Source organism: Oscillospiraceae bacterium MB24-C1, from assembly GCA_030913685.1.
Taxonomy (GTDB): Bacteria; Bacillota; Clostridia; order Oscillospirales; family Ruminococcaceae; genus Yanshouia.
In genome coordinates, this window is record CP133187.1 from 865,073 (window position 1) to 922,743 (window position 57,671).

Sequence of the window (57,671 nt, forward strand, 5' to 3'; positions counted from 1 at the left end):
TAGCCTTCAGGTGGTGCAGACGGTACATGAACAGTTGTCGGGTCTGATAGCGGAACATAAGGCCAATAAGATCCGCGAACCGCTGGTCGTCTCCAAGCAGACAGTCAAGGATGTTTTAGAATCCTGCGGCGTTTCGGAAGATCACATGACCGCTTTTGAAGAAAGATATGACGATGCATTTGGCGCCGACAAAGAGATTAGCCCACGAAATATTGTAGATACAAAGCAACTTGAGGTTTGCACACCCGATGTAACCATCCGGGTTAGCCCGGGGTGTGGCGATCTGGTTGAAACACGGATTATCAACGGCAGAAAATACATATTGATACGCGCCGATCAGGGTGTCGAGGTCAATGGTGTCTCGATTAATATTTTAGAAGAAAAACAAAGCGTAGGGCAAAATATATAGCGCGCTCAATGTAAAATTGAAAGTTGGGCAGCTATTCACACAGCCTTAAAATCTAATATTTATTCACAAACGCATCTTTCCTAACCAAAAGCGCGCTGTATCATATGATACAGCGCGCTTTAACTATCTTATGGGAAATCTTATTTGCCTGCGGCGGCGTTGGCACCAGCAATTCTGCCGAAAACAAGAATATCGGTCAATGCATTACCGCCCAGACGATTGGCACCGTGGATATTGCCGGTCACTTCGCCCGCAGCATAGAGGCCGGGGATAATGTTACCGTTTACATCAATAACCTGCGCTTCGGTGTTGATCTGTACGCCACCCATGGTGTGGTGGACGGTCGGGACGCGTGCACCTGCATAGAAGGGGCCCTTGTCGATCTTATCAGCATAGAGCGTTCTGCCAAAGCTGTCCGCGGTTTTGCTATCCACATGGGTATTAAACTCAGTGACTGCAGCCACAAGGTTTTCGGGGTCGACACCGATTTCGCCCGCCAGCTCTTCAAGGGTTTCACCCTTAAAAGCGCGTCCGGCAGCAATCAGCTCGTTTACCGACTCATTGAAGTTATTCTTCTCATCGCCGGTGGGATAGTCGTGGCTGTCAAGAATGACCCACATGTGCGCGTTGGGCTGCTCAAACAGGGCGTTGGTCATCACGTCGCGGCGCGCGCCTTCGTCTACAAAACGGTTACCTTCATCATTTACAAAAATGCGGTTTTCTACGCCCATTTCAATGTTACCGCTCAGGCTACCGCTGTTCGGATCACCCATGGGCAATAACTGAATGTTCTCCATATTAACCAGCTGGGCGTTAACGGCCTCAGCCATAGCAATACCGTCGCCGGTAGAGCTGGGCGGGTTGGTGCTCTTAATGGAGGCATCAAGGGTCGCCCAGATTGTATTGTGTTTCTGGCGCATCTCAACGTTCGCGGCAAAGCCACCGGTAGCGATCACAACGCCTTTTTTAGCGGTTAGCGTCACCTTGTTACCGGTCTCGCCTGTGGCGACGACGCCAGTTACCTTACCGTTTTCGGTGATAAGGTCGGTTGCTTTGGTGTTGAACATAATTTCAATGTTGTCGTTGCTGTCGATATAAGCGTTATAGGCTTTGAAGAATCCAGTACCGACAGGTTCAACAGGTTTATGCGCTCTGGGCCACAGGCCACCGAGAACCGTAAAAGTTCCGGGCTTAAATTCCATGCCGAGACTCTGCAGCCACTCAACACCGTCCCAGGCGTTGGTAACCAGCGTACGTACCATCTCGGGATCACCCTGCTTATCTCCGCCCTCAAAGGTTTGCTTATAGTGCAATTCAACGGAGTCGTTGTTGGCAAGGGCAGTTTCGCTACCTTCGTCTACGGCGTTAAGTGCGCCGCCAGCCATAATGGTGTTGCCGCCAACCTTTGGCGTCTTCTCAAGCACGATGACAGAAGCGCCGGCCTGATTGGCAGTTACAGCGGCGGCAAGACCTGCACCACCTGCACCGATGACAACGACGTCAGCCTCGCGGGTAACATCTTCAGCTTTTTCAATTTCCACCTTTTTGTTCTTCAGAGCCTCTACATCTGCACCGGCCTGAGTCAAGCAGTCGGTGATAGCGACCAATAATGCATCGCTGGTGATAGTGGCACCTGAAACGACGTCAATAGCAAGGCTCTGGGTCTCTACAATTTTTGCGGGAATCTGCTCGATAGGCAGATCGCTGATACCGGGGGTCTCTTTGTGAGAAGTGACCTTGATATCGGTGATTTCATCTGCGGAGACGACAACCTCTACCGCCACATCGCCACCCATACCCTTTGCGGCGGCAGTATAAGTACCGGCCTTAAACGCGCCGGAAACCTCAGTCGGAGCCGAGGAGGCTGGAGACGCTCCGCTAGAAGTAGCCGCAGGTGTCGCTGTACCACAGGCAGCAGTGCTTAAAAGCACAGCAGTGGCAAGTAGCACACCAATAGATTTTTTGAACATTTTTTTCACTTAAGTTCCCTCCATCAAATTAGATCAACATAGCAGATTTAACGAATTCTAAATCTGATGCGATAAATATACCATAATTACTGGCAAATATAAAGAGAAAAATACAGATATAAGTTACTAATATAAGAATTTAACAATTAAATTATTATAAGTTTAAAAGATATAGGCATATTTCCAATTTGGTATTTTTCTAATGTTTTTGTATAAAACGGAAAATTTGATTATGAAAAATATATCCTTAGAGGCATAGCAGCCTCTATCATGCCAGCAATTAAAAGAGAGTACCCACTCAGACAAAAGCAACTGTCCTTCACTCGAGAACGCAGCATCCTAACAATCTTGAAAATGGCTTTGGCAATTAAGAAATAAGGAACATTTGCTAATCCGGTTCAAACTATCAGATACATAACCAATCTAAAACTATAAAGCCCCAAAAACCGGCGTATGCGTCCAGCTTTTGGGGCTTTTGTGCTTCCGAACATATTATGTATTTTTTTCGAAGGGCTCTATTCCTATAACTAGGATGCCGTTAGTTGAAAACAAGCTCGTTTGCAACGCTCATCTCTTTGGTAATTTTAATCATCTGTTGGAATTTTTCAATAATAGCGACCGAAAGCTTTTCGGCCTCCGCCGTTTTTGACATGGCGCCCCTAGAATCTTGCGCGTTGATAGCGTCGATGATAATATCACCTGTTTTGTGCAGATTATGGTGCAGCACTTCAACACTCTCCCACAGAGCCAACAGCTTTTCTGAAGAGGGCTTAACCGCATAATAGAAATGGCCGAATCCGCATTTATGTTCATCGGTTTGAATCGGAATAACCGACATCTCGCGTGCCATCTTTTTAACATTGGTCATCCAGACGGTGTGTGCTTTAATGGCGCTTTCAACCGTCTCGATGAAATCCTCGTTTGAAAGGCCGCACAGCCTGCTGTTGACCATTTCGCCAGAAGCGATGGCCATGTCGCTGACCTTGGTTTCGATTTTGCCGACCGAGTCGGAAATCTCACCGATAGCGCCGCTGATCTGTTTTAAATCTTCAGCCGATCTCGAAAGGTTTTGTATGTCGTTGTTGACCGTCTCTAAAGCTGTCGAAGATTCATTAAGTGAATCGCTGATGCGTCGACTGGTTTGGGCCGCTTCGAAAATACGGTTCGTGATGTTGGTAGTCGCGTCCGTGCTGGTCGCCATAACACTTGAGACATTTTCAATGCTGCCGCTGACCCTGCTGATAGCATCTATTGTCTTTTCAACACTGCTCTTACTCCTGTTGGAAGCGTTGTTCATTTCTTCAAGCAGCGTGTCGATATTGAGCGTCAGCTGTTTTGTGGTCTCAGACAAAATGCGAACCTCTTCCGCTACAACGGCAAAGCCCTTGCCGGCTTCGCCAGCCCTTGCAGCTTCAATTGACGCATTGAGCGACAAAAGCTTGGTCTTATCAGAAATATCATTAATGCCCTTGACAGCTTCATTAATTTTATGTATGACAAACAGCAGATCGCTGACACTTTGATCCATGTCCTTTGAAAAACCCATCATCTCGTTGTTTTCAGCTTTGATGCTACCCAGAATATTATTGCTCTTCTCGGTGTTTTGGTTGAGAAGCTCCGCATCCTGAGAGATATTTTCAATCATGTCCGCCAGCTCTGTATTTGAATCGACAATCTGGGAGGTTGAGGAGGATATCTCCTCCGACGAAGAAGCAACCTCAGAAAACATATCGCTTAAACTTTTCGCAGAGCGTTTAATTTTATCCCTTAAAAAAGCCAGCCGGAGTTCAAAGTCGCTGATCATGGTGGCGATTTGGAAAACGCCTTTAAAAATTTCAGCCGCTCTGTAGTTTGCTTCCCTTGTGCTCTTTATTTTAGATGCTGACTGTGGTGCAATGACGGCAGATGCCGCCTTTGGGGTCTTTCCCACTTTCCGTTTCATAAATAACATTCGATTATCTTCCTTCCCTGTGTGTTAAACTTTAATGCCTTTCTTAGGTACTTAAAATATGTGATACAATTGTTCGCAAAGCATCTCGTAATATTTTATTTTGGATATATTTGTATAAAAAAATTCAAAAAATAAGAGATAATCTCATTATATAACTGATAAGCTAATAAAACAATATCAAATCACCGACAAAAAGAGGGAAAATAGCTGTTTTTACTCTCTTGTCTGTTAATATGCACTAGTGTATGTTGAGTGCCTAATCGATAATATGCACCCCTGTACAATAAAACATCGGTATCTTTATATTATCGAATCAAATTTTATGTTGACAAAATTTAATTTGCTGTATATATTAATAACATATCAAATAATGTTGATATGAGGTGATTAATTGGAAAACATCTACGAAGAACATGCAAAAGTTTTTAAGGCGTTTTGCGACGAAAAACGTTTAAGAATTCTCGAGCTGTTACGCAGCGAGGAAAAATGCGCCTGTGTTTTGTTGGAGCAGTTGGATATAGGACAGTCGGGACTTTCTTATCACATGAAAATTTTGGTCGAGTCAGGCATAGTAGAGAGTCGGCAGGAAGGTAAATGGACGCATTACAAAATTAGCGAAAAAGGTAGTACCTACGCCCAATCTTTGCTAAAAAAGCTGACAACACCCAACATGGATACAGATGAAAATAGTTTCTGCAAATAATAAAGCCATCCGCATGATGGCTTTTAAACAGCCGAATACATCAAAAATATTTGATATGATTGTCCTTTATTGAAAGTGAGGTATCCCCGCAATGCAAATATTAAAAATGATCTGGAATTTCTTTCAGCACCAGATTCTCGGTATGAAATGGCTCGATGAGCTGATTAAAAGCGGACTTTCCGCTCTGGGACTTGATACGTCCACCCGTCTATTTGGGAGTATTGCATTTTTTCTCTACGATGTGATCAAAATTACGATACTGCTTTGCTTCTTGATTTTTTTCATCAGTTACATTCAAAGTTACTTCCCGCCCGAGCGCAGCAAAAAAATTCTCGGAAGATTTCACGGCATTGGCGCAAACTGTGTCGCAGCGTTGCTTGGAACGGTAACACCGTTCTGCTCCTGTTCCTCCATTCCGTTGTTTATAGGATTTACGTCGGCGGGGCTCCCGGTGGGCGTGACATTCTCCTTTTTGATTTCTTCTCCGATGGTCGATCTCGGATCGCTGCTCTTGTTAATGAGCATTTTTGGTGCAAAGGTCGCAATCATTTATGTGGTCGTCGGTCTGGTCATTGCCGTCATTGGCGGTAAGATTATTGAGCAGCTACACATGGAAAGATATGTGGAAAGCTTTATTATGTCGGCTGGGAGTGTGGACATTGAATCGCCTGATCTGACAAAAAAAGACCGACTGATATATGCAAAGGAGCAGATGCTCTCCACTTTCAAAAAGGTTTTCCCCTATATCCTGGTTGGTGTTGGCATAGGCGCTGTTATACACAACTGGATTCCGGAAGAATGGGTAGCGCTCGTACTCGGAAGTAAAAATCCTTTCGGTGTTGTTCTTGCAACCCTTATTGGTGTCCCAATGTATGCTGACATTTTTGGTACTATCCCGATTGCGGAGGCTCTTTTATACAAAGGTGCCCAGCTTGGTACCATCCTATCGTTTATGATGGCCGTTACCACATTGTCGCTGCCATCCATGATTATGCTTCGCAAGGCGGTCAAACCAAAATTGCTGGCATTGTTCATTACAATCTGCACGGTTGGAATCATTATCGTAGGTTACTTTTTCAACTCAATTCAGGGATTCATTGTATAGGTTACAATAAAATAAAAATTCATAAAGGAGCGTATAGCATGTCACTTTTTAAATTTGGAAAGAAAAAAGAAGAAACCCCCGGCTGCTGCTGCGGCGGCAATTGTGACGCCAAAAGTATGACACAAGCAGAGTCTTCAAAGGCAACAGGCGCTAGCGTGAAGATATTGGGAAGCGGGTGCGCGAAATGCAATCAGCTTGAAGCAGCGACAAAAGAGGCTCTGGAACAGCTAGGCATGGATACGACGGTCGACCATGTGTCGGATTTTTCACAGATCTCAGCTTACGGTGTGATGTCCACCCCCGCCCTTGTTGTTGACGGAAAAGTGGTCGCTTATGGCAAGGTTCTAAAAACCGAGGAAGTTGTAAAAATCCTTCAAAAAGTTAGATGATTCCGATTTTGACATAGTAACAAAATACACCACTTGGCTTATCTGACTAACAAGTTATGCCAGACATCTAAAAGTTTTGAGCATTACTATCACCGACATTTTTATTTTCTCATTACCCGATGATGTTATTCTAAATAGCCCACTGCGGACCAGTGCTGCAGACTGTTCTTGCAAAAATGAAAAGGAATGAAAAGATGAATAAAGTAGCGTTTATCTGTGTTCACAACTCCTGTCGAAGCCAGATTGCCGAAGCGCTGGGGAAGCAATTGGCCGCCGATATCTTTGAAAGTTATTCTGCGGGCACAGAGCTTAAAGATCGCATAAATCCAGACGCGGTTCGTCTCATGAAGCAGGTTTATAAAATTGATATGGAACAAAGCCAGCGTCCCAAGCTGCTCGCAGAGCTCCCACCAGTAGATGTAATCGTTACAATGGGATGTAATGTAGAATGTCCCTTTCTGCCTTGCGAGCGCCGTGAAGACTGGGGCCTGTCTGACCCAACGGGAAAGAGCGACGCAGAGTTTCTTGCTGTAATTCAGACGATAGAGGAAAAAATAAAAGACTTGGCGAATTCATTGAGATAAACATATTGGCCGGCAGTTTGTAAAACTGCCGGCCTTTAATTTGACACCGTACCACTTATTTTCCACAGATGATCTCTTTTTTACAAACGAGTTAAACAGCGATGCCCTTATCGAGGTAAAGGTCAAAACCAGTCGCTATTCCTATAACTGCTGTAAGCCGCCGCAAATTCACTGTTATTACGAATAAATATATGTGCCAAAGCTGGGTCAAAACGCGTCCCCGCCCCCTGCGTAATAATATGACACGCAGCCTGGTGATTGTCCCCTTCCTGAACAGTTTCTCTGTCGTAACAATCACAAATGGCCGTAATACGCGCAACAAGCGGAATCTTGTTGCCGCATAGACCAAAGGGATAGCCATTGCCATTCCAATGTTCATGATGGTAGACGGCCGCGTCACAGCACAAAAAAATCAAGCAATCGGGTATGCCCGAAACGATGCGGCTGGCCATATAATCAAAAAGCCGCATTGCAAGCAGTGTATGCTGGCCAACAATCAGCCGTTCTTTCATCGTCAGTTGCTCGCTCTTAAAAAGTATTTCTCTCGGCAACCACACTTTTCCAACGTCATGATAAAAGGCCGCTTCACTGATCTGTTCGATTTTCCGCTGGCTAAACCTCTTTGAGAACATCTGGCAATCGTTCATCTTTTTAGCCATGATACCGGCATAAATACCGACACCGATCATATGATCAATCTGTTGCTCCGGTAGCTTTTTCAACAGGTTTTTGATATCGGCAGCAGAATGGATAGAAGGCGGCATAAAACTCCCTCTTTTCAAAGGTAATGCACTATGCTTCTCCAGAATCAGACGTGACATGCTCCCGATGTAAGACCACTTTGTTGTAGAGAATAGCAATTGATAAATGGCGGTAATCGCAGCATTGGGATGTTGAAAACGAAGCGCTTTCAACATCCCAATGCTTTCTCATACCACTTTGAATATTCTTTCCGGAAGCGGGATAATATCCCAGCGCACTGTATGGACGTATGGTATTGTATGCTCGTACCCAACGGTAAGCAAGACTTTAGCTTTATAGGTATCAAATCTGCGAATCAGTAATTAATGGCAGAGCACCATTGAATAATCTTACATAGTCGTTTTGCCAAGACTACTTGGTAGAATATACATTGGCACCACCTCTATCTTACAAAGCGATTTCCCCTCTACATTTAATGGGAAGAGGTACAGGTCGATTTCCTTCCTTGGGGCGATATCAAGCCAACAAACTATATCATATTCATAAATTTAAAATTATCAAGGGGCCGTCCAGTAATGCTTAGGACAGGCTTTTTTAGCAACTACGCTAAAGTCAACCGGGCATAGGTAAAATCAACTACTGGAACAAATTTTCGTGGGTTAAGACCGATTTTAATCACCGCCGAGGTAGGCTCTTCGTACACTGTCACTTTGAATCAACTCGGCGCCGGTGCCAGAAAGCTCTATTTTGCCGGTTTCAAGCACATAGGCGCGGTCAGCAATTGAAAGCGCCATCTGAGCGTTCTGCTCAACAAGCAGCACTGTCGTACCATCTTTGTGCAGTTGTGTAATAATTTCAAAAATCTGTTCAACCAATAGTGGCGCCAAGCCCATAGAAGGTTCATCAAGCATCAGTAACTTTGGGTGGCTCATCAGCGCGCGGCCCATGGCCAACATCTGCTGCTCACCGCCCGAAAGGGTGCCACTGACTTGCTTTCTGCGCTCCTTCAGGCGAGGGAATTGTTGATACACCCGCTCAATATCGGCGGCGACTCCAGCGCTCGGCTGGGTGTATGCGCCCATCTCAAGGTTTTCCTGCACGCTCATCTGCAAAAAGATGCGCCGCCCCTCAGGCACTTGTGCCAGTCCTCGTTGCAAAATTTTATGCGGTTCAACGGCCGAAATATTCTCACCGTTAAAATGGATTGAGCCTGTTTTGCTGCGCAGTAGCCCCGAAACAGTGTTCAATACGGTGGATTTTCCCGCGCCGTTTGCGCCGATTAGTGTGACAATCTCCCCTTCGTTAACCGAAAACGAGACGCCCTTTATCGCATGGATGCTGCCATAAAATACATTGATATCCTCAACCTGCAACAGCATAACTCAACCCTCCTTTTTCTTGCCAAGATAGGCTTCAATGACCTTCGGGTTCGCCTGAATCTCAGCCGGCGTGCCCTTGGCGATGATCTTGCCGTAATTGAGCACGGCGATGCCCTCACAGATACCCATAACAAGTTTCATATCATGCTCGATGAGCATGATGGCAATCGCAAAGGTGTCGCGAATTTTGCGGATATTCTCCATCAGCTCCGCCGTTTCGGAGGGGTTCATGCCTGCGGCGGGTTCGTCGAGCAGTAAGAGGCTCGGATTTGTACCCAGTGCGCGCACAATTTCCAGGCGGCGTTGCGCGCCGTAGGGCAGGCTGCCCGCCTTGGCGTTTGCCATGTCTTCCATGTTAAAGATCGAGAGCAGCTCGAGTGCACGCTCATGAACGATCTTTTCCTCTTTCCAATAGCGCGGCAAGCGTAAAACGCCGTCCCACATCGAATATTTCATCTGGTTATGCAGCCCGATCTTGACGTTGTCCTCAACGGTCAGCGTTGGAAACAGGCGAATGTTCTGAAATGTTCTGGCGATGCCCGCGCGGTTGACCTGAATGGTGTTCATACCGTGGGTATCCTTGCCGTCGAGCAGAATAGTGCCGCGCGTCGGCTGATAAACCTTGGTTAAAAGGTTAAACACCGTGGTCTTGCCCGCACCGTTGGGGCCGATCAGACCTGCGATTTCGGTGCGACCAATCGTCAGGTTAAAGTTATCCACAGCGGTCAAACCGCCAAAGTCAATACCAAGCCCGATCGCCTCTAGTACGGGAGATTTGTCGATGTCCCGCTCGGGGATAATCGCGCTGCTGGGTATCGGTACCATTTTAGCCATTTTGCGCGCCCTCCTTGCGGACTGATTTTTTTGCGGCCGCCTTTTCTTTAAATTGTTCAAACAGGCGGCGACCCTTTTCGCCGTGAGTCAGAAGCATGACTGCGACAAGCACAATGGCATAAACCAACATGCGGTAATCACTGAAGCTGCGCAACAGCTCAGGCAGCACAGTAAGCACCGCCGCAGCGATAATTGAGCCGCGGATATTGCCCATACCGCCCAACACGACAAACACCAGAACAAGAATAGAGGTATTAAAATCAAACTTTTTAGCCACCACGGTGGAGTAGTTCATGGCAAACAGCACGCCGGCCATTCCCGCCAGCACCGCCGAGGTTGAAAAGGCCATCAGCTTATATTTCGTGATATTAACGCCAAGCGATTCGGCAGCGATTCGGTTGTCGCGCAGCGCCATAACCGCCCTTCCGGCACGACTATTGATCAGATTCTGTACAATAATCAATGTGACGATAACCAGTGCAAAGCCCATGGTAAAAGTCGAAAGTTTGGTTACGCCCACCGCGCCCATCGGCCCGTTCATGATGACCGTTCCGCCATCGGCAAGACCCAGAGACGCCGAGTCGGTCATGCTCAGGTGCAGCCCGTTTTTGTCCACGCCTATATAAAGGCAGTTGACAACATTTTTGACAATTTCGCCAAATGCCAGCGTGACAATCGCCAGATAGTCACCCTGCAGGCGCAGTACCGGCACACCGACCAGTAGACTGGTCAGCCCGGCGATAATGCCGCCTGCCAGCATGGCGATTACCAGCCGGAGCGGCGAGAACGCAATAACGTTTTTAAGGCTCATCGTTACGATAACGCCGGTGAAAGCACCGACGCTCATAAAGCCAGCGTGGCCCAAGCTTAGTTCGCCCAGAATACCAACGGTGAGGTTGAGTGAAACCGCCATTACAATATAGGCACAAATTGGAACGAGCTGGCCTTTTAGCGAACTGGAAAGCTGCCCGCCCGACATAAGTGTTTGTAAAATGATAAACGCAACCGTAACAAGGATGTAATTAAGAAAGTTGTTTTGGGCGGTTTTATTCATTGCCTTAATTTTTTTCATATTTTCCGCCTACACTTTCTCACTTATTTTTTTGCCCATCAGACCGGTGGGCTTCACTAGTAGCACCACAATGAGCACGGCAAAAACGATGGCATCTGAAAGCTGAGTCGAAATATAAGCCTTTCCGAAAATTTCGACCAACCCCATAATCAGACCGCCAATCATTGCACCCGGGATCGAGCCAATGCCGCCGAAAACCGCCGCCGTAAAAGCTTTGATACCGGGCATGGCACCAGTTGTAGGCAGCAGCGTCGGATAGGCCGAACAAAGTAGCACGCCCGCAATCGCCGCTAATGCGCTGCCGATAGCAAAGGTAGCGGAAATGGTGGCGTTTACATTGATTCCCATCAGCTGAGCAGCACCCTTATCCTCTGAGACGGCGCGCATTGCTTTGCCGATTTTTGTGTAGCCTGTCAGCCAGCTTAAAAGCAGCATGATGACGATGCACGAAAGCACCGTTACAATCGCCTCGCCTGAAATGGTCAGCCCGCCTTCAAACAGTTTGACCGGCTTGATAGGCACCACACTTGAAAAGCTCTTGGGTGCTGAGCCCCAGATAAGCAAGGCCGCATTCTGTAAAAAATAGCTGACGCCGATCGCAGTGATCAACACCGCCAACGACGGTGCCATACGCAGCGGCTTATAGGCCAGCTTTTCAATCGTCATGCCCAAAACCGTACAGACGACCATCGCCAATATGACCGAGGCAAAGGCCGGCCAGCCAAGATAGGTCGTCGCACAAAAAGACATATAAGCGCCTACCATTATCACGTCACCGTGGGCAAAGTTAAGCATTTTGGCAATGCCATAAACCATGGTATAACCCAGCGCGATAATAGCATAAACGCTTCCCAGACTGATTCCGCTGACAACATAGGAAAGAAACGTCATACCCGCACACCTCATTTTTCTTTATGCAATGGTTCCCTTACAGCAATTCCATAAAGGAATTCAAAAAAGGGAGCTGACGAAAATGGCCCGCTTGTGCAGAGCGCAGACAGTTTAACGTCTGTCATGGACGACAACGCAGCATCCGGTCATTTTCGGCCCTGAACTTTTTGCAATCTTTCATGGAATGGCTATAAGAACAGGGATTGGAGGGCTTTAAGCTTTGCGCTTTTTAAGCCCTCCTAAACAGACATTCTAATTACATGCCGGTATAGACGCCATCCTTGATAATAACAGCCTTAGGCGCCTTAGAAACCTCACCGGTGGCCTGCCAGGTCATGCCTTCGCCGGTAATGCCATCAAAGGTCATAGCGGTAAACTCGGCGATCAGCTTGTCACAAACCTCAGCAGCGGGCATATCGGCAGTTACACCAGCCTTTTCGCAAGCCTGCGCAATGGCGTAAATGCAGTCATAGCCGTCGGCCGCGAACTGGTTAGGAACCTCGCCGTATGCAGCCTGGTACTTTTCAACAAAATTCTTGGTCGCGTCGTCCTGTGCATCGGCCGAGAAGGGCGTCAGCAGCATCACGTCTTCAGCCAGAGTCTTGTCGAAGTTTTCAAGGGTCAGAATGCCGTCAAGGCCGTCGCAGCCGAAGAACTTGGGCGAATAGTCCATGCTTCTCGCCTGAGAGAGAATCAGCGCAGCAGGGGTATAATAAATGGGCAGGAAAACAAGGTCGGCGCCCGCGTTCTTAGCTTCAGTCAGCTGCACGCTGAAATCGGTCGCGGTGTCGTCGGTGAAAGTGGTAGCGCAGACGACCTCAAGATTCTTTACCTTTGCCTGAGCAGCAAATTTCTCATAGATGCCCTGTGAATAAGCGTCAGCGTTATTGTAGATAACTGCAACCTTGGTCGCAAGCTTGTTGTCGGCCAGATAATCCGCCGAAGCAACACCCTGGTTAGGGTCAGTGAAGCAGATCTGGAAGACGTTATCCTTCCCCTCAATAACCTTGGTAGAAGAAGCCGAGGGCGTCAGCGTAAATACACGGTCGGCATAGGTCTCAGAGGTAACAGCTAGCGCGGGCGAGGTGGTTACAGTGCCGTTGAGAACCTGCATGCCCCAGTCCTTGAGCTTGTTGTAAGCGTTGACAGACTTTTCAGCGTCGTGCTCGTCGTCCTGATAATTCAGCTCGTACTGTTGACCGCCCTTGGCGTTGATTTCGTCGATCGCAATTTGTGCGCCGTTTCTGGCTGCAATGCCGTAGACAGCCGCAGGGCCGCTAACCGGGCCAATGCCGCCAATCTTAATCGCTGCAGTGGAAGAAGCGGCGGGCGCAGAACCCTCGGATGCCGGGGTGGAGGTAGAGCTGCTGCTACCGCCTGAGCATGCGCCCAGTGACAGAATCATAGCAACCGCCACCATGGTTGTAATAATCTTTTTCATCGTAATATACTCCCTCTTTACATTTTCATTTATACAAAAAACCGGCTCCGTCATAAAAAACGGAGCCGGTTTGAGTATACGTTTATTTACTCAACTTCGCGGTTCTGATATTCTACGACGTACTATTAAATTATCGCAGCTAATTATAAGGGCTACAATTACAAGCTCTACAAATAGAGCTAGCATTAAAACTCGTACAAATAGCGCAACAGTAAGAAGCACAACAAAAAGGGACGCCACAATAATGGCGTCCTTAGTCAGCATGGCAGAAGCAGACATGAAACGAGAGCAGAACGAATGAGCTTCTGCTGTATTGGCAGAAGTTTTTGAAGAACGATAATTCGCAGTGCGAGTTGCCATCGTCATAATTCGTTGCCCCTTTCAATTAAAGCTTTTTGTTAATTCAACATTTTAAAGCATTAATTAAAAAATGTCAATTGTTATATTTTACAGTACACGCTTAGCGACAAGAGAATTTATGTTCAACATCAATAAAAATCACACCTTCAAACGCATCTTACCAGCATTTTTTGTTTGGCGACACAGTACAAGTGATTTTATAGCTGAAACACTATTTTTAACCTTATATGCCCAAATTACAGATTTATACATAATATATCGAGGCAGCACAGCACTGTTTGAGCCCAAATTAAACGTTCACTAATTCAATCAACTTTCACTTGACAAGAAATATCCGGTATGCTATCATTAGCGCCAGTTAGTTGTGGATAACCAAACGACCGGGCCGCGGTTAGTTTATTCTAACCCATGCCTGACATTGAACGAAGGGGGATGTTTGATGAGCGTAATTATTATAGGCGGAAACGAACGCATGGAAAGATTATATCAAGAAACCTGCTTAGAGCACGGCTATAAGCGTGCTAAGATTTTTACAAAGACTGGTGGAGAAATAAAAAAGCAGCTTGGCGCTGCCGATTTATATATCCTATTCACCAGCACGGTATCACATAAGATGGCTATTGCCGCTTTAGGTGAAGCAAAGCGGCACAACGCCCGTGTTGAGCGCTGTCATAGCAGCAGCTTATGTGCGCTCAGAACCATTCTACAAAATCATTGTCCGAAGGGTTGCTGTGGGAACAAAATTTGAACGTCGTCTAGTTGAACAATGCGCGCGGACACTGGCCGGTATTAAGGTCGGCAATCTGTTCCACTGCACTCTGGAGGCCAGCAATTGTATCAACGACTGGCTTAATCTGTGTTTTGATATAGCCGCTTTAATTTAAGCTAACCTTCAATTTTAACAAACCTAAAATTCACTCCGCTTTTCTATCCCTACAAAACGGGCGTGCCAACAAAATGGCGCGCCTGTTTTATTTGCATTTTAAGAATCTTCCAAAGTTTATTTTAAACTGGTACATTTTGTTTTACTGATTGGTAATGAGACAAGCGATTTGTATAAAATCCCTTAAAACGGATATTAATAGAATAAGATTATTGCAAATGAGGCGCAGCATGCAGTATGTAATTTCTTTTTTAGAAGGTGTCATTTCCTTTATATCGCCTTGCCTTTTGCCGATGCTTCCAATTTATGTATCCTATTTTGCAGCGGGCAAAGAGGATGCCAGCCGCATCACAACACTGAAAAATGCACTCGGTTTTGTCATAGGCTTTACCCTAGCCTTTGTTGCGCTTGGGCTCTTCTTCAGTATTCTGGGTACTTTTTTATTAAATTACACCGCAATTATTAACATCGTTTTAGGCGCATTAGTTGTTTTGTTTGGGTTGGGGTTTATGGGCGTTATTAGGCCTATTTTCAACTTACACAGTTCTAACCGTGCCGGTATTGAAAACCTGAGCTTTTTAAAAGCCGTCACTTTCGGCATGATATTTTCAATCAGCTGGACACCCTGTGTTGGTGCGTTTTTAGGTTCTGCTCTGGCGATGGCTTCAGTCAGTGGTTCAGCCCTTCAAGGAACATTGATGCTGCTTTGCTTCTCCGCCGGTCTTGGAATACCCTTTATTCTATCCGCCCTACTGAGATTGACGAGCTGAAAACAGCCTTTGATTTTATTAAAAGAAATTTAAAACCATCAATTTTGTGTGCGGCCTTTTTCTGGTCATCATCGGTGTTTTAATGATGACAGGGCAGCTTGGCCGGTTTCTGAATATGTTTAATACTTGAAAGGGAAGATTTTTATGACCGACAAAAGAAGACTGGCAGTCACCATTTCCGTGCTTCTCATAATGATGGTTGTTTCCGCTGCGATTTATAACGCTTATAAAGATCGCATTGACCCATCTACAGGTAAGCTGACCCGCGCATCACAGCTGAAAAATCAGGTGCCGGTAACTTCAACCGCCCCCGAGACGCTTGACGCTTTAGCGTCAAAAGCGTCGGACTTCACCATGAAGGACGCGGAAGGAAACGACATTCTACTCTCAAGCTTTGAGGGAAAGCCGGTGGTTTTAAACTTTTGGACCTCCTGGTGCAGCCACTGCAAAGCGGAGATGCCTCGTTTTGAAGAGGCTTATAAGCAATACGGTGATCAGGTACAGTTTATTATGTTAAATGCCGTCAAGTCTGAAAAAAAAGAGGAGGATGGAAAAAACTATATTCAAAATTCCGAGTTTACCTTCCCTGTATTTTACGACATGGACGGCAAGGCAATACCCTTATATAACATTCGCGGATTCCCAGCCACAATGTTCATCGACAAGGATGGGAAAATTGTGGAAAGAAGCCTTGGCGAGCTGACCCAAGAAAAGCTAGACGAAAATATTCAGAAGATACTGCCCACAGAATAGATCGCTTAAACAGAGCCGCCCCGGGAAGCTCCGGGGCGGCTGTTATTTTATTAAAAACATAAATAACTGAATCTCTGGTCGCCCTTTAAACCTCATAAATCAGGTCGGCAATTTGGCTATCCAATCCCAAAACCTGCCCCACAACCCGCTCCTTTTTGGGCTCAAAAGATGCAGCCGGACCATTAATTTCAATCACCGTGCGACGCAGCTCATGAATATCGACAACGGGAAGGCGCGCCGCCTTTAGCCGCATCTTCAATTCAGGTCGTGCTGGGTTGACTGCGATGCCATACTGCGTCACCAATAGGTCGATAAAACGACCGGGTGTTGAAACGGTCAGCACTTTATCTACTACAATGGCCATTCTCGCACGGCTCAGCGGTGCCACAATAATTGTCAGCTTGGCCCCTGCCGCCACATCAGTATGCCCGCCGGAGCCACCGATGATATAGCCGTTTGAATCGGTATGAACGTTGACGTTAAATTCGGTGTCAATCTGTGTCGCACCCAGCACCACCACATCCAGCGACGAGGCCGCTGTGCTCTTGGCGGCCGGGCTGGCATACCGAGCTGCTGTTATTTCAAAGTGCCGAGGGTTCTCGCGCAGCGATTGAACCGCCTTAAGATCAAAGCACTGCACATCCTGAATAGCCTGAAAACAGCCGCTTTCCAGCATATCAACCATATAGCCGGTGATGCCGCCCAGCGCAAAGCTGCCATGAATGTTCTTTTCCAACATAATGCGCTTGAGATAACCGGCCACTGCAAGCGAAGCGCCACCAGCACCCGTCTGGAATGAAAAGCCGTCCTTCAACAAGCCCGAAGCTTCAATCGCTTGCGCGGCATAATCTGCAATTATCAGCGCGATGGGGTCCTTTGGCATGCGCGTAGTCCCTGATACAATGCCCGCGGGATTGCCGATAGCCTCTACCCTAACCACAAAATCGACGTCGTTCTCGGTAATGGAGGCGTCGGCCAGCGGATAGGGCACCAGATTGTCGGTGACAATGACAACCTTGTCTGCACACATTGCGTCGGCGAACGCATACCCCAATGAGCCGCAAGCCGACGGGCCGTACTTGCCCGAGCAGTTACCCATCTCGTCCGAGGTGGGCGCGGCGATGAATGCGACGTCTATATGGCTTTTCCCCGACAGAATATCGGCCGGGCGGGTGCCGTGCGAGCGGAAAACAACCGGTTTTTTGAGCACACCTTCTGAAATTACCCTGCCCACACCGGCGGAAAGATAATTGGTTTCAATACCGGTTACAACGCCGTTGCGGATATGGTCAATCAACGGCAGATGGCAGTCAAACAACGAGCTGGCGTTAACCGTCAGGTTTTTTAGTCCCAGCCGGGCAGCCTCCTCCAGTACCATATTCACCACATAATCGCCGTTGCGCAAGTGGTGATGAAACGAAATGGTCATGCCGTCTTCTAAACCGGAATGCACGAAGGCCTGATGCAGATCGTCACACAGTTTAGCCAAAATAATCCACCCCCTTAATTTCAGATGCCGCTTCCAGCACCAGTCGGGCGCGCTGAACAATGGGCGCATCGATCATTTTTCCGTGCAATGATATAGCGCCCTTACCCTGACGCTTGGCCTGTGCAATGGCATCAAAGACTTCTCGGGCGTAGTCAATCTCTTTTAAAGTGGGTGAAAAGATTCGGTTCACCGTTGCAACATGCGCCGGGCTGATGCAGGCTTTGCCGGTAAAACCCAAACCCTTGGCAAAGGCTGCGTCCCTTTCCAACGCTTCCAAATCCCGCACATCAGTAAAAGGCGTATCGTACGCCTCTATTCCGGCGGCTCGTGCGGCGCAGACAATCCGACCGCGCGCATAACGGATTTCTTCACCCTCGACAGTACGCGCACACCGGAAATCGGCCGAAAGATCCTCCGCACCCAAGAACAGCGCGATCACCCTCGGACTGGCGACAGCTATGTCATAGGCATTCTCAATGCCCATCGCAGTCTCCAACAGTGCGATAATTTTCGTCCGTCCACCTTGGAGTCCAAACTCCTGCTCCAGCGCTGTCAGTTTCTCATCAAGCTTTTGGATGTAATCCGCACCGCTAACCTTGGGCGGCAGGATGACCTCCGGTCCAAGTGGCAAAAGCGCCCGCAGATCCTCCTCCCAATAGGGAGTGTCCAGACCATTGATGCGGATGATTCGCTCGCATTTTCCAAAATTCAGTGACATCAGGGCATTTTTCAGTAGTTCTCTGGCCGCGTCTTTTTCGTCAGGAGAAACAGCATCTTCCAGGTCAAAGATCAAGCTATCGGCACCCAGCAGCCCACCGTTGCCAATCATATTCGGGTTATTGCCCGGCAAAAACAACATTGTACGTCTCATTTTGCGGTCTCCTCTTCGGCGCTTGCACGGCGCACCGCCGTCGTCACGCGGGCGCGGATGGTACAATCCAGCGCGCCGCGATCGGTTGCTTTAACCGCCGCAGTTTTTACACCCATCTCGTGCAGCACCGTTCGGATGGTCTCCTGAATCGAATCTCCATAGTATTTTTCGACCGAAGACATCAGCTCAATTTGGATTCCAGTGGTGTCCGGCGACACCGTCACCATAATGTCGCTGGATTCCAACGTGCCGGCAACGGATACCCGTTTAATTCGCATAGCAATCTCCTTTCTGGTATCAGAGGCATTGCCTCTATCAATATCTTGGATAAAAGCCGATGACTGAATCACCGGCTCGATTTGCCACGCCACCGCCCTTTGACAGCAGTTTTCTGTCATCGTAATCGGTACAGCACCCGAGGGCGGCCACCCGTTTCATAATCGATGCTACTTAAAACGCCGCCAATCTCAATTAGGTAATTTAAATACCGCCGAATTGTTACGCGCGAGAGACCCGAGGCTTGTGAAATGCTCTCACAGGTGTGTTTTTCTCCGGCTTGTTCGTGCAGATGGTCATAAATGTAGGTGAGCGTTTTTTGGTTAAGTCCCTTTTGCAGCTCACCATGTTCAATATCCAGCGACAGCTTGTTGTTGAGCAAACGATCGACCACCGCTTGGTTCACCTGCTGATTGCTGTTAAGTAAGTTAGTTTTACTTAAGTATTTTTGAATGGCCTCCTGAAAGCGATAAAACGAAAACGGTTTGATAAGATAGTCGACAATACCCAACCGCAGCGCCTCATCCACCACACTCATTTCGGTGGCAGCTGTCACCATAATGACTGCGCTTTTGATGTTCTCCGCCCTGAGCATTCTTAATAGTTCATTGCCGCTGATCCCCGGCATATAAACATCAAGAATAACCAGGTCGACCGGGTGGGTTGAAAGATACTCCCAGGCGATTCGTCCATTGGAGAACACACCATCGACGGTAAATTCGCCGAAATGCTCAAGATATTGTTGGTTGATCTGCGCAACCATGGGGTCATCCTCAACAATGACCGTACGAAACATGTTGATCACTTCCTTTGCCGTTTTTCACTGCAAATAATCGTAAACGATGTTCCCGCATTGGGGTCTGAATCCACCTCAATACTGCCGCCGGCTCGGCTGACAATCTCCTTAACCAAGCCCATACCCACGCCGCGACCCTCTTTGGCCTTTGTGCTAAAACCCATCTGATAGATACGGGGCAGATTTTCCGGCGCGATGCCAGTACCGGTGTCCGACACTGTAATCAGCAGGCCGGTTTCATCCTCGGTGATCTGTAGGACAATGCTGCGCGGACCATCTTCCTGCCGGGCATTTACCGCTTCGATAGCATTTTCAAGCAGGTTGCCAACGATACTGACTATTTCATTTGTTGAAAGATAATCACTGTGTGTCGGAAGCCGACTATTAGCCAGAAGCGTCATGCGGATGTCGAGCTCTCGCATATTGGTCAGCTTGGCCAATATCAGCGCAGCAACGTTTGGGTTATGGATATATTGTAGCACCGGCCCCATCGATTCGGCGTGAACGGCGGAAATATTGCTGATGTAGACTAACGCGTCCTTTTGGCGCCCCATCTGGAGCAGCCCAGATATGACCTGAAGCTTATTCATGAATTCATGCGTATTTGCCCGCAACGCGGAGACGATGTGCCGTGTACCATTTAATTGCTCCGCCGTCTGCATGGCTTCAGTCTTATCAGTCAGAATCAAAGTGGTTCCAATGTTTTTGTCCTCTTCATTTTTGGGGATATTGCAACAAAGAATATTGGGGCGCGTGGTCGGCACGTTCTTTCGTCGGGATAAAACCAGGCTTTCGCCGGTTTCATCTCGAATAAGGGCATCGATCATCTTACCCTCGAGAAGCTCCGGCCGCAGGCCCAACATCTGTACGGCCGCACGATTGACCAGCTGTATCATACCCCGCTCATCCACCGAGATGATGCCCTCATTCAAGTTGTTGATGACCTCATTCTGAGTCAGGTAGCTATGTACGAATTCCTCCGGGCCGTACCCCAGTAAAATTCGCCGGATCAAAAGCGACAACAGCCCGGCCACCAATAATGTCGCCAGCATCACCAGCCAGGCCAACTGCATATAGGTCGAGATGATGTGGTTTCGCAGCTCATTAATTCGTGACATAGTCGTGCTGGCCATAACAAAACCCATTCCATGGCCCTCTTCGTCAAAAACGGGGTAAAAGGCCCGGCGCTGATGCCCCAGTGTCCCGACACCATCCACAATATAAGCTTCCCCTGCCAATGCAGGGCCTTCATCTCCGCCTACAAATCGCTGCCCAATACGGCTGTGCACCACGTGATAAAGGCGAATGGACGAAGTATTGGCGACAGTGACAACATCCAGATCCTGAGTCTGAGCCACCATATTATCCAAATAGGTAATCAGCTCCTCGGGGCAGCTGCCATCCTTAAGAGATTGGCGAATCATTTGGCTCTCCGCCAGCGTACGAGCGGTAGAAGTCAGGCCGTTTTCAATCTTTGTCTGTAGCGAAGAAAGTGAAAATTGCAGCGTCATGGTCAGTGTTATAATTAAAATTACCATCCACATCAGGGTCGAGAAAAAGAGAAACTTAAAAAACATGGGCGCGATTCCGCGTTTTTTAAGCTTGCGCAACCATGCCATCAATGTTTGCTCCTTCCCCGGTCATGATGCCGTCTAGTTCCGCATCACGCCACAATCAATTCTGTTTCCAATTATTCTACCATTCAATTTTGTGAATTTCAACTATATCACCCCACCCATTTTGCCTATAATTATAGATAATTTGCTTTCTTTACTTTCAAAACTTTAAATATGTTTTCAAAAGAGTATGATATGCCGCCTAAACATCTTATAGTAAAAATACAAAAACAAATTGTCACCATTTTTTGTCTTTTGTATGAAGTGTCAATTCGATGCAAGGAGGAATGTTCATGGACTATGCAAAGGAATCGCTACGTCTCCACCGCGAGTGGAAAGGAAAAATTGAAATCGTTGCAACTGTACCGGTTCAGACAAAAGAGGATCTTTCCCTAGCTTACACGCCGGGGGTTGCCCAACCCTGTCTGGAAATTCAAAAGGACCCTGATCTGTCCTACGATCTAACCCGGCGGCACAACCTTTGCGCCGTCATCACTGACGGTAGCGCTGTCCTTGGTCTGGGCGATATCGGACCAGAAGCCGGCATGCCGGTCATGGAAGGCAAATGTGTACTCTTCAAAAGCTTTGGCGATGTAGACGCCTTTCCTCTGTGCATCAAAACACAGAATGTGGACGAATTTGTCAACACCGTCTATCTGATGTCGGGTTCTTTCGGTGGTATCAATCTGGAGGATATCGCGGCGCCGCGCTGCTTTGAAATCGAGCGCAAGCTCAAAGAAAAGTGCGATATTCCAATTTTTCACGATGACCAGCATGGTACGGCCGTTATTACGCTAGCGGGTCTGACCAACGCACTGAAGGTAGTTGGCAAACGCCTCCCCGACGTCAAGATCGCCGTCAACGGCGCCGGTGCAGCCGCTATCGCCATCACCAAGCTGCTGTTTTCTGCGGGTGCCAAAAATGTCACGCTGTGTGACCGCTCTGGCATCATCTATGAAGGACGCGAAAAGGGTATGAACTGGATCAAGCAAGAGATGGCAAAGATTACAAATCCCGCGCGCATCACCGGTACTTTGGCTGACGCCATGAAGGGTGCCGATGTGTTCATCGGCGTTTCAGCCCCGGGCTCGGTGACACAGGATATGGTGCGCAGCATGAATAAGGATGCAATCATTTTTGCCTGTGCGAACCCCACACCCGAAATTTTTCCTGATGAGGCCAAGGCCGCCGGCGCCCGCATCGTTTCGACTGGTCGCAGCGACTTCCCTAACCAAATAAATAACGTTTTGGCCTTCCCTGGCATTTTCAGGGGCGTTTTTGACGTCCGCGCCAGCGACATCAACGAGGAAATGAAGGTGGCAGCCGCGCACGCGCTGGCAGAGTTGATTACCGATGACGTTCTTAACGAGGAGTATATCATTCCTAAAGCCTTTGACCCGCGCGTTGGCCCAGCCGTTGCTAACGCCGTCGCACAGGTTGCTCGAGATAGCGGCGTCTCCCGTATCTAATACGGATATTCCCTTTTTAACTCGCACCTTCCCCCACAGAAGGCCGACCACCGATGGTATAGAATCATTATAAGGAGGAATTATGATGTCAAATCTCAACACGCAGAAAAAAGAATCTACTTATAAGCTGTTTAACCTCCCTTGGCCGTATTTCGCCGGCTTTTCAGCTATTGTTCTGTGTGCAACATATCTGGGCGTTTTGCCAACCGGCATGGCCGGATGCTTCGCATTTATGATCGTTCTGGGCACTATTCTAAATGAAATAGGCGAGCGCACGCCCATTATCCGTTCCTATCTGGGCGGCGGCGCTATTGTTGTTATTTTCGGTTCAGCGCTCATGAACTACTTTAACCTGCTACCTGCGTTGGTCAAGACGCTTGAGGATGGCACCAAGGTTTATAATATGACGCTGATGAAAAACCTTGATCTGGTCGGTAACATCAGCGCGTTCTTTAAGCCTTCTGGCGCGTTTCTCGATTTCTATATTGCTGCGCTGATTACCGGCTCAATTCTGGGCATGAATCGCAATCTGCTTAAAAAAGCAGCCGCGCGTTATTTCCCTGCCATCTTTGGTGGCATTGTGCTTGCTTTCAGCCTATGCGCACTTGTCGGTGCCGCCATGGGCTATGGCGTTGTCAAATCTCTGCTGCTGATTGCACTTCCGATCATGGGCGGCGGCATGGGCGCCGGTGCTACTCCCCTCTCCAAGATTTTTGAAAGCAGCGGCACCATGACCGCGGCGGAAGCCATTTCGATCATGACCCCGGCCGTGGCGATTGGCAACGCTATTTCCATCGTGCTCGGCGGCATTATTGTCAAGGTTATCTCGAGCAAAAACTGGAATGGTCAGGGGCAACTGATGATATCTGGTGGTGCCGAGGCTGCTGAAATTGAAATCAGCCCTGAGGTACAGGCCAAGCGTGATCACATTAATGTCACCAATCTGGGTATCGGCCTCTTTGCATCCTGCTCCTTCTTCGCTTGGGGCTACATTGTTGCAGCACTGTGGCTAAAGGCAGTTCCTGCATTTAACGTCCACGCTTACGCCTGGATGATTATCAGTGTGGCCATCTGCAAAATTTTTAATCTAATTCCCGAAAACATTGAGATTGCGTGCTATCAGTGGTTCCAGTTTATCATGAAGAATTTGACTGCAACATTGCTAGTCGGTATTGGTCTGTGTTATCTGAACATCAACACCGTTGTTGAAAGCTTTAGCATAACCTACTTGATTTTGTGCCTAGTGACTTGCATCGGCGCTTTTGTCGGCGCAGGTGTCGTCGGCAAAATGGTCGGCTTCTATCCCGTTGAGGCCGGCGTGACCGCAGGACTATGCATGGCTAACATGGGCGGCACCGGCGACGTCGCCGTTTTGTCCGCAGCCAACCGCATGGAGCTGATGCCGTTTGCGCAGATTTCTTCCCGTCTCGGCGGTGCAATCATCCTTATTGTCGGTAGTTTAATGTTGTCCCTCATGGGCAGCTTACTCTAAATCTTCCTCTTTTAAGTTGGGGCGTTGCTGTCACTCGGCATCGCCCCAGTTACCCTACAAAAATCGCGTTTACTGCGTCTGCCGCCATCGGGCGAGATTATTCTCTTTCCCCAAACGAGAAGGCGGGGTTTACGACTCTTTTTACATCATTCCTAGTATTACTGCACTTTACCAGCTTGTTTCAATATGCGTGGGGGCTGCTGTCACGAGACTTCATTCACCACACTAAGGATCTAAGGAGGATTTTTATGGCCGACTGTCTCAAATGTGCAAATGCCGCAGCCTATCCTTTTCGGGTTCTTGAGATTCGGACACTCCATGTTCGGGATATAACCGGAGAAAAGCGTGTTCAGGCCCTTGGAGAACTTAAAAGTTACGCTGTCTGTAAAAGTTGTGCTGCCACGCATCTCGAAAAAGTTAAAAACCCAATTGCCACAGCATTTAAACGCATTGTCGCCTTTGGTGCGATTCTGGCGCTTGGACTGATTATGACGGTGGTTTTCCAACATGCTAACAGCGCGTTACGTCTTATGGGATTCGCCGCCATTATCTGCGGTGTGCTCGGCCTGATCTCCTCCGCCCAGTCTACGCGAAAACATCAGCAGCTTTTTGCCGGGCTGGATACTGAGCAGGCCCTGGCGTTCTCCGCTTGGGAAGTGATGCTGGAAAATGCCCCAAAAAAGTCAGCTGACGCCGATCTGACCTATATCCCCATCAACGAAAAAACGCTTGCGGCCAAAAATGGCGATTTAATGATCTTATATGATCTACTGCCGGAAATTGCTGTTCAAGCACATCGGATTTTGCATCAGAATAATGTGGCATAACAGCCAAATCATTTTGCGATAGTGTCAGAAAAACGTCTCTGTCGCACCCATGGTCTAACCATGTATCTTTAGCCATTTTTCAGCTCGAGTAAAGCCGATTATAAATTAATGCTGCATACCTCTCTAGGCGTTTTGCATAAGTTGATTGCAACTTTGCTTGATGCCCAGCATATATAAATACCAATCTCCTCAAAATTCAGGGGTAATTATTAAGACAGGGCGCCTGTTTGAAATCAATTGGTTTCAAACAGGCGCCCTGTCTTATAGGTTCTCTATCCACCACTTCACCGCCAGCGATGACACACAGTTGTTGCCAAATAAAACCCCTATTGCTGAAAATAATATTTTATCGTATACTCAATGAATAACAATGCGCTTGCAAACGGTCATATGATACCCAAAATGGTCCGCATCAATAGCAGCCCATGCAAGCTATCTTATGAGCCGGGAGGGTGGGAGAAACATGTCTATTACAGTTGCTGATGCCTTGCAAATAGGAGATCTGTCCCGCTGCAAGCTTCTGGCCGGAAGCAACGGATTAAACCGCAATATCAGCTATATCGACACCATGGAAATACCGAATATCCAACCTTGGCTCAAAAAGAATGTACTGGTAATTACGACGGGATATTCTATTCGCGATGATGTCTCAGCGTTACCGCGCCTGATCCGTGACTTGGAAAAAGCCGGTTCAGCTGGCCTTGCAATTAAGACGCGGTTTCTCGGGGATATCCCGTGCGAAACGATTCAACTGGCAGACCAACTGGCGGTACCACTTATTGAAATTCCGCACGAAATTCCGTTTATCGAACTGACCATGCCACTAATGAAAGCGATTGTCGGGGAGCATAGCCGCAACCTTGAATTTTCCGAGCAGATGAATCAGAAATTTCTGGAGTTAGAGCTCAATAACGGCGGCTTTGAAAGCATCGCTAAAGCGCTCGCCAATTTGATCGGCCTTTCCGTGGTCATTGTGTCCCGATCCTTTTCGGTGCTGGCCTTCAGCGAGGAAACTGATCTTCCGATACCGCCGACTTTGCTTGCTTCCGATATTGACGGTAGCCTAAAACTGAGTGAGCGTGTATGCACCTATTTGGTTGATGCCCTTGACAGCGATATTTTGCTTACTGCTGATATCCCTGAATTTGCACACCTGACAATGCGCCGCGTCGTCATACGCAAGCAAATCTGTGGCTACATCTGCATTATTGGCCAAGGTCAAGCACTTGACGATATGCAGCTCATTGTATTGCATCATGCTGCTACCAGCGTTGCACTTGAAATTTCTAAGCTTCAAAAGCTCGATGAGCATATACGGTTTATGCAAAACAGTTTGTTTATTGATCTGCTAGCCGGGAATGTCAAATCCGCCACTGAAGCTGAAAGCCGCGCTAAGCTGCTGCGTTGGCCTGCGCTACCTGCCCGGCTAGCCCTTGTAGATGTTGACCGATTCGGCACGGTCATCCGCAATTTCAGCGAGGAGAAGATACAGAATCTCAAAGAAAGCCTTCATCAATTGATTTGTGAATGCCTGGCCTCTTATCGTTATCCCTACATTGTTTTAATTTACGGCAACAGCTTTGTTATTCTTTTAGCTGAAACTTTTCCCGCACAAGAGCTGTCCCGCGCGTTCAGCGTCATATTTGGCCTAATAAAAAACCGGTATAACATTTCTGTCACGATTGGTATTTCTGATTCCCGCGACAGCTACGCCGAGCTCCCGACCTCTTATGAGGAAGCTTGTGACGCTATCGCCATCGCTCGGGTAGCGAGCTCCAACAGTCCAGTACAGATAATTTCAAATATTCGTTTTGAACAAGCACTACTAAAATGCTGCTCCACTGAATATTTCCGCAAGTATGTCGAAAATACGATTGGTAAACTTGAGCAGTATGACCGGCATCACGAAACCGACCTGACCAAAACGCTGGATATTTTGATTGAAAACATGGGTGCCCGACAGATAACTGCTAAAAAATTGTATATTCATCGCAATACACTTGCAAATCGGCTCAATAAAATTGAAAAGATCACTGGGCTTGATCTTTCTAAAAACGAAAATCTCTACCGCCTTGGGTTCGCACTCAGAATCCGGTATTATGTTTGACCTTGCAACCCCGAAATGTGCATCCTGCACATTTCGGGGCCTTTTTTCGTTTCAGCTTGAATATCGACAGCCGATTATGAACGAGTTATACTTAAAATCAAGAAAAATCGGCTGCCATTTACCAAATCGGCAAGTTTTCGGCATATCCGGTAATTGGCGCTGCACAAAAGCGTCGCGATTTTTGCAGCTTTTCTTGCAAAAAGCCACCGTCATGAAAGGAGGAAAAATCAAGAATAATATCCCCTTCCGCTTATTTTACAGCGGGCCAGACCGAGTTGCCGATGTCTAATTGGTAATCGGGCACACCTGTAAGAACAAAGGAGATGACATTGATGGAGAAAGAAAAAATATCACAGCCAAAGCTCACCGCGTCAGAACATCCAAAAGCCTTTGAGCCAGCGGTGTTGATGCTTAATACTGTAATGTGCTGTCTGGGTGCAATTATCGGATTGGAACTTATTGTTAGAACAGGTGTGACGCCTAATACGTCCATTGTCGGCGCCTTGTTTGCTATCTTGATTTCTCGTATTCCACTTGCATTCCTTAAAAAGTATCGCAGCGTACACAGGCAGAATCTCATTCAGACTGCTATATCTGGCGCCACCTTCTCGGCGGCAAACTGTCTGCTGCTGCCCATCGGTATTCCTGTTGTCATGGGGCGCCCTGATCTGATCTTCCCTATGTTGATCGGTGTATTTCTGGCAACCTGCATCGACGCGATCATTTTGTATAAAACCTTTGATTCTGAAATGTACCCCGCTGAGGGCGCATGGCCTCCCGGTGTTGCAGCTGCGCAATCGATTTTGGCCGTCGTTGAAAAAGGGCGTAAGGCTTTTCTGTTGGTTGTCGGCATTGTTATCGGCTGGGTCGGCAAGATCGCGGGCATTCCCACCGATCTTCTCGGCGTCTCGTGGTTCGGCGATTTTTATGCCATGTTAGCACTGGGCGTCGGTTCTATCATCATTGGCATTATTAAGACAAACGGATTTGTCGTCTCGTTGTTTGGCCACAGCGCAACGCTTGTATCAGGCCTTTTCGGCGTAGATTTTGTCTATAGCAAGCACGCCATGATCAACTATATGCCACATGGCATCATGATTGGCGCGGGCGCTGTCTCTCTGCTCCAGTGCGCTTTTATGCTGTTTAAAAAGGGCAACGGTAACGCGACCGCCGCTGGAAAATTCACCAGCAGCATGAAAACGCTGAAAAAGACGCTGGGCTTGGGCTATGTTGCTTATTTTGTAGTCGCAATGCTACTGGCGCTCATCACTGGCATCGTCAGCAGCATGAATTTCATGACAATGGTCTTTTGGCTGATTTTTGCCGCTTTTGCCGCTATTGCCTCCGAGCTGATTGTTGGCATTTCCGCCATGCATTCCGGCTGGTTTCCAGGCTTTGCAACCGCGCTGATCTTTTTGCTCGTCGGTATGCTGATCGGGTTCCCACCCATGGCGCTGGCGGTGTTGGTTGGATTCACTGCGGCCACCGGCCCCGCATTTTCCGACATGGCGTATGATCTCAAGTGCGGTTACATCCTTAGAGGCTCTGGTAGCGATCCAGCATTAGAAAAGGAAGGCCGCAAGCAACAGTTCTACTGCGAAATGTTCTCTTTCACCATCGCGTTTGTTATGGTGGCATTATTAGCTAATAAGTATTTTGATCAAGGCCTGTTGGCTCCTGTCAGCAAAACCTTTGCCACCACCATTGATGCGGGCACCAGCCCCGAGGTGGCAAAATGGCTTTTGATCTGGGCACTTCCGGGCGCTATCATCCAGTTTATCGGCGGCAAGCGGCAAATCGGCATTCTATTTGCCACCGGTCTGCTGGTAGGCAGCATCATGAACGGCCTGACTATCATTGTCGGCCTGATGATTCGTCTGATTGCCGTCAAGCAAAATAAAGAAAACGAGCAGGTACTCAACATTCTGGGCGCAGGCGCGTTGGCAGGTGCTGCAGTTTACAGCTTCTTCACAGCCACGTTGGGTTTGGCAAAGCGCAAATAACGTTTGTACAAAATATTTAAAACTCTGCCGCTTGGCCTATACGCGTATCCCTGTTTAGAGGGATACGCGTATAAAGAATGTCTAAAAACGCTTTATATGGCCGAGTAGTGCGCTTCTTCTCATCCCCAAATTATTTGCAGATAAGGAGAAAATCCCATGGAAATATCAGACGCCATAAAACAGCGAAGAAGCATCCGAAAATTCAGTGATCGCCCCGTATCGGATGCGCTGCTGCTTGAGCTTGTTCACGCTGGTGCTATTGCACCCAGCGCCAGCAATCTTCAGGCGTGGCAGTTTGTTGTGATTAACGAACCTGAATTGGTACGCAAGGTCAATTTATTTAGCCCCGGCCTCAGCGGAAAACCACCTGTTATCATTGCCATCTGTTCGGATATGGAGCACGCCAGCATGCATGGTTCAAAAAACTCCGAGATATATGGCTGTATGATGGATGCGTCGATGGCTGCCGAAAACATCATGTTAAAAGCGCTGGAATTTGGACTTGGCACCTGCGCCATCAAATCTTACAACGTTACTGCGGTTACAAAACTGCTAAAGCTTCCCGACCACTTTCGTATGGAGCTTTTAATTTCGGTCGGCTACCCTGAGAGCGATTTAAAACCCCGACGTCTGCGTCCGTTAGAGGAAATTATGCACTGGAACGCCTGGGAGGAAACAACATGAGCGAACAGGAACATCAGGCTTGTTTAGAACTATTGGTCTATATGCTGATCAGTGCGGCCGCACTGGGAGATGAACCAAAAATTTACGGCCCCCTCAGACTTGCCGAAGCTTCACGTCGTCTTGGACAAATTATGTTAAATTGCGACCCGGGAAACCGCTCACTAAGAGAGCTGGTCGCCATCATTGAGGACGGTAAGCATAAGTCTATGTCCGACGAAGCCGGTTTTTATGCGATGCTACAAGATGCAGTCATCAAACTTGTGGATTTAATGTGATGTTCATTTTCGGTCATCCGAGAATGACTTACAGTAATTAAAAAAATGGAGGAAAAGTAATGTTAATTAAACAGGTTATAGAAACCTTTGATATTCTGGATAGCAGCACCGTTAGCGGTGCAGATGTGGCGCGTTATTTAAAAAGCGTTAACCCCGAAGCACAGGTGGAAGTTTATGAGCTCAAGGGGCCTAAGGGCAGCACCGACATGGTTAAGGTCAGAATTCCGGGCACAAAAGGCAAGGCCTCGGGTGGCACAGCACCCACCCTCGGAATTTTAGGGCGCTTAGGCGGCATCGGTGCACGACCCGAGGTCATTGGGTTTGTATCGGATGGTGACGGTGCGCTGGCCGCTATCTCCGTTGCCTCAAAACTTTTAGATATGCAAAAAAAGGGAGACTATCTAGAGGGTGACGTCTTCATCTCCACACAGATTTGCCCCCACGCGCCAACAGCACCGCATAAGCCGGTGCCCTTCATGGGCTCGCCGGTCGAAATGTCACAGGTAAACAAAGAAGAGGTTTCGCCCGAGCTTGATGCCATCCTGTCGGTGGATACCACCAAGGGTAACCGCGTTATTAATACACGAGGATTCGCTATTTCGCCCACCGTTAAGGAAGGCTATATTCTGAGCACCTCTGAGGATTTACTGGAGCAGATGCAGATTTCAACCGGTCGTCTACCCTATGTCTTTCCGCTTGCGACGCAGGATATCACCCCCTATGGCAACGACCTGCACCATCTAAACAGCATCCTTCAGCCGGCGACGGCAACCAATGCCCCCGTGGTCGGCGTTGCCATCACCACCGAAGTGATGGTGCCCGGCTGCGCCACCGGCGCCAGCCATTTTGCCGATGTGGAGGAAGCATCCAGATTCATGCTGGAGGTCGCCAAATATTTCGGTAAAGGTGATTTAAAATTTTATAATGAAGAGGAGTTTGCCCTGATACAGAAGCTTTACGGGTCGATGAACCATCTGATGACCCTTGGCAATAAAGAATAAATGCAAAGTCAGGAGGGATATTCATGAAAATAGGCGCAATTACCATAGGGCAAGCGCCCAGAACCGATGTCACAGACGACATTATGCATATTTTCGGCGAAAAAATTGAGCTATTGCAAAGGGGTGGCCTTGATGGTCTGACCGCCGAGCAGATTGCAAAGTTTAAGCCCGGCCCCGATGATTATGTGCTGGTCTCGCGCCTAACCGACGGAAGTTCGGTGACCTTTGCCGAACGTTTTATTCTCCCCAGGCTGCAGGAGTGCATTGACGAGCTGGAAGCTGAAGGCGTGCGCCTGATCATGTTTTTCTGCACTGGCGATTTTCCTGACAGCTTAACTTCTCATGTTCCGCTCATCTATCCCTGCGACATTTTAAATCAGGTTGCACCGCTTTTGAGCAAGCAATCCAATCTGGTCGCTGTCACCCCCTCTCCCCTTCAGGTGGCGCAGTGCGAACAAAAATGGGTCAAATTTGTAAAAACGGTCAAGGCCATTCCCGCTTCACCCTACGAATCTTTTGAAGCATTGGAAGAGGCGGCCGAAGAAATCAAAAAACTCGACGCCGATCTTGTCATTTTAGACTGCATCGGCTATACCCAGCAAATGAAAAATATGTTTGCCAAAAAAACAGGGAAGCTGGTTGTGTTGCCCAGAACGTTGCTGGCGAGGGTCATTTCTGAGCTGACTGACGTAGAATAGGAGGTTTTCATGGATTTAGTGGAAATTTCCCGGAATATTCTAACCGCTTGCATGGGTGTCAAACCGGAGGAACAGGTTTTGATTGTCACCGATGACACCCGGATTAATATTGCGCGCGCGCTTTATGACGGTGCCCGCTCTTTGGGATGCGAGACCATCTTGTCGGTGATGCAGGAGCGGACACTCAACGGCGAGGAGCCCCCGCCGGTCATTGCCGAGGCCATGAAAGCAGCCGACGTTGTGGTCTGCCCCACAGCGAAATCGCTAACTCACACCAATGCCCGCATCAACGCCGCTAAAGCGGGCACCCGCGTTGCCACCATGCCAGGCATCACCGATGAGATGTTTGGGTGCGGTGCTATGACTGCCAATTATGCCGAGGTTGCACGACTAACCGATAAAATCACGCAGCTGCTGACCAAATGCAAAAATGCCCGCATCGAAAAAGAAGGCTGTGTATTGACGCTGAATCTTGAGGGACGTCAAGGTGTCCCCAGCCCTGGGGTTTATAAGCAGCCCGGTCAGTGTGGTAACCTGCCGTCGGGAGAGGCCTATATCGCACCGCTGGAAAATGGCGTCAACGGCGAAATGATTATAGATGGGTCAATGGTAGGAATCGGTAAACTAGCATCCCCCCTGCATGTGGTCATTCGGAATGGGAAGCTGCAAGAGATTACCGGCGACAAGAGCGAACTGCTACAGGTACTGCTAGCAAACGAACGCAATGCCACGGTGGGCGAGTTAGGTATCGGCACCAACCGCGCCGCTATTTTAAACGGTATCATCCTTGAGGATGAAAAGGTATATGGCACAGTGCATATCGCCTTTGGTACCAACACATCTTTTGGCGGCGTCAACAAGGCCGACTGCCATATGGATGGCATTATTCTCAAGCCGACGCTTTACTTTGACGACCAACTCATTATCGATCAAGGGCTTTTTGTTATTTAATCCCCACAGCTCAAAGGAGATGAAGAAAATGTTTCAGGTAGGCGTAATCCGCGTTCTAACTTCCGATGATCAGAACTTTGTCGATATGCATGGACAAATTATTGAGGCGAATTTTTCGGGCATCCGATGCATTTCCAAATGTATTCCTGATCAATGGGAGGGCATTCACAGCCATGAGCTGGAGAAAATTGCGGTACCCAAGATTGTAGAGGTAGCCAAATCATTTAAGGACGTCGATATGATTATTGTCAGCTGTGCGGATGACCCCGGGGTAGTGGAAGTCCGCAAAGCGCTGCCCGGCATACCAGTGACAGGTGGCGGCGAAACCACAGCGGCACTGGCAATGAAGTATGGGCAGAAAATTGCGATTCTCGGCATCGTCGACTATGCCCCCAAAGCATATCTGCGTATGATTCCCGATAAAATTATCGCCGTCGGCAAGCCGGATGGGGTCGACAGTACACTGGATTTGATGACCCCCAAGGGCCGGGAAAGCTGCTTAAAAAAGGCTAAAGAACTTAAAGATATGGGTGCCGAGGTCATTGCGCTGGCCTGTACCGGCCTGACCACTATTGGTATCGCGGGAGAAATTGAGCGCGAAATCGGCATCCCTGTAATTGATCCGGTTTTAGCGGAGGGTACCTTTGCCTATTTCGAGGCTGTTCGAAACTCTATGCTTTAAGTAGAATTAAAGATTTGGGGAGAACTAACGATGATTAAATTAACAAAAGAACAATGTTTGCAAGCGCTTTATGGTGGCCTGCTGCTTGGTGGCGGTGGTGGCGGCAGCCTTAATCTTGGCGTAGAAGCTTTGGAAGAAGCTTTTCGTCACACCGACACGCTGACGCTTCTGGATATATCGGAGTTACAACCACAGGATACCCTTGTAAATGTCTCGCTGGTCGGAGCGCCCTCCGCCAAGGACACCTGTATAACCCTTGCCCATTGGCGGACGGTACTCGAAAATTTTGAGAGTAACAGTGGCATGAAAATTGCAGGCTTTACGACCTGTGAAAACGGCGGTGTCTCCACCTCCAACGGCTGGATCATTTCCGCCATAACTGGTATTCCGCTGGTGGATGCACCTAGCAATGGCCGCGCACACCCCTCAGGCGTGATGGGTAGCATCGGCCTGAACTGCGCCCCGGATTATACGACGGTACAGTCCGCTACCGGAGGCAAGGGAGAACGTTATGTCGAGACAGTAGCCAAGGGCAGCCTGATAGCAACATCTCACCTTGTACGTCAGACAGCGGTTGCAAGCGGCGGATTGTGTTGCGTGTTGCGCAACCCTGTCTCGGTGGCCTACGCAAAAGACCACGCCGCAGTGGGGGCTATTACGCAAGCGTTAACACTCGGCAAGGGTTATCTAGCCCGTCTGGGCAATATACCGGCACTTTTAAGTTTTTTAGAAACGGAATACAGTGCCGAAGTAATCTGCCATGGAACAGTTTTTGATTACAGCTTGAATATGGACGGCGGCTATGATATCGGTTCTTTACATGTTAAAGGCGACTCGGGCGACTACGAACTATCCTTTTGGAACGAATACATGAGCTTGGAGAAAAATGGTGTACGTCTCGGCACTTTCCCCGATCTGCTGGTGACACTAAACGCCTCCACCGGTCTTGCAGTATCCAGCGCGGAAATTGGCAATGGTATGCCGGTAGTGATTTTAAAAATCCCGGCTTCCCAGCTAATTTTAGGTGCAGGCATGTATCAGAAGCAGCTGTTTGAGGAGGCCGAAGCCATCCTGAAGCGTGAGCTGGTCAAATATCAGGCAAGCCTATTTACAAACTAAATCTTAACTCGTTCTACGACAAAATGATCCGCAGAAAAATATCTGCGGATCATTTTTATTACCTTGAAGTAGTCGCTGAAAGACTAATATTTACTATCGCTTTCGGTAAAAGAATTGTATTTTTCCAGTTTAACAGAAGATGTATGCACCGGTGCTGAATATATGGAATTCTCAGTCGATCTTAGTTTAAATCTATAAATGAGGTCTTTCAACACATTTGACTGACTTGACAATTCTTCGCTTGCTGCGGCGTTTTCTTCGGCAGTAGCAGCATTATTCTGAATCACTGAAGAAATTTGTTCCACGCCTTGATCAATCTGTACAATCGCAGTGGCTTGCTCGTGCGAAGCCTGCGAGATTTTATTAATTAACTCAAGTGATTCCACTGCCGCTTCGGCGCTCTTATCTAAAGAGCTTGCCGTATTAGTAGCAAGTTCCGAACCATTTTCAACTGCTCTAATCGTCTCTTCAATCAAAATGGTTGTGTTCTTTGCCGCCTCAGATGATTTTCCAGCAAGATTTCTGACTTCATCCGCCACGACCGCAAAACCTTTTCCGGCTTCACCTGCGCGCGCAGCTTCAACCGCAGCATTCAAAGCAAGAATGTTTGTCTGGAAGGCAATGTCATCAATAACTCTAATAATTTTAGAAATTTCAGATGACTTTACGGTTATTTGTTCCATCGCGGAAACCATATCCTTCATCTTAACATTACTGCTCTGCATTTCACTACCAGCAAACTCGGCTTTAACCTGTAGCACTTTTGAATTTTCTGCATTTTGCCTGATCTGCTCGGTGACCTCAGCAATAGACGCGGACAACTCTTGAATGGAACTGGCTTGTTCAGTGGCGCCTTGTGAAAGCGCTTGTGCTCCGCTTGCAACTTGATCTGCTCCGCTGTTAACCTGGTCTGCTGTTTGATCAATTTGCAACAATGTAGAATTAAGCCGCGTCAACAATGCCTGCATATTATCTTTTAACTTTTTAAATTGACCGACATATTCCTTCTGTGGTTCAATCGTTAAGTCTCCGTTTGCTACACTTAACAGCGCATCGGAAATTTCATCGATATATTCCTGATAATTTACCAATCTTTCTATGGTGAGATTAAAGGCCTTTGCAAGCTGCCCTATTTCATCTTTAGTCTTAATTGAAAGCGTTACATCAAAGTTGCCGTCGGCAATTTGCGCTGCCGCTGCCGTGACTTTTTTGATCGGTTTTGTAATGCCTACGCTGATAAAATAAGTGACTGCCCCGGCAAGCAACAATACAAAAATAAATAATGCAATAACCGTCTTTACTGTGGATTCTATCCCTGCACTGAGAATATTATTGATGGTCTCAATAGGTGTACCAACAAAATAGATGCCAATCACCTGATTACTGCCATCAAGAATCGGCGTGTAGCGTGTCATATAATGGGATCCCAGAATTTCAGCTTCCCCAAAATATACGTTGCCTTTTAATATTTCTTGGTAAACAGCAGCGTTTGTATCTAATTGGGTTCCAATTACTCTTTCGCCACTGCTATCCATAATATTTGTCAGTATTCTAACGTAATTGTCCCCATCTTTAGCAAAGACGGTTGCAACAAGATTCATATTTTGAGCTAATCTATCGATATACTCAAATCTTCCGTCAATACCTTGTCCGTTCTTATCAACTAATTTACCATTACTTTTAAGGCTCAATGAGCCAAATTGTTCATCGAGATAAGTTTGCAGCATGTTATTGGCACCAGCAAGTTCGTCATGAAATTGTGTCTGCATAATTTCATTTGTCATATTAAAGCTTGTTAAAAGCCCAAACGTTACGGTTAGCAAGGAAGAAACAGTAACCAAAATAAGTATAATTAGAATAAGTTTTGCTTTTAAACTTCTCATTGAGCGACACCTCGATCTTTCAAAATTTTTGTTACCATAACCCATAGACTAACTATCGTATGTTAGGTATCGAATTTTTTTATAACATATTTTGAAGAAATTTTCAATATTTTTTTCAAAATGTGATTAATTGCCCCAGGAAAAATACTATTATTTGACAAAATGGAAATATTTATAGTAATGTTTAAGAGCACTAACTATTATGACAGCTGGAGGATGCCCATGGACAAAAAGCAAGAAATACTAGATGTTACATATGATCTTTTTTCTGAAAAAGGATACAGCCTATCCATGTCTGAAATTTCGAAAGCGGTTAATATAAAAACACCATCACTTTATAGTCACTTTAAAAATAAAGATGAAATTATAGAGGTAACAATAAAAAAAGAAATTGAGCGGTGCTTCAATACTATTTATAAAAAAGAATCGGAACTGGCCAATAGTAGCTGTGAAGAAAACCTTAAATCGTTATTTTTTTTAGCAGTAAAATATTATAAAGACAACAGAAGAATGCGATTTTGGTGCCATATTTCTTTACTACAACATGAGCATCTCAAGAATATTAGCAGGCTACTGATTGAAAATAGGAATTCTTATCTAGCTAGCAGTGTAAGAAGTTGTTTTAAAAAGGGAATTGAGGACAAAGAGATTAGAGAGGATATAACGGACGGCGCAATCTATCTATATTTATCAATGATACAGGGCTTTTTGGAGGTTGCACAGTTTAATCTGAGCAATGACGCAATCGAAGACCAAGCAACAATGGTTTGGGACGCTTATTGGAACGGTATAAAGTTTCAAGGGTGACTCACCATTTAAATTACTCACGTATAAATAAAATCACCTTTCGCAAACACATGATTAAGCGATAAGAAAAGTCCGCCCTGACGTTCAATTGAACATCAGGGCATCAGCTTTTCTGTTTAAAAATGCTATATCAAAATACAACCTATAAACCGACGTAAGAACCAGTCAGCTAATTATTGATCATGAAGGATGATTACGCTTCTTGAACACCTGTTAATGCACAATACACATCGAGATATTTTTTCGCCGAATTTCCCCAAGAAAAATCGCGGCTCATGCCGTTGCGGCGCGCCGCCCGCCACATCTGCTTTTGATGATACAGCGATAAAGCCCGGCGCAGCGCGTCCAGCATATCCCAGACTTCATAAGACTGAAACGTGACGCCGTTGCCCTCCCTCGTTTCGGGGTTGAATGGTATCACCGTATCTTTCAGGCCACCCACAGCGTGAACGACCGGAACAGTACCGTAACGCATGGCGATCATCTGAGCTAATCCGCAGGGTTCCGAACGGGACGGCATGAAAAATACGTCGGCCCCGGCATATATCCGGGAGGCCAAGGTCGGAGAAAAGCCAATTGAACAGCCCACCTTGTCGCTGACTCTAGCGCTCCAGTCTTGTATCATGGCTTCAAATTCTGAATCGCCCGAGCCGAGCACAACCAACTGCATATCCATCGTGGATATCTCATCCATCGCTTCACGGATCAGGCCCAGCCCCTTCTGCGGCGTCAGTCGGGTGACCATGCCGATAAGCGGTACACCCGAAATCTGTGCCAGACCCAGCTCCTTTTGCAAAGCGCGTTTGTTAAGGGTCTTAAACCGCAACGTCTCTAGGTCATATCCACAGGTCAGGTTTTGATCGGTTTTAGGGTTAAATAGCTCGGTATCAATACCGTTGACAATGCCAACCAGCTTCTCGTTTCTAGCCTGTAAAATGTGATGCAACCCCGAGGAATAAAAGGGGTCAAGAATTTCCTTTGCATAGCTTTCGCTGACAGCAACAACTGTATCGGCACTTTCAATACCACCTTTTAAGATATTTAGGCAGCCATCATACATCAAGATGTCGCGAAAGGCCGCATCCAGCCCGAACACATCACCCAAAATATAGGGGTCGTATTTTCCCTGAAACTCAATGTTGTGAATAGAGATCACAGTGCGGGTACTTTCATACCCCTTTGTCTGTCGGTAGAATGCATTCAGATACAGGGGCACCAGTGCCGTGTGCCAGTCGTTTGCGTGAATCACGTCTGGGTAAAACCCGATGTGCGGCAAAACTTCGAGAACCGCTTTGGAAAAAAATGCAAAGCGCTCTGCATCATCGCGTTCACCATATACGGAGGAGCGTTTGAAATACTGCTCGTTATCCAGCAAATAATAAGTCACTCCGTTGTGTTCACCTTGAAAAATACCACAGTGACTTACCCGCCACCCTGAAGGCACTCCGATGCTGGTCACAAAGGTCAGCGTTTGGCGTAGCTGCTCCGGAATTTGTGCATACAGCGGCAGCACGACTCTGGCGTCCGCCCCCAATGCATTGAGGGCTGCGGGTAGTGAGCCCATTACATCGCCCAGACCGCCAACTTTGATAAATGGCAAAGCTTCGGCTGCCGCAAATAAAATCTTCTTCATCTTATTCCCCTCTCGTTTCAGCCAAATACATTGGTTAGATCACCGCGTTTTTTTCAACGACAAAGGGATAGCTTTCACCGCCGTTAAACGAATGGCCTGTCGTCACCTGTACGTCCTTATCAAGAATGGCGTTGGACAGAGTGGAATCCCCCTCCAGAATACAGCCCTGCATCACAATAGAGTTTCGCACGAGAACACCTTTTCCGATGCGAACATCGCGAAACAAGATGCTATTTTCAACCATACCGTCAATGTGGCAGCCGTCGGCAATCATACTGTTCGCTACGCGGCCGTATTCGCCGTACATGGTGGGAACCGTGTCTTTGATTTTGGTAAGGATATGTGTCTCGGAGTCCAACAGCTCCCTGCGGACATTGGCGTTAAGTAGGTCCATATTGGTACTGTAATAATCTTGAAGAGTGCGGATAGCGGAGAAATAACCTTGATATCGATAGGCATAAAACCGTTGATTCAAAAATTTCTTAGCAATATAATCGCGGTTAAGATCCGACCAGCCATAGGTGGCCCCCTGATCCACCAGATCGAGTAACACAGACTTATGCATAATAAAAATTTTTCGCAATAGCACAGCGGTTTCATTCTTGCTTCCCGTGTGGCATCGGGCGTCACATATGATGCCGTCCTCCCCCACCGAAACCTCCGTGTCGCCCTGACGTGGCTGACCCTCGTTGCAAACCACGGTCAAATCTGCGCCGGATTCGATGTGCTGCCTAAGCACCTGCCGAAGGTCGACCGTGCAGACCAGATTGGCATCGGCCACAATAGCGTATTCCGGCAGCAACCGGGTCAGGTAAGTATGAAAGCTGGAAAGTGCCTCAAACCGGTTCTGATAATGATAGCCTGATTCACTCATGAAAGGCGTAAGCAGCTTGAGTCCCCCATTTTTACGGCTTAAATCCCAGTCCTTTCCGGTTCCAAGATGGTCGGCAAGCGAGGAATAATGCTTACGGGCAACCACGGCGACTTCCGGTACCGAAGCGTGAACCAAATTGGATAACATAAAGTCGATCAACCTGTAACGCCCACCGAATGGCAACGAGCCCACCGTACGTTTTTTGGTTAGCACGCTGACGGTATCTTCTTTAAAAGAGTCACTGAACAAAATGCAAAAGGCGTTCATCATATCATCTCCTTTTTCTCCACAGCGGAAATCATTTGTTTTGGCAATACAACCTGACCACTTTTAATCACCGCACCCTGTCCCACAACGGCGATGCCCCATTCTTCGCGGTTGGGATAATCCTCGGGGGAAGCGCCGACAATCGCGCCATCCTCAACAACGACATCGTCCGCCAGAATAGCATAGCGCACCTTGGCATTTTTACCAATACGGACATTTTTCATCAACACAGAATATTCTACGCTGGCGCCCTCACCCACCTCTACACCAAAAAATAGCACGCTGTAATTAAGCTGACCGTTCATTTCGCAACCCTCGGTCAGCATAGAGTTGACTATTTGGGCTTCGCTGCCCACATATTGCGGCCGTGTAGACGCGTGTCGGGAATAAATGCGCCAGAGAGGGTCGCCCAAGTTCAGAGGAAGATTCGGGTTTAGAAGATCCATGTTGGCTTCCCACAATGACTCGATGGTGCCAACATCCTTCCAGTATCCCTGAAACGGATAGGCAAATACCCGCTCGTCGTTTTTGATCATCGCTGGAATGATGTTCTTGCCAAAATCCTTGGAGGAGGTTGTGTCTGCTTCGTCCTCGATCAGATAACGACGCAACTTCTCCCATGTAAAAATATAAATCCCCATTGAAGCCTTGGTGGATTTGGGTTGTTTAGGCTTTTCTTCAAACTCGTAGACCGAGAGATCTTCGCGGGTGTTCATGATGCCGAAGCGGCTTGCCTCTTCAATGGGTACATCCAGAACCGCAATTGTTATACCGGCGTCTTTTTCCTTGTGGAACGCGAGCATATTCCGGTAATCCATTTTGTAGATGTGATCGCCGGACAGCACCAACACATACTCCGGATGATACTGCTCAATAAAGTTAATATTCTGATAAATGGCATTGGCAGTTCCCGCGTACCATTGGCTTGCTTCGCCGGAAACATAGGGTGGCAGAATACTGACCCCTCCGTTGAGCCGATCTAAGTCCCAGGGCTGCCCATTGCCTATGTAGGTATTGAGCTCCAGCGGTTTATACTGGGTCAACACACCAACAGTATCAATTCCCGAATTCGAGCAGTTGGATAACGTGAAGTCAATAATTCGGTATTTCCCGCCAAAGGGTACGGCGGGTTTTGCCCTTTCCTTTGTCAGGATGTGGAGTCGATTCCCCTGACCGCCCGCAAGCAACATGGCGATCATTTCTTTTTTAGCAGCCATCGTATATATCATCCTTTCTGTTTGAGTGCTTGTGATTTGTGTCCAGCTTTTAAATTGACACCTTTTGATTTTAGCCCCGGCTTATAGAGAAAAATGGTGGAAAAGGCCGGAAGTGTCAGAGTGATATGCTGTTTAAATCCGTGGAGCCCGCCCTTTTGTGCCATACAGCGTCCATTCTGCAGGCCTGTGCCACCAAATTCTTTTCGGTCAGAAGAAAAAACTTCGGTGTAATAACCGCGATTTGGCACGCCAAGCTGATAATCCACATGGGTCAGTGCGGAGAAATTACAGACCACCAGCATCTTATTGCCAGCGTCATCTATGCGTATAAACGCGAGAACGTTGTTTTGGGCGTCGTCCAGACTGACCCACTTAAATCCTTCCCAAGAGTGGTCGTTTTGCCACAGCGTCGGCTGGCCGCGATAAAACAGATTGAGCTGCCTGACAAAATCCTGATGTTGCCGATGCTTGTCAAACTCAAGTAGGCACCAGTCCAGCTCGACATCCTCATCCCATTCCTTAAACTGGGCAAGCTCTGCGCCCATAAAAACCAGCTTTTTTCCTGGATGCCCATACATATAGCACAGATATGCCCGAAGATTTGCAAACTTGTCGTGATATTCCCCTGGGATTTTATCAACGAGCGTGCGTTTTCCGTGCACCACCTCGTCGTGGGAAAGTGGCAGCACATAATTTTCAGAAAAAGCATAGGTTAGAGGGAAGGTTAGCTTATTCTGCTCATATTGGCGAAAAAACGGATCGGTTGACATATAATACAGCGAATCGTTCATCCAGCCCATGTTCCACTTATAGTTAAAACCTAGGCCGCCCTTGTCTACCGGGCCAGTAACCATCGGCCACGAGGTGGATTCCTCGGCGATCATCATGATGCCTGGGAACTCAAGGAATGCTCTGGTATTTAATGCTTTGATGAATTCCACTGCCTCTAGATTGCCATTTCCGCCGAAGCGATTGGTCTTACACTCCCCCGCCTTGCGACCGTAATCCAGATACAGCATCGAAGCAACTGCGTCCACCCTCAGACCGTCCATATGATACTGTTCCAGCCAGTAGCAGGCGCTGGAAATCAGAAAGCTTCGCACCTCGTTTTTTCCATAATCAAAAATACGGGTGTTCCAATCGAGATGCTCACGCATCACCGGGTCAGCATATTCATAGCAACAGGTACCATCAAATTCATACAGGCCGTGCGCATCCTTGGGGAAATGCGCAGGTACCCAATCGAGTAGCACACCGATTCCCGCCTGATGGCAGGCATCCACAAACGCCATCAGTTCTTTGGGCGTCCCATAGCGGGAAGAGGGGGCAAAATAGCCCGTCACCTGATATCCCCATGATTTGTCATAAGGATATTCACTTATGGGCATCAACTCAATATGGGTGTAGCCCATATTTTTTATGTAGGGAATCAATTCTTCAGCTATTTTTGTATAATCCATGACATTGCCGTCGGGATACCTCCGCCAGGAACCGAGATGCAGCTCGTAGATATTCACCGGATCTTTATAAGGCGCCCGGCGCGATGCCATCCACGCCTCGTCATGCCACTCATAGCCCGAAAGTGTGTAGACCTTCGATGCGGTTCCGGGGCGGGTTTCACTGTGAAAAGCGTAAGGGTCGGCCTTCAAAAATGCCGCCCCCTGTTTGGGTACAATAACATATTTATAGGCGTCATACTGCTTGACACCGGGCACTACACATTCAAATACACCACCCGAAGTGACGCAGCGAGCCTGATGCATATCAGGTGCCCAGTCACAGAAATCCCCCGTCACGAAAACTTTTGTTGCGTTTGGTGCCCAAACACGAAACACACACTCGTTTTCTCCCAGATGAGCGCCCAAATATGCATAGCTTCGGTAATTGGTTCCCTCATGGAATAAATATTCCGCGAGGTTTGATTTTTTGCTGGTTCGCTTCATTTTTGCCACCCTCCCCGGGAACAATCATTTTCTTTGCCGTTTTTGAGATATGGCTCCCGACTACTTTTCATAAATTTTATATTCTTATTATATAAACTTAACAAAACAACATTTAACGCAAGAGGTTCTTTATGTAATATTTTACAATATATTCGTGAGAATTAAAAGAGCTTTTTTACTTTTTGGGAATGAGTTTTAGCGACAACTATTCTAATTTTAATATGGCAGCTACTCGAATGATTAGCGAGTGGTGGTATGGCTATTAAAAGACTGTCGCAACCTCTGTTTTCGGCTCGAGATGGCGTTAAAGGGCGACCAACAATTGAAAAAGACGGGAAATTATTGTATGATCAAAGCTAAACTTGCAGGAGGCTATTATGACCATTCAATTCGACTCTCGAAATGCGGATAGTAAAGCCCCCTTTGGCGCGGTCAAAACTGGCCAGCCTATCCATTTTTGTGTCCGTTGCGGGCACAATGATGCCGATGTGCGCATTATTGTGCGAAACGATGCCGACACTTTTGAGCAGCGTGTCGCGCTGTTACCTGCCGAAACTGACGCTGATGGGTTGACAGCATACCGCGGGACGATCACGCTTTATTCAGCGGATTTATATTTTTACCGCTTTGAAATCCGGACTCAAGAAACGCTTCTTTTCTGCGGCAAGAGCGATAGCCAACTGCAAACAGGAGACTGGCTGCCTGAGTGGCAGCTAACGGTTTACGAAGCCGATTTTACCACCCCTGACTGGATAAAAGGCGGGGTGATGTATCAGATTTTCCCCGACCGTTTTGCCCAAAGCAACACATTCACGCCTTTGCCCATTTCGGGTGAGAGAATCCGCCGGGAGGACTGGGGCGGTGTACCCCAGTCGGCTTTGGATACACCGAACTATGCCGCTAAGGACTTTTTTGGTGGTAGCCTGAAAGGTATCACCGAGCATCTCGATCATCTCGAGGCGCTTGGCGTCACTTTGTTATATTTAAACCCTATTTTCGAGGGTCCGGAAAATCACCGCTACGGCACGGGCGACTATTTCAACATCGACCCATGGCTAGGGCAAGAAGCAGATTTTACCGCGCTTTGCAAAGCCTGCGAATGCCGCGACATTCGGGTGATTCTCGATGGCGTTTTCAGCCACACCGGGGCGGATAGCCGCTATTTCAACCGTTTCGGTCATTATCCTGAGACTGGTGCATTCCAGAGCAAAGATTCGCCTTATTACAGTTGGTATCAATTTGCCGAGTGGCCCAATGACTATGCTTGCTGGTGGAACTTTCCCAATTTGCCGGAGGTGGCGGAGGAAAACGCCGATTATGTTCGTTTTATTACTGGAAAAAAGGGCGTTTTAGCCCACTGGCAGACAAGGGGCTGCAAAGGCTGGCGACTCGACGTCGCCGATGAACTGCCGGAAGGTTTTCTTGACCGGATTCGCGCTGCCGTCAAAGCAGCCGATCCCGACGCCTTCATTTTGGGCGAGGTCTGGGAAGATGCCTCCAATAAAATTAGTCAGGGGCACCGGCGGCACTATCTGTTGGGGCAGCAACTGGACAGCGTGATGAATTATCCCTTCCGCACTGCTATTATAGATTTTGCGTTAAGTGGAAATTCCGCCAAATTCCAAGATGAAATTCTAACGATTCTTGAAAATTATCCGCAGCCTGCTATTGATGCGGCTATGAATATGCTCTCGACCCACGACACGGTGCGCATCCTTAATGAATTGGGCGTAGTACAACCTGTAGAAAGAACACAAAAAGCCGGCCATATGCTCTCAAAAGAAGAATATGAAACCGGAAAGAACCGTCTGAAAATTGCCGCGTTTTTACAATTCACCCTCCCTGGCATCCCCAGTATCTATTATGGCGATGAGGTCGGGCTAACCGGTTTTGAGGACCCTTTTAACCGAAACTGCTACCCTTGGGGGCAGGAAGATTATGACCTGCTCTCTTTTTTTAAAACACTCTCAGCCTTTCGCAAAAGCCACCGGGACGACTTTTCGGCTGGATTTTCTCCGGTTTTGGAGAACTCGGGACTTTTCGCCTTCCGTCGCGGAAAAATACTGTGTATAACGCATTTTGGCGAAGAGCCACAGCCAATGACATTGGCAAAAGCGCCTATAATCTTATTTTCAGGTGGGGGAGTTGATCTGGAGGGAACGACGCTCCTGCTTAAAGCCCAAAGCTTTGTCGCATTGAAGATAACGGACTAACCAACCAAGGAAGTGCTATTGTTATTGACCTGAGCATAAACCCATAGGAAAGGAATGAGCAACATGTTTCATATCAGTGAAGAAATGCTGCGGGAAAACCTGATCACCAAGCTGGAAACCCATATGGCCAAGGGCGTGGAGGATGCAAACCCTCAGGACATGTATCAGGCCCTCTCACTGCTAGCCAAGGATTATATTATAAAGAACTGGCTGAGAACCAATAAGTACTATCGTCACCACGACGTTAAGCAGGTCTATTATTTCTCTCTTGAATTTTTACTGGGGAAGATGCTGCCCAAGCATCTGGATCGATTGGGTCTCACCGAAAAGGCTGAACAGGCGTTATCGGAACTCGGCTTCAATATCGAGGATATTTTGGCTTGCGAGCCAGATTACGGCCTTGGTAACGGCGGTTTAGGCCGCCTGGCCGCCTGTTTTATGGATTCATTGGCGTCCTGCTCCTTTGCAGGCCATGGCATCGGTATCCGCTATAAGTACGGTCTCTTCAAGCAGAAGATCGTCAACGGCTATCAGGTGGAGGAAGCGGACGACTGGCTGGAAACTGAAAACCCGTGGGAAATTGTCAAAACCTCTGACACGGTGGAGGTGCCGTTTTACGGCAATGTGCGGGAAGAGTACCACGATGGACGGATGTTCTTCATCCACGAGAATTACCAGACGGTTTTGGCCATCCCCTACGATATGCCTATGGTAGGATATGGAAACGGAGTTGTCAATACCCTACGTCTTTGGAGTGCCGAACCCAAGGACGGTGACTTTGACTTTCAACTTTTCAGCAAGGGCGACTATGCCAGCGCTGTGGCCTATCGCCAGTCGGTGCGCGCCATTTCAGATGTGCTCTATCCCGATGACTCCCAGTTTGACAATCGGGTACTCCGCTTAAAGCAGCAATATTTCTTTGTTTGCGCCGGAATATCCAGTATCCTAAACGATTATTGTAAAAAAGGGCACAGCATCATGGATCTGCCCCGCTTTATTTCCATTCACATCAACGACACCCACCCCGCTCTTGCGGTTCCGGAGCTGATGCGCGTGCTGCTGGACATTCACGGCCTGGACTGGGACACGGCGTGGAACATCACCCGCAACGTCATTTCTTATACCAACCATACCGTCATGCCTGAAGCACTGGAGGTTTGGCCCAAGGAAATATATCAAAGGCTTTTACCCCGAATCTATCAGATTACTCACGAAATCAACGAGCGTTTCTGTCATGAGCTGTGGCAGGTTTATCACTATGACCTTGACAAAATATCCCGCATGGCGGTGGAGGCCGACGGCTATATCAGGATGGCGCACATGGCCATTGTGGGAAGCCACAGCGTCAACGGCGTGGCTCAGGTGCATTCACAGTTGTTAAAAAGCCAACTTTTTGCCGATTTTTATCAAACTTATCCGGCACGGTTCAACAATAAAACCAATGGCATTACCCACCGTCGCTGGTTGATGACGGGAAATCCGCGCCTAACCGCGCTGCTTAATGACGCGGTTGGTCTTAACGTTGCGAAAACGCCCACCCATCTTGCTGAGATCACCAAGCAAGGGCTTGAGAAGGATGAGGGCTTTTTAAAGGCATTGGCTCATGTCAAAGCAGAAAACAAAGTAGAGTTTTCTGACTTTTTGAAAAAGGAACACGGCTTTTCGGTTGACCCTACCTTCCTGTTTGATTTTCAGGTGAAGCGAATTCACGCTTATAAGCGTCAGCTTTTAAACGCCCTCAAGATCTTAGATCGCTATTGGGCTATCAAGGAGGATGGGCGCACCGATTTTACGCCTACAGCGTTTTTCTTCGGCGGAAAAGCCGCGCCGGGTTATGCCTATGCCAAAAACGTCATCAAACTGATTCATTCCATCGCCGCACTGGTCAACAACGATCCCGCAGTTAGTTCCCTGATGCAGGTACTGTTTTTGGAAAACTATAATGTGTCACTGGCGCAGCGGATCTTCCCTGCCGCCGACATTAGCGAACAAATTTCCACCGCCGGCACCGAGGCTTCCGGCACCGGAAACATGAAATTTATGCTAAACGGTGCGTTGACTTTAGGTACCATGGACGGCGCCAATATTGAAATTGCTCAGGCTGTAGGGCCAGACAATATTTTCACCTTCGGCCTTTCAGTGGATGAAGTCATGCGCGCCCGGCAAGAAAACAGCTACCACAGCGCCGAAGTCTATGCCTCGAACCATCGTATTAAGCGGGTGTTGGATACGCTGACCAATAGAACTTTTGGCGACGCTTCTCCCGAAGAATTTCTCCCCATTTTTAATGCACTTGTCTTACAAAACGATTATTATTTTTATTTGGCAGACTTTGATTCTTATGTTAAAACAGCCGAAACAGCCGGTCGCATCTACCGTGAAGACCCTATGCACTGGCTTAAAATGTCTGCGGTCAATATTGCGCACGCAGGTCAGTTTTCAAGTGACGAAACGATCCGAGAGTATTCTAAAGATATCTGGAATATCCATCCAACCAAGTTGTAGCCTCCCTCAAGAGATAAACACGGGTATGCTGAATTTTCGGCATACCTGTTTTTAATATTCTCCTGTGTGCAGTCATGTGATATAATAGTAGTAATACAGCTATGACACATTGCCTTATCCGCCTGCTTTCATCTTGACAAGGCAACGGTCCTACCCCTCACAAAGATCATTGTATTAAGGACATAGTCACAGAAAATTAAATGAGGAAACGTCAATGTATAAAATATTAATTGTGGAAGATGATCCTGTCATTTCAAAAGAGGTCGCCCGCGGTTTGATCAAGTGGGGATATGAAGCAAAATCAGTCTTGGATTTTTCCGATGTCCTGACGGAGTTTATGAATTTTGATCCTCATCTGGTTCTACTGGACATCTCTCTTCCTTTTTACAACGGATATCATTGGTGCCAGGAAATCCGACGCATCTCAAAGGTTCCGGTTATGTTTCTTTCTTCCGCCTGTGAAAATATGAATATCATTATGGCCGTCAATATGGGCGGGGATGATTTTGTCGCCAAGCCTTTTGATATGGATATGCTGTTCGCAAAAATACAGGCGCTTTTGCGGCGGTCATACGCCTTTCAGCTTCATACTTCCGTTGTAGAACACAGGGGCGCTATATTGAACCTTTCCGACGGCACAATGATGTATAATGGGGAAAAGATTGAGCTGACTCGCAATGAATATCGAATGCTGCAACTGTTTTTTGAAAATAAAGGCACCACCGTTTCGCGAGAAGCCCTTATGAAGCGTCTATGGGAAAGCGATTGCTTTATAGATGATAATACCCTGACCGTCAATATTGCACGGCTTCGCAAAAAGTTGGAAGATGTAGGGCTGAGCAACTTTATCGGCACAAAAAAAGGGATTGGATATATTCTGGAGGACAGTTATGAGAAAACTTAATGGTGCAAGGTTGTTGCTCAAGTGGGTCGCTTGTCGCAGCGCATTTTTGCTGGCGGTAACTGGCGGGAGCCTTTTGTTTGTTGTTCTATCTCTGCTGTCACACATAGATGTACGTCCATCGTTATATGGAGCTGGCCTGTGCCTTTTTTTAACGTTACTCTGGAGCATCTATGATTTTATAAGATTTTTTCATAAGACCAATCAACTTGCCCATATGATAAATCATTTTCAGGTTGCCACGGGCCCACTTCCCGATCCGTCCGGCTACATCGAAGAACAGTACCAGCAGTTGATCCGGGAATTATATCATGACCGAGCGGCAAAAATATCAGAGACGGAAAAGATCAAGAGTGAGCGGGAAGATTACTATACGCTCTGGGTGCATCAGATTAAGACGCCCATTTCAGCGCTGAGGCTTCTGCTGCATTCGGATGAGCTACAAAATAATACTTTCGCCATGGAGCAGGAATTGTTTAAAATTGAGCAGTATGCAGAAATGGTACTTCAGTATCTGCGCTTGGAAAGTCTGTCTTGTGATCTCCTTTTAAGAGAATACGCCCTTTATGAGTTGGTCAAGCAAGCAGTGAAAAAATACGCCTATGCCTTTATTGGCAAAAAACTGTCCCTAACTTTGAAGGAATTTGAGTTTTCTGTCATAACGGACGAAAAATGGTTGAGTTTTGTGCTGGAACAGCTTTTATCAAACAGCGTAAAATATACTTTAAACGGTGGCGTTCAGGTTGGCATGGACCCTGAAAATGACCGCACACTTCTCATTTCGGATACAGGCATTGGCATAAAGGCGGAAGACCTGCCCCGCGTTTTCGACCGTGGCTTTACCGGTTATAATGGCCGTATGGATAAGGCGTCCACGGGGATTGGTCTGTATCTGAGCAAACGGGTGACAGATCGTTTAGGTGTGGCGCTTAGCGTCTCTTCCAAACTAAACGAAGGCACACAGTACCGAATTTATTTCCCGCTCATTGCAGACACCTTACAAAAATGAAAGATTCAACCTCAAATTGTAAGCTGAAGTTAAGGCTGCAATTTTTAAGCTTTGCTATACTTAACAACAGAACAGCAAAGGAGGAAATTGCACTTGGCACTTCTTGAAGTAAAAAACCTAAAAAAAATATACACAACACGTTTTGCCGGGAGCTCTGTACAGGCGCTGGATAACGTGAGCTTTTCTGTGGAAAATGGAGAGTATGTCGCCATCATGGGCGAATCTGGCTCGGGCAAGACAACTCTACTGAACCTTCTGGCGTCGCTTGATAAGCCGACCAGTGGCGAAATCTATCTGGAGGGCAAAGCCTTCTCAACGATTAGGCCGAAGGCGCTCTGCGCATTTCGCCGGGATAATCTGGGCTTTGTTTTTCAGGATTTTAACCTGTTGGACAGTTTTTCTTTGCAGGATAATATCGTGTTGCCGTTGGTGCTGCAGGGGGCGGACTACTCAGAAATGTCCCGGCGGCTGGCCTTGTTAGCAGAACAGTTAGGCATCGCAGATATCTTGCAGAAATATCCCTACGAGGTGTCCGGCGGGCAAAAACAGCGTGCTGCCGCAGCGCGCGCCCTGATCACCAACCCAAAACTGGTTCTGGCGGATGAACCTACTGGCGCACTGGATTCCAAGGCTGCTTTACAACTGCTGAATCTGTTTTCCGACATCAACCGACGGGGTCAGACCATCGTAATGGTCACCCATAGCGTTCAGGCCGCCAGCCACGCCAAACGCGTACTGTTTATTAAGGACGGAAACCTATTCAATCAAATTTATCGCGGTGAACAATCCTACGATGAAATGTTCCGCATGATTTCCGATACGCTGTCCATTCTTCAGGTGGGAGGCGGCAGCCATGCATAGAACCTGTATTCTTCCGCGGCTGGCTTATAACAGCATTAAAAAAAGTGTATCTTCTTATCTTCCGTACATTTTTGCTACGTCGTTTGCCGTTGCCGTCTTCTTCATTTTCAGTGCCATAGCCAAAAATGAGATGATAGAGAGGCTACCCCATGCAAGTTATCTTTCGGGGCTAATGCAGGTTGGCAAGGTGCTTTTGGGAATTGTTTTGGTTCCGTTCCTTTTTTATACCAACAGCTTCTTGATGAAACGACGCAAAAGAGAAATGGGTCTTTACAGCATTTTAGGGCTGGAAAAGCATCATATCGGCTTTATTATTAGCACAGAAACAGTGATGGTATATCTTGCTTCGGTCATTTTAGGCATCGTAACAGCGCTGGTTTTTTCTAAATTAATTTTTCTAATGCTGCTAAATATCACGAACCTCCCGGTAGAGGCGCAGTTTACGGCCAAGTCTTCCTGCTATATCCAAACAATTATTTTTTTTGGGAGTGTCTTTCTTCTAAATCTTGTCATCAATTTGATTCAGGTTTCACGGGCCAATCCTGCCGATCTATTTCAAAGCGCCCAACAGGGTGAAAAGCAGCCCAAGCGTCTGTGGCCTTCTACTTTATTGGGTGCTGCTGCTTTGGCTGGCGGCTATTACCTCGCGCTCAACTTCAAGCTAAGCAGTACTTTTATTTTGGTTGTTTTCGGTTCTATTTTGTTGGTTATACTTGGCACCTATTTCCTATTCGCTTCCGGCATTATTACTTCTTTGCGTCTTCTGAAAAAGAATCACCGCTATTACTATAATAAAAAGAACTTCGTGACGATATCCGGAATGCTTTACCGTATGCGTAAGAATGCGGCAAGCCTGTCTAATATATGCATATTTAGCACAATGGTTATCATCACACTGGTCTGCACGGTTTCTCTTTTCAAAGGGCTTGACAGCATTGCGGACTACCGTTATCCCCATGATGTGGATATCCGCTTTGTCGACGGGCAGTTTACGCAGCATGAAGCGCTTCGCGAAGTGATTTTGTCTGAGAGCGCGGCACAAAATGTTGCCGTTTCAGATTTAATCGGATTTGAATACATGAGCATGGGCCTAAAATTGCATGAAAATGCCTTTGTACCAGTGGAAAGCAAGAACGATTACAGCAAAATTTATACTATGCGCGTTCTGCGTCTGGAGGATTACAACCGCATTGAAAACACCGACGAAACATTAGAAAATGGCGAAGTTTTGTTTTTTTGTACAGGCGCCGACTATGGCGGCCGCAAACTTGCGATTGCAAACAAGACCTACAATATAAAAAAAGAACTTCAATCCTTACGTTTTGAAACAAAAGAGCCGAGATCGCTCCAGAGTATTTATTACTTGATTGTACCCAATAAAGAAGAGCAGGCGCAGCTTTTCCGCGCTATGAATCGCACAGAGGATCAGTGGATTTACACCGTCCGCTTTGACACGGCAGGCGACGAGGCAAGCCAAGAGCGTTTTGCTGGCAATATAAGTGATCGGGTGACACAGATGCCGGGGTTCAACCGGTTTGACAGCCGAATTGAAGGCGAAAAGCAGGATGCGGTAATTTTAGGCGGATTGCTTTTTCTCGGCGTTTTTTTCGGAGTTATCTTTATGGTCTGTATGGTCATGATCATGTACTACAAGCAGTTGTCCGAAGGGTTTGAAGATAAAACCAACTTTGATGTCATGCAACAAGTGGGGATGAGCCAGTCAGAGGTAAAGTCGACCATACGACGCCAAATATTAACGGTCTTCTTTCTGCCGCTGCTCATGGCGTTATTGCATACCGCTATAGCTCTGTCACCAATGGAAACAATGCTGAGTACACTGAACCTATTCAACCACAAGCTGATTGTTCTCAGTACGTTGGGCGTCTCTTTTGTGTTTGCTGTTGTTTATATTATAAGCTATCATATGACAGCGAAGGCCTATTACAGAATTGTACGTCGCTAATATGGCGTAAGAAACTGCCACCAGCTTTAATTAGCTGGTGGCAGTTTCTTATTTTATTCTTCTATTGCTCTGATCAGGTTGACCATTTCAATCGCGCCCACTGCGCATTCGAAGCCTTTGTTGCCAGCCTTCGTGCCAGCACGTTCAATAGCCTGCTCAATATTTTCTGTCGTGAGTACACCAAACATCACTGGAATTCCGCTGGCGAGTGACACCTGAGAGATGCCTTTTGACACTTCGTTACAGACATAATCATAATGCGTGGTGCTCCCACGGATGACGGCGCCGAGACAGATGACCGCGTCATATTTTTCGCTTTTCGCCATTTTGGAGGCAATAAGTGGAATTTCAAAAGCACCGGGAACCCACGCCACATCAATACTATCTTCTGATACGTCGTGACGTTTCAGACCATCCAATGCGCCAGAAAGCAACTTGGAAGAAATAAATTCGTTAAACCGCGTTGTAATAATGCCAACCTTAATTTTTTCTGGGACCAGTTTTCCTTCAAATACATTCATTGTAAAAACTCCTTTCAATAATCAAGCAGGTGCCCCATTTTAACCTGCTTCGTTTTCAGGTAAGACAGGTCATAGTCGGTAGCTTCCATCTGTATGGGAAGCCGTTCAATAATCTCCATACCGTAGTCGGAGAGTTGGTAGACTTTGTCCGGATTATTGGTCAAAAGCCGCAATGTCTTAGCACCCAAATGCCGGAGAATTTGCGCGCCGATAAAGTACTCTCTTAAATCACCCACAAACCCAAGTGCTTCGTTCGCTTCCAGCGTATCCATGCCCTGATCTTGCAATTCATAGGCCCGGAGTTTGTTAATCAACCCGATTCCGCGCCCTTCCTGCCGCATATAAAGCAAGATTCCGCGTCCCTCCTGTGCAATCTGTGCCATTGCAGCGGCAAACTGTTGCCCGCAGTCACAGCGGAGAGAACCAAAGGCGTCCCCAGTTAGGCATTCGGAGTGGACACGACACAGCAGATTCTGGCCATCACCGATATCTCCTTTGACCAGGGCGATGTGGTGTTCTCCGTTGAGCTTATTGACATAGCCATACGCCGTGAAGTCGCCGAATTTTGTCGGCATATTTGCAGCCGCTATACGCTCAACCAATTGATCATGTTTTTTGCGGTAATCCTGTAGGGCTTTTATTGTTATGAATTTTAAATCCCATTTGCTTGCCAGCGCCTTCAATTCGGACGTTCGCATCATCGTTCCGTCTTCCCGCATAATTTCACAGCACAAGCCGCATTCCTTCAATCCGGCAAGCCGCAGCAAATCCACGGTGGCCTCGGTATGTCCATCTCGTTCTAAAACGCCGTTTGGCTTTGCCATCAGCGGGAACATATGCCCGGGGCGGCGGAAGTCTTCCGGTTTCGCGTCCTCGCTAACACAAGCGCGGGCCGTCATGCCGCGTTCTTCCGCTGAGATGCCCGTTGTCGTGTTGATGTGATCGACCGAAACCGTGAACGCTGTTTCGTGATTATCGGTGTTGGTAGTCACCATTTGAGGAAACTTAAGCTTTTGACAAAGTGCAATGCTCATGGGCATACAAATCAGACCTTTGCCATGCACCGCCATGAAATTAACGTTTTCCGTTGTGGCAAATTCGGCGGCACAGATCAGGTCGCCCTCGTTTTCTCTGTCTTCATCGTCCGTTACCAACACTATTTTTCCTTGGCGCAAATCTTCAAGTGCTTCTTCTATCGTATTAAATGCAAACATGCTGATACCTCCTAAAATCCATAGCGGGAAAGAAATTCTTTTGAAATACCGCTCTGATGTGCCGATGCACCGAGCAGCTTCTCGACGTATTTACCAATACAATCGTTCTCTAGATTCACCGTATCCCCGACACGTCTTTCCCCAAGCGTCGTACTTTTTGCCGTGTGGGGAATCACCGATACGCTAAAATCGTGCGTCGATATTTTGGCAACGGTCAGGCTGATGCCATCAATGGCAATAGACCCCTTTTTGATCACATACCGCAAAATGACGGGGGCCGTTTTGATAGTATACCAAACCGCATTTTCATCTTTTTGCACACTGCGAATGACACCGGTTCCGTCGATATGTCCTGATACAATGTGCCCGCCAAACCGTCCGTTTAGCGGCATGGCACGTTCCAGATTGACCGTACTGTCGGCATTTAGGTTCCACAGGTTGGAGCGCGTCATGGTTTCGTGCATTACATCGGCGGAAAACGTATTATCTGACAGGGAGATGACCGTTAAGCACACACCGTTGACGGCAACACTGTCACCTAGCTTCAAGCCATCCAAAACCACTGACGCGCCGATTGTGACGACAGCGGAATGCCCCCCTTTTCTGACAGAACGGATGACCCCCGTTTCCTCTACGATTCCTGTGAACATGGGATCACCTCGCTTTCCAGCAAAATGTCGTCGCCCAGCCATGTCACTTGCGGCGGGGTAAGTCGGAACGCACATTCCGGGCTTTCCACGCCAAGACCTTCCACGGGGGATTTTGCTTCGGCTCCGCCGAACAGCTTAGGCGCGACATACGCCTGAAGCTTGTTGACAATGCCGCTTTGCAGCGCCGACCAGTTCAGCGTGCCGCCGCCTTCCAGCAAAACGCTGTCTATTCCCCTTTTTCCCAATGCGACCATAAGCGCCTGCAAGTCGATGTGTCTGCCCTTCGACGGGAGCGCCAACACCTCGCACCCCGCCTCTCGGTAAGGCCGGGCGCACGTCTCATCGGGACAGCAGGTGGCCATAATCGTGGGAATCTGCCCTGCTGTTTTTACCATCTGTGCTTCCAGCGGCGTTTGCAACCGAGAATCACAAATGATACGGACAGGATTTTTACTGCCTGGCAAACGGCAGGTTAGAAGAGGGTTGTCCATGAGAACAGTGCCGACTCCCACCATTATGCCGGAGTACCTATGTCGATCCTCCTGCACGCGCCCGCGGGCGGCTTCGCCCGTAATCCATTTCGACTCACCGGAACGCGCGGCGATCTTGCCATCCATTGTCATGGCGTATTTCATCACGACATAGGGCGTTTTTGTCTTAATAAAGTGGAAAAACACGTTGTTGAGCACCGTACAAGCCTCGCTCAATATACCTTCTGTGACTTCAATTCCTTTTTGGCGCAGAATCTGCATTCCCTTTCCGGCGACCATTGGGTTGGGGTCGAGTGATCCGACTACCACGCGTTTAATACCACTTTCGAGAATCGCATCCGTACATGGCGGCGTTTTTCCGTAATGGCAGCATGGCTCTAAAGTCACATACAGTGTCGCGCCTTGCGGTGATTCTGTGCAACTGGCCAGCGCGTTCCTCTCGGCGTGCAGGCCGCCGTGCCGCTGGTGATAGCCAGCACCGATCACTTTGCCATTTTTTATAACGACGGCTCCGACCATCGGGTTTGGGTTGACCCAGCCACACCCTTTTTTAGCGTATTCCAGCGCTAGTTCCATATAAATTTCATCATTCAACAACAACACTCCTAAAGAAAATTAACACCTGAAAGCATTAGAAACGCCTTCCAGGTGTTAAAATTTAGGTGCATTGCGAATACACTAAAGCCATCAGTCCCGGTCAAACCGGCCCTGACGGTATAGCAAAACATTGTCGAACGCTAATTCGACATCACATGCAATTCAACACATCTTCTTCCATCCAGACTATACTGTCGGTTTTGGAGTTTCACCAAATCCTGACTTGAACACAATGTCAAGTCCTGCGCGTGTGCGCTCGCGGACTATACCGCCGATCGGGAATTTCACCCTGCCCTGAAGACATTTTTGCTTATTCAGTTGTTTAATTTCATTATACGACTATTTTCAAATAAATCAATATCCTAAAATCTGTTTGCAAATTTCTGTTATTTTATGTTTGGGAATTCTCCAGAGGGTAATAAGAGGAATTTGCTTCGCCGGTGTCCGCGTTTTCCACAATCAGCAACTTTGACTGTGGCTGGGTGAGCACCGCATGCCACAAATTGCGGGGCACATTGTATAGCTTGCCGGGTTCCATGGGTAGCGCCTCAATTCCCGCCGGTACTTCCCCATATCCGGCCAGCAACAGCGCGGCGGGACCTTGCAGCAGCACAAAGACCTCGTCCGTCTGATGATGGCGCTCTAAAAAGGGAACCTTCCCCTTTTCCTGCGAAGGCTGGTGATTGAGAATGGCAACCCGCCATCCGTTAAAGAAAACCAAAGGAGAAAATCCACTCTCTTCATAGGCGTAAACTTCAACACCGAGCTGTTTCATCAATATAACCTCCCTGAATGACTCTCTTTACAACACCGACACTATTCCCCATAAAAAGGTGCTCTGTCTATGGCAACATTATAAAGACCTCCGCAGAAAATCGCAAGATTCGTGGTGAAATTAAATAAAAAACACACCCAAAACAGAAAAATATCCCCTTAAAACTCACAAATGAATGCGTTATAATAAATTTAGAGCTTGGGGCATTAAAGACGGGGGGATGAACGAATGAAGAAAACCATCGTCTCTATGAAGGGGATTTGCAAGAGCTTTCCCGGTGTAAAAGCGCTGGATCATGTCGATTTTGAGCTGCAAGCGGGTGAGGTAATGGCCCTGCTGGGCGAAAACGGGGCAGGAAAATCCACCCTGGTGAAAATTCTTAGCGGTGTTTACACCCGCGACGCAGGAGAATTGAACATTTTGGGCAATCCGTACGGTAACCTAACTCCAAAACAGGCGCAGGCTGCGGGGGTTGCTATTATCCACCAAGAGCTGAACATGTGTAGCCATCTTTCGGTGGCGGAAAATATATTTCTTGGACGAGAGCTGACCAAAAGCACGCTGCTGGCCAACACAGAAATGGAAGCAGAAGCAGAGCGAATTTTAAACGAACTGAAAATAGACATCTCACCCCAACAGGTGGTTGGGGAATTGACTATCTCACGGCAGCAGATGGTCGAGATAGCCAAAGCGCTTTCCACGAACGCCAAGATACTGGTAATGGATGAGCCCACCTCTTCCCTAACCTCCAGAGAGATTGGCGATTTGTTCCGTATTATTCGGACGCTTCGGGAA

General features: G+C 47.5%; 50 protein-coding genes, 1 pseudogene and 1 riboswitch (2 of these 52 running past the window's edge). Of the genes and pseudogenes, 28 read left to right on the forward strand and 23 right to left on the reverse strand.

Going from position 1 to position 57,671, the window contains the following annotated elements:
• On the forward strand, nucleotides 1-409 hold the 3' end of the coding sequence (locus tag RBH76_04275; protein WMJ85198.1) for a DUF4317 domain-containing protein. 749 nt of this gene lie to the left of the window's left edge; only the last 409 of its 1,158 coding nucleotides appear in the window; the start codon falls outside the window, past its left edge; its stop codon occupies nucleotides 407-409.
• A gap of 140 nt (nucleotides 410-549) precedes the next feature.
• On the opposite strand, the gene RBH76_04280 is transcribed toward RBH76_04275, so the two are convergent.
• Complete coding sequence (locus RBH76_04280) at nucleotides 550-2,379, reverse strand: flavocytochrome c (protein ID WMJ85199.1); 1,830 nt, start codon at nucleotides 2,377-2,379, stop codon at nucleotides 550-552.
• A 538-nt stretch (nucleotides 2,380-2,917) separates the two neighbouring features.
• Complete coding sequence (locus RBH76_04285; protein WMJ84653.1) at nucleotides 2,918-4,330, reverse strand: methyl-accepting chemotaxis protein; 1,413 nt, start codon at nucleotides 4,328-4,330, stop codon at nucleotides 2,918-2,920.
• Nucleotides 4,331-4,721: 391 nt separating this feature from the next.
• Between RBH76_04285 and RBH76_04290 the strand changes: the two genes are divergently transcribed.
• The 4 genes from RBH76_04290 (at nucleotide 4,722) to RBH76_04305 (ending at nucleotide 7,111) form a co-directional block, all read left to right on the forward strand.
• Nucleotides 4,722-5,033 carry a metalloregulator ArsR/SmtB family transcription factor gene (locus RBH76_04290; protein WMJ84654.1) on the forward strand — a complete coding sequence of 104 codons (312 nt, stop codon included), beginning with the start codon at nucleotides 4,722-4,724 and terminating at the stop codon, nucleotides 5,031-5,033.
• A 91-nt stretch (nucleotides 5,034-5,124) separates the two neighbouring features.
• Nucleotides 5,125-6,138 (forward strand): permease, encoded by a 1,014-nt coding sequence (locus RBH76_04295; protein WMJ84655.1) that lies wholly within the window; start codon nucleotides 5,125-5,127, stop codon nucleotides 6,136-6,138.
• A 38-nt stretch (nucleotides 6,139-6,176) separates the two neighbouring features.
• The gene (locus RBH76_04300; protein WMJ84656.1) at nucleotides 6,177-6,527 is read left to right on the forward strand and encodes a thioredoxin family protein; all 351 of its coding nucleotides are present in this window, start codon (nucleotides 6,177-6,179) and stop codon (nucleotides 6,525-6,527) included.
• A 194-nt stretch (nucleotides 6,528-6,721) separates the two neighbouring features.
• A complete protein-coding gene (locus tag RBH76_04305; protein WMJ84657.1) occupies nucleotides 6,722-7,111 on the forward strand; it encodes an arsenate reductase ArsC in 390 nt (129 codons plus the stop codon).
• 122 nt (nucleotides 7,112-7,233) lie between these two features.
• On the opposite strand, the gene RBH76_04310 is transcribed toward RBH76_04305, so the two are convergent.
• From RBH76_04310 to RBH76_04335, 6 genes are all read right to left on the reverse strand, one after another.
• Entirely contained in the window at nucleotides 7,234-8,028 is a 795-nt protein-coding gene (locus tag RBH76_04310; GenBank protein ID WMJ84658.1) for an HD domain-containing protein, read from the reverse strand.
• Between the two features lie 456 nt (nucleotides 8,029-8,484).
• Nucleotides 8,485-9,189, reverse strand: a complete 705-nt coding sequence (locus tag RBH76_04315) for an ABC transporter ATP-binding protein (protein WMJ85200.1) — start codon at nucleotides 9,187-9,189, stop codon at nucleotides 8,485-8,487.
• Nucleotides 9,190-9,195: 6 nt separating this feature from the next.
• Nucleotides 9,196-10,017, reverse strand: coding sequence for an ABC transporter ATP-binding protein (locus RBH76_04320; GenBank protein ID WMJ85201.1), 822 nt, complete (start codon nucleotides 10,015-10,017; stop codon nucleotides 9,196-9,198).
• Between the two features lies 1 nt (nucleotide 10,018).
• A complete protein-coding gene (locus tag RBH76_04325) occupies nucleotides 10,019-11,098 on the reverse strand; it encodes a branched-chain amino acid ABC transporter permease (protein ID WMJ84659.1) in 1,080 nt (359 codons plus the stop codon).
• 9 nt (nucleotides 11,099-11,107) lie between these two features.
• Nucleotides 11,108-11,989: a branched-chain amino acid ABC transporter permease gene (locus RBH76_04330; protein ID WMJ84660.1), complete on the reverse strand. Its 882-nt coding sequence runs from the start codon at nucleotides 11,987-11,989 to the stop codon at nucleotides 11,108-11,110.
• Between the two features lie 256 nt (nucleotides 11,990-12,245).
• Nucleotides 12,246-13,430: an ABC transporter substrate-binding protein gene (locus tag RBH76_04335; GenBank protein ID WMJ84661.1), complete on the reverse strand. Its 1,185-nt coding sequence runs from the start codon at nucleotides 13,428-13,430 to the stop codon at nucleotides 12,246-12,248.
• Nucleotides 13,431-14,229: 799 nt separating this feature from the next.
• Between RBH76_04335 and RBH76_04340 the strand changes: the two genes are divergently transcribed.
• The 3 genes and pseudogenes from RBH76_04340 (at nucleotide 14,230) to RBH76_04350 (ending at nucleotide 16,196) form a co-directional block, all read left to right on the forward strand.
• The gene (locus tag RBH76_04340) at nucleotides 14,230-14,538 is read left to right on the forward strand and encodes a DUF2325 domain-containing protein (protein WMJ84662.1); all 309 of its coding nucleotides are present in this window, start codon (nucleotides 14,230-14,232) and stop codon (nucleotides 14,536-14,538) included.
• A 365-nt stretch (nucleotides 14,539-14,903) separates the two neighbouring features.
• Nucleotides 14,904-15,573 (forward strand): annotated as a pseudogene (locus tag RBH76_04345) (cytochrome c biogenesis protein CcdA).
• Nucleotides 15,574-15,587: 14 nt separating this feature from the next.
• Entirely contained in the window at nucleotides 15,588-16,196 is a 609-nt protein-coding gene (locus tag RBH76_04350) for a TlpA disulfide reductase family protein (GenBank protein ID WMJ84663.1), read from the forward strand.
• 85 nt (nucleotides 16,197-16,281) lie between these two features.
• Here RBH76_04350 and citF read toward each other — a convergent pair whose 3' ends face one another.
• The 5 genes from citF to RBH76_04375 all read right to left on the reverse strand — a co-directional run bounded on the left by citF (nucleotide 16,282) and on the right by RBH76_04375 (nucleotide 21,247).
• Nucleotides 16,282-17,685 carry a citrate lyase subunit alpha gene (citF, locus tag RBH76_04355; protein WMJ84664.1) on the reverse strand — a complete coding sequence of 468 codons (1,404 nt, stop codon included), beginning with the start codon at nucleotides 17,683-17,685 and terminating at the stop codon, nucleotides 16,282-16,284.
• On the reverse strand, nucleotides 17,678-18,556 hold the full coding sequence (locus tag RBH76_04360; GenBank protein ID WMJ84665.1) for an aldolase/citrate lyase family protein: 879 nt from the start codon (nucleotides 18,554-18,556) through the stop codon (nucleotides 17,678-17,680). Before RBH76_04360 ends, citF begins: the two co-directional genes overlap by 8 nt.
• Nucleotides 18,553-18,834 carry a citrate lyase acyl carrier protein gene (citD, locus tag RBH76_04365; GenBank protein WMJ84666.1) on the reverse strand — a complete coding sequence of 94 codons (282 nt, stop codon included), beginning with the start codon at nucleotides 18,832-18,834 and terminating at the stop codon, nucleotides 18,553-18,555. The genes RBH76_04360 and citD overlap by 4 nt, the downstream gene beginning before the upstream one ends.
• 116 nt (nucleotides 18,835-18,950) lie before the next feature.
• Nucleotides 18,951-19,628 (reverse strand): response regulator, encoded by a 678-nt coding sequence (locus RBH76_04370; GenBank protein ID WMJ84667.1) that lies wholly within the window; start codon nucleotides 19,626-19,628, stop codon nucleotides 18,951-18,953.
• A gap of 5 nt (nucleotides 19,629-19,633) precedes the next feature.
• Nucleotides 19,634-21,247 carry a sensor histidine kinase gene (locus RBH76_04375; GenBank protein WMJ84668.1) on the reverse strand — a complete coding sequence of 538 codons (1,614 nt, stop codon included), beginning with the start codon at nucleotides 21,245-21,247 and terminating at the stop codon, nucleotides 19,634-19,636.
• A gap of 290 nt (nucleotides 21,248-21,537) precedes the next feature.
• Here RBH76_04375 and RBH76_04380 point away from each other — a divergent pair, with 290 nt between their 5' ends.
• From RBH76_04380 to RBH76_04435, 12 genes are all read left to right on the forward strand, one after another.
• The gene (locus RBH76_04380) at nucleotides 21,538-22,713 is read left to right on the forward strand and encodes a malic enzyme-like NAD(P)-binding protein (GenBank protein ID WMJ84669.1); all 1,176 of its coding nucleotides are present in this window, start codon (nucleotides 21,538-21,540) and stop codon (nucleotides 22,711-22,713) included.
• An 85-nt stretch (nucleotides 22,714-22,798) separates the two neighbouring features.
• Nucleotides 22,799-24,205 (forward strand): 2-hydroxycarboxylate transporter family protein, encoded by a 1,407-nt coding sequence (locus RBH76_04385; protein ID WMJ84670.1) that lies wholly within the window; start codon nucleotides 22,799-22,801, stop codon nucleotides 24,203-24,205.
• A gap of 248 nt (nucleotides 24,206-24,453) precedes the next feature.
• The gene (locus RBH76_04390) at nucleotides 24,454-25,032 is read left to right on the forward strand and encodes a hypothetical protein (GenBank protein ID WMJ84671.1); all 579 of its coding nucleotides are present in this window, start codon (nucleotides 24,454-24,456) and stop codon (nucleotides 25,030-25,032) included.
• A 463-nt stretch (nucleotides 25,033-25,495) separates the two neighbouring features.
• Nucleotides 25,496-27,139, forward strand: a complete 1,644-nt coding sequence (locus RBH76_04395) for a PucR family transcriptional regulator ligand-binding domain-containing protein (GenBank protein WMJ84672.1) — start codon at nucleotides 25,496-25,498, stop codon at nucleotides 27,137-27,139.
• A 332-nt stretch (nucleotides 27,140-27,471) separates the two neighbouring features.
• The gene (locus tag RBH76_04400) at nucleotides 27,472-29,142 is read left to right on the forward strand and encodes an OPT/YSL family transporter (GenBank protein ID WMJ84673.1); all 1,671 of its coding nucleotides are present in this window, start codon (nucleotides 27,472-27,474) and stop codon (nucleotides 29,140-29,142) included.
• 156 nt (nucleotides 29,143-29,298) lie between these two features.
• Nucleotides 29,299-29,826, forward strand: coding sequence for a nitroreductase family protein (locus RBH76_04405; GenBank protein ID WMJ84674.1), 528 nt, complete (start codon nucleotides 29,299-29,301; stop codon nucleotides 29,824-29,826).
• Nucleotides 29,823-30,101 (forward strand): DUF6092 family protein, encoded by a 279-nt coding sequence (locus RBH76_04410; GenBank protein WMJ84675.1) that lies wholly within the window; start codon nucleotides 29,823-29,825, stop codon nucleotides 30,099-30,101. The genes RBH76_04405 and RBH76_04410 overlap by 4 nt, the downstream gene beginning before the upstream one ends.
• Nucleotides 30,102-30,160: 59 nt before the next feature.
• Nucleotides 30,161-31,102 (forward strand): DUF1177 domain-containing protein, encoded by a 942-nt coding sequence (locus tag RBH76_04415; GenBank protein ID WMJ84676.1) that lies wholly within the window; start codon nucleotides 30,161-30,163, stop codon nucleotides 31,100-31,102.
• A gap of 23 nt (nucleotides 31,103-31,125) precedes the next feature.
• Entirely contained in the window at nucleotides 31,126-31,800 is a 675-nt protein-coding gene (locus RBH76_04420) for an AroM family protein (protein ID WMJ84677.1), read from the forward strand.
• A gap of 9 nt (nucleotides 31,801-31,809) precedes the next feature.
• On the forward strand, nucleotides 31,810-32,751 hold the full coding sequence (locus RBH76_04425) for an aminopeptidase (protein ID WMJ84678.1): 942 nt from the start codon (nucleotides 31,810-31,812) through the stop codon (nucleotides 32,749-32,751).
• A 28-nt stretch (nucleotides 32,752-32,779) separates the two neighbouring features.
• Complete coding sequence (locus RBH76_04430) at nucleotides 32,780-33,433, forward strand: aspartate/glutamate racemase family protein (protein WMJ84679.1); 654 nt, start codon at nucleotides 32,780-32,782, stop codon at nucleotides 33,431-33,433.
• A gap of 30 nt (nucleotides 33,434-33,463) precedes the next feature.
• A complete protein-coding gene (locus RBH76_04435) occupies nucleotides 33,464-34,552 on the forward strand; it encodes a DUF917 family protein (protein WMJ84680.1) in 1,089 nt (362 codons plus the stop codon).
• Between the two features lie 83 nt (nucleotides 34,553-34,635).
• Here the strand turns inward: RBH76_04435 and RBH76_04440 are convergent, their stop codons facing one another.
• A complete protein-coding gene (locus RBH76_04440; protein WMJ84681.1) occupies nucleotides 34,636-36,435 on the reverse strand; it encodes a methyl-accepting chemotaxis protein in 1,800 nt (599 codons plus the stop codon).
• A gap of 222 nt (nucleotides 36,436-36,657) precedes the next feature.
• Here RBH76_04440 and RBH76_04445 point away from each other — a divergent pair, with 222 nt between their 5' ends.
• Entirely contained in the window at nucleotides 36,658-37,242 is a 585-nt protein-coding gene (locus tag RBH76_04445) for a TetR/AcrR family transcriptional regulator (GenBank protein WMJ84682.1), read from the forward strand.
• A gap of 193 nt (nucleotides 37,243-37,435) precedes the next feature.
• Here the strand turns inward: RBH76_04445 and glgA are convergent, their stop codons facing one another.
• The 4 genes from glgA to glgB are packed head-to-tail and all read right to left on the reverse strand — an operon-like array spanning nucleotide 37,436 to nucleotide 43,176.
• Complete coding sequence (gene glgA / locus RBH76_04450) at nucleotides 37,436-38,875, reverse strand: glycogen synthase GlgA (GenBank protein WMJ84683.1); 1,440 nt, start codon at nucleotides 38,873-38,875, stop codon at nucleotides 37,436-37,438.
• Between the two features lie 34 nt (nucleotides 38,876-38,909).
• Nucleotides 38,910-40,019, reverse strand: coding sequence for a glucose-1-phosphate adenylyltransferase subunit GlgD (glgD, locus tag RBH76_04455; protein WMJ84684.1), 1,110 nt, complete (start codon nucleotides 40,017-40,019; stop codon nucleotides 38,910-38,912).
• A complete protein-coding gene (locus RBH76_04460; protein WMJ84685.1) occupies nucleotides 40,016-41,233 on the reverse strand; it encodes a glucose-1-phosphate adenylyltransferase in 1,218 nt (405 codons plus the stop codon). The genes glgD and RBH76_04460 overlap by 4 nt, the downstream gene beginning before the upstream one ends.
• A gap of 8 nt (nucleotides 41,234-41,241) precedes the next feature.
• Nucleotides 41,242-43,176 carry a 1,4-alpha-glucan branching protein GlgB gene (gene glgB, locus RBH76_04465; protein ID WMJ84686.1) on the reverse strand — a complete coding sequence of 645 codons (1,935 nt, stop codon included), beginning with the start codon at nucleotides 43,174-43,176 and terminating at the stop codon, nucleotides 41,242-41,244.
• Nucleotides 43,177-43,553: 377 nt separating this feature from the next.
• Between glgB and RBH76_04470 the strand changes: the two genes are divergently transcribed.
• The 6 genes from RBH76_04470 to RBH76_04495 all read left to right on the forward strand — a co-directional run bounded on the left by RBH76_04470 (nucleotide 43,554) and on the right by RBH76_04495 (nucleotide 52,628).
• Nucleotides 43,554-45,389 (forward strand): glycoside hydrolase family 13 protein, encoded by a 1,836-nt coding sequence (locus tag RBH76_04470; GenBank protein ID WMJ84687.1) that lies wholly within the window; start codon nucleotides 43,554-43,556, stop codon nucleotides 45,387-45,389.
• A gap of 63 nt (nucleotides 45,390-45,452) precedes the next feature.
• Nucleotides 45,453-47,894, forward strand: coding sequence for a glycogen/starch/alpha-glucan phosphorylase (locus RBH76_04475; GenBank protein ID WMJ84688.1), 2,442 nt, complete (start codon nucleotides 45,453-45,455; stop codon nucleotides 47,892-47,894).
• Between the two features lie 214 nt (nucleotides 47,895-48,108).
• Nucleotides 48,109-48,798, forward strand: a complete 690-nt coding sequence (locus RBH76_04480; GenBank protein ID WMJ84689.1) for a response regulator transcription factor — start codon at nucleotides 48,109-48,111, stop codon at nucleotides 48,796-48,798.
• Nucleotides 48,785-49,804, forward strand: a complete 1,020-nt coding sequence (locus tag RBH76_04485) for a sensor histidine kinase (GenBank protein WMJ84690.1) — start codon at nucleotides 48,785-48,787, stop codon at nucleotides 49,802-49,804. Before RBH76_04480 ends, RBH76_04485 begins: the two co-directional genes overlap by 14 nt.
• Nucleotides 49,805-49,897: 93 nt before the next feature.
• Complete coding sequence (locus RBH76_04490; GenBank protein WMJ84691.1) at nucleotides 49,898-50,665, forward strand: ABC transporter ATP-binding protein; 768 nt, start codon at nucleotides 49,898-49,900, stop codon at nucleotides 50,663-50,665.
• The gene (locus RBH76_04495; protein WMJ84692.1) at nucleotides 50,658-52,628 is read left to right on the forward strand and encodes an ABC transporter permease; all 1,971 of its coding nucleotides are present in this window, start codon (nucleotides 50,658-50,660) and stop codon (nucleotides 52,626-52,628) included. The genes RBH76_04490 and RBH76_04495 overlap by 8 nt, the downstream gene beginning before the upstream one ends.
• 53 nt (nucleotides 52,629-52,681) lie before the next feature.
• On the opposite strand, the gene ribE is transcribed toward RBH76_04495, so the two are convergent.
• The 5 genes from ribE to RBH76_04520 form a co-directional block, all read right to left on the reverse strand.
• Nucleotides 52,682-53,149 (reverse strand): 6,7-dimethyl-8-ribityllumazine synthase, encoded by a 468-nt coding sequence (ribE, locus tag RBH76_04500; protein WMJ84693.1) that lies wholly within the window; start codon nucleotides 53,147-53,149, stop codon nucleotides 52,682-52,684.
• Between the two features lie 14 nt (nucleotides 53,150-53,163).
• Complete coding sequence (locus RBH76_04505; protein WMJ84694.1) at nucleotides 53,164-54,363, reverse strand: bifunctional 3,4-dihydroxy-2-butanone-4-phosphate synthase/GTP cyclohydrolase II; 1,200 nt, start codon at nucleotides 54,361-54,363, stop codon at nucleotides 53,164-53,166.
• 11 nt (nucleotides 54,364-54,374) lie between these two features.
• Nucleotides 54,375-55,013 carry a riboflavin synthase gene (locus tag RBH76_04510; GenBank protein ID WMJ84695.1) on the reverse strand — a complete coding sequence of 213 codons (639 nt, stop codon included), beginning with the start codon at nucleotides 55,011-55,013 and terminating at the stop codon, nucleotides 54,375-54,377.
• Nucleotides 54,995-56,098: a bifunctional diaminohydroxyphosphoribosylaminopyrimidine deaminase/5-amino-6-(5-phosphoribosylamino)uracil reductase RibD gene (ribD, locus tag RBH76_04515; GenBank protein ID WMJ84696.1), complete on the reverse strand. Its 1,104-nt coding sequence runs from the start codon at nucleotides 56,096-56,098 to the stop codon at nucleotides 54,995-54,997. Before ribD ends, RBH76_04510 begins: the two co-directional genes overlap by 19 nt.
• A 168-nt stretch (nucleotides 56,099-56,266) precedes the next feature.
• Nucleotides 56,267-56,407, reverse strand: a riboswitch (FMN riboswitch).
• An 85-nt stretch (nucleotides 56,408-56,492) separates the two neighbouring features.
• Nucleotides 56,493-56,876: a cupin domain-containing protein gene (locus RBH76_04520; protein ID WMJ84697.1), complete on the reverse strand. Its 384-nt coding sequence runs from the start codon at nucleotides 56,874-56,876 to the stop codon at nucleotides 56,493-56,495.
• A gap of 228 nt (nucleotides 56,877-57,104) precedes the next feature.
• On the opposite strand from RBH76_04520, the gene RBH76_04525 reads away from it, so the two are divergent.
• Nucleotides 57,105-57,671, forward strand: the 5' portion of a protein-coding gene (locus RBH76_04525; GenBank protein WMJ84698.1) for a sugar ABC transporter ATP-binding protein. 945 nt of this gene lie beyond the right edge of the window; the window shows 567 of its 1,512 coding nt (coding positions 1-567); it begins with the start codon at nucleotides 57,105-57,107; its stop codon lies beyond the right edge, outside the window.

Bases quoted from the DNA above. Each gene is read 5' to 3' on its own strand.
- RBH76_04280 (WMJ85199.1), bottom strand. From the start codon at position 2,379: ATGTTCAAAAAATCTATTGGTGTGCTACTTGCCACTGCTGTGCTTTTA.
- RBH76_04285 (WMJ84653.1), bottom strand. From the start codon at position 4,330: ATGTTATTTATGAAACGGAAAGTGGGAAAGACCCCAAAGGCGGCATCT.
- RBH76_04295 (WMJ84655.1), top strand. From the start codon at position 5,125: ATGCAAATATTAAAAATGATCTGGAATTTCTTTCAGCACCAGATTCTC.
- RBH76_04300 (WMJ84656.1), top strand. From the start codon at position 6,177: ATGTCACTTTTTAAATTTGGAAAGAAAAAAGAAGAAACCCCCGGCTGC.
- RBH76_04305 (WMJ84657.1), top strand. From the start codon at position 6,722: ATGAATAAAGTAGCGTTTATCTGTGTTCACAACTCCTGTCGAAGCCAG.
- RBH76_04310 (WMJ84658.1), bottom strand. From the start codon at position 8,028: ATGTTGAAAGCGCTTCGTTTTCAACATCCCAATGCTGCGATTACCGCC.
- RBH76_04320 (WMJ85201.1), bottom strand. From the start codon at position 10,017: ATGGTACCGATACCCAGCAGCGCGATTATCCCCGAGCGGGACATCGAC.
- RBH76_04325 (WMJ84659.1), bottom strand. From the start codon at position 11,098: ATGAAAAAAATTAAGGCAATGAATAAAACCGCCCAAAACAACTTTCTT.
- RBH76_04330 (WMJ84660.1), bottom strand. From the start codon at position 11,989: ATGACGTTTCTTTCCTATGTTGTCAGCGGAATCAGTCTGGGAAGCGTT.
- RBH76_04335 (WMJ84661.1), bottom strand. From the start codon at position 13,430: ATGAAAAAGATTATTACAACCATGGTGGCGGTTGCTATGATTCTGTCA.
- RBH76_04340 (WMJ84662.1), top strand. From the start codon at position 14,230: ATGAGCGTAATTATTATAGGCGGAAACGAACGCATGGAAAGATTATAT.
- RBH76_04350 (WMJ84663.1), top strand. From the start codon at position 15,588: ATGACCGACAAAAGAAGACTGGCAGTCACCATTTCCGTGCTTCTCATA.
- RBH76_04360 (WMJ84665.1), bottom strand. From the start codon at position 18,556: ATGAGACGTACAATGTTGTTTTTGCCGGGCAATAACCCGAATATGATT.
- citD (WMJ84666.1), bottom strand. From the start codon at position 18,834: ATGCGAATTAAACGGGTATCCGTTGCCGGCACGTTGGAATCCAGCGAC.
- RBH76_04370 (WMJ84667.1), bottom strand. From the start codon at position 19,628: ATGTTTCGTACGGTCATTGTTGAGGATGACCCCATGGTTGCGCAGATC.
- RBH76_04375 (WMJ84668.1), bottom strand. From the start codon at position 21,247: ATGGCATGGTTGCGCAAGCTTAAAAAACGCGGAATCGCGCCCATGTTT.
- RBH76_04380 (WMJ84669.1), top strand. From the start codon at position 21,538: ATGGACTATGCAAAGGAATCGCTACGTCTCCACCGCGAGTGGAAAGGA.
- RBH76_04385 (WMJ84670.1), top strand. From the start codon at position 22,799: ATGTCAAATCTCAACACGCAGAAAAAAGAATCTACTTATAAGCTGTTT.
- RBH76_04390 (WMJ84671.1), top strand. From the start codon at position 24,454: ATGGCCGACTGTCTCAAATGTGCAAATGCCGCAGCCTATCCTTTTCGG.
- RBH76_04395 (WMJ84672.1), top strand. From the start codon at position 25,496: ATGTCTATTACAGTTGCTGATGCCTTGCAAATAGGAGATCTGTCCCGC.
- RBH76_04400 (WMJ84673.1), top strand. From the start codon at position 27,472: ATGGAGAAAGAAAAAATATCACAGCCAAAGCTCACCGCGTCAGAACAT.
- RBH76_04405 (WMJ84674.1), top strand. From the start codon at position 29,299: ATGGAAATATCAGACGCCATAAAACAGCGAAGAAGCATCCGAAAATTC.
- RBH76_04410 (WMJ84675.1), top strand. From the start codon at position 29,823: ATGAGCGAACAGGAACATCAGGCTTGTTTAGAACTATTGGTCTATATG.
- RBH76_04415 (WMJ84676.1), top strand. From the start codon at position 30,161: ATGTTAATTAAACAGGTTATAGAAACCTTTGATATTCTGGATAGCAGC.
- RBH76_04420 (WMJ84677.1), top strand. From the start codon at position 31,126: ATGAAAATAGGCGCAATTACCATAGGGCAAGCGCCCAGAACCGATGTC.
- RBH76_04425 (WMJ84678.1), top strand. From the start codon at position 31,810: ATGGATTTAGTGGAAATTTCCCGGAATATTCTAACCGCTTGCATGGGT.
- RBH76_04430 (WMJ84679.1), top strand. From the start codon at position 32,780: ATGTTTCAGGTAGGCGTAATCCGCGTTCTAACTTCCGATGATCAGAAC.
- RBH76_04435 (WMJ84680.1), top strand. From the start codon at position 33,464: ATGATTAAATTAACAAAAGAACAATGTTTGCAAGCGCTTTATGGTGGC.
- RBH76_04440 (WMJ84681.1), bottom strand. From the start codon at position 36,435: ATGAGAAGTTTAAAAGCAAAACTTATTCTAATTATACTTATTTTGGTT.
- RBH76_04445 (WMJ84682.1), top strand. From the start codon at position 36,658: ATGGACAAAAAGCAAGAAATACTAGATGTTACATATGATCTTTTTTCT.
- glgA (WMJ84683.1), bottom strand. From the start codon at position 38,875: ATGAAGAAGATTTTATTTGCGGCAGCCGAAGCTTTGCCATTTATCAAA.
- glgD (WMJ84684.1), bottom strand. From the start codon at position 40,019: ATGATGAACGCCTTTTGCATTTTGTTCAGTGACTCTTTTAAAGAAGAT.
- RBH76_04460 (WMJ84685.1), bottom strand. From the start codon at position 41,233: ATGGCTGCTAAAAAAGAAATGATCGCCATGTTGCTTGCGGGCGGTCAG.
- glgB (WMJ84686.1), bottom strand. From the start codon at position 43,176: ATGAAGCGAACCAGCAAAAAATCAAACCTCGCGGAATATTTATTCCAT.
- RBH76_04470 (WMJ84687.1), top strand. From the start codon at position 43,554: ATGACCATTCAATTCGACTCTCGAAATGCGGATAGTAAAGCCCCCTTT.
- RBH76_04475 (WMJ84688.1), top strand. From the start codon at position 45,453: ATGTTTCATATCAGTGAAGAAATGCTGCGGGAAAACCTGATCACCAAG.
- RBH76_04480 (WMJ84689.1), top strand. From the start codon at position 48,109: ATGTATAAAATATTAATTGTGGAAGATGATCCTGTCATTTCAAAAGAG.
- RBH76_04485 (WMJ84690.1), top strand. From the start codon at position 48,785: ATGAGAAAACTTAATGGTGCAAGGTTGTTGCTCAAGTGGGTCGCTTGT.
- RBH76_04495 (WMJ84692.1), top strand. From the start codon at position 50,658: ATGCATAGAACCTGTATTCTTCCGCGGCTGGCTTATAACAGCATTAAA.
- ribE (WMJ84693.1), bottom strand. From the start codon at position 53,149: ATGAATGTATTTGAAGGAAAACTGGTCCCAGAAAAAATTAAGGTTGGC.
- RBH76_04505 (WMJ84694.1), bottom strand. From the start codon at position 54,363: ATGTTTGCATTTAATACGATAGAAGAAGCACTTGAAGATTTGCGCCAA.
- RBH76_04510 (WMJ84695.1), bottom strand. From the start codon at position 55,013: ATGTTCACAGGAATCGTAGAGGAAACGGGGGTCATCCGTTCTGTCAGA.
- RBH76_04520 (WMJ84697.1), bottom strand. From the start codon at position 56,876: ATGAAACAGCTCGGTGTTGAAGTTTACGCCTATGAAGAGAGTGGATTT.